The sequence below is a fragment of the Clostridium mediterraneense genome, assembly GCF_900091705.1.
Classification (GTDB): domain Bacteria; phylum Bacillota; class Clostridia; order Clostridiales; family Clostridiaceae; genus Sarcina; species Sarcina mediterraneense.
This window is the reverse complement of the sequence record NZ_LT594785.1, coordinates 2528589-2586259: the sequence shown is the minus strand read 5'-3', so window position 1 is coordinate 2586259 and position 57671 is coordinate 2528589. Positions and strand designations below refer to the sequence as shown.

The 57671-nt window shown below is 28.4% G+C and carries 58 protein-coding genes, 2 tRNA genes and 4 rRNA genes (1 of these 64 only partly in view); 48 read left to right on the top strand and 16 right to left on the bottom strand.

Going from position 1 to position 57671, the window contains the following annotated elements:
* The 13 genes from BN8917_RS13805 to BN8917_RS13745 form a co-directional block, all read left to right on the top strand.
* Positions 1-463 carry the 3' portion of a deoxynucleoside kinase gene (locus tag BN8917_RS13805; protein ID WP_066869978.1) on the top strand. 143 nt of this gene lie to the left of the window's left edge, so 463 of the gene's 606 nt are visible here — the last part of the coding sequence; the start codon falls outside the window, past its left edge; its stop codon occupies positions 461-463.
* Between the two features lie 687 nt (positions 464-1150).
* Positions 1151-2664 (top strand): 16S ribosomal RNA (locus BN8917_RS13800).
* A 221-nt stretch (positions 2665-2885) separates the two neighbouring features.
* Positions 2886-5793, top strand: a 23S ribosomal RNA gene (locus BN8917_RS13795).
* A 53-nt stretch (positions 5794-5846) separates the two neighbouring features.
* Positions 5847-5964: ribosomal RNA gene (rrf, locus tag BN8917_RS13790) — 5S ribosomal RNA — on the top strand.
* A 5-nt stretch (positions 5965-5969) separates the two neighbouring features.
* Positions 5970-6044 (top strand) — tRNA-Asn (locus BN8917_RS13785).
* A 3-nt stretch (positions 6045-6047) separates the two neighbouring features.
* A 5S ribosomal RNA gene (gene rrf, locus BN8917_RS13780) occupies positions 6048-6165 on the top strand.
* Together the 16S, 23S and 5S rRNA genes with 1 tRNA gene alongside form the textbook arrangement of a ribosomal RNA operon.
* Positions 6166-6530: 365 nt before the next feature.
* The gene (locus BN8917_RS13775; RefSeq protein ID WP_066875306.1) at positions 6531-6800 is read left to right on the top strand and encodes a metal-sensing transcriptional repressor; all 270 of its coding nucleotides are present in this window, start codon (positions 6531-6533) and stop codon (positions 6798-6800) included.
* Between the two features lie 40 nt (positions 6801-6840).
* Complete coding sequence (locus tag BN8917_RS13770; RefSeq protein WP_066875304.1) at positions 6841-9501, top strand: heavy metal translocating P-type ATPase; 2661 nt, start codon at positions 6841-6843, stop codon at positions 9499-9501.
* A gap of 136 nt (positions 9502-9637) precedes the next feature.
* The gene (locus BN8917_RS13765; protein WP_066875302.1) at positions 9638-9835 is read left to right on the top strand and encodes a heavy-metal-associated domain-containing protein; all 198 of its coding nucleotides are present in this window, start codon (positions 9638-9640) and stop codon (positions 9833-9835) included.
* A gap of 256 nt (positions 9836-10091) precedes the next feature.
* Positions 10092-10166, top strand: a tRNA-Asn gene (locus tag BN8917_RS13760).
* 674 nt (positions 10167-10840) lie between these two features.
* The gene (gene fusA, locus BN8917_RS13755) at positions 10841-12913 is read left to right on the top strand and encodes an elongation factor G (protein ID WP_066875300.1); all 2073 of its coding nucleotides are present in this window, start codon (positions 10841-10843) and stop codon (positions 12911-12913) included.
* Positions 12914-13087: 174 nt separating this feature from the next.
* On the top strand, positions 13088-13309 hold the full coding sequence (locus tag BN8917_RS13750) for a hypothetical protein (protein WP_321220965.1): 222 nt from the start codon (positions 13088-13090) through the stop codon (positions 13307-13309).
* A 101-nt stretch (positions 13310-13410) separates the two neighbouring features.
* Entirely contained in the window at positions 13411-13896 is a 486-nt protein-coding gene (locus tag BN8917_RS13745; protein WP_066875296.1) for a reverse transcriptase-like protein, read from the top strand.
* A 274-nt stretch (positions 13897-14170) separates the two neighbouring features.
* Here the strand turns inward: BN8917_RS13745 and BN8917_RS13740 are convergent, their stop codons facing one another.
* A complete protein-coding gene (locus BN8917_RS13740) occupies positions 14171-15031 on the bottom strand; it encodes a DMT family transporter (RefSeq protein WP_066875294.1) in 861 nt (286 codons plus the stop codon).
* Between the two features lie 142 nt (positions 15032-15173).
* On the opposite strand from BN8917_RS13740, the gene BN8917_RS13735 reads away from it, so the two are divergent.
* A complete protein-coding gene (locus tag BN8917_RS13735; protein ID WP_066875292.1) occupies positions 15174-16415 on the top strand; it encodes a competence/damage-inducible protein A in 1242 nt (413 codons plus the stop codon).
* Between the two features lie 453 nt (positions 16416-16868).
* Entirely contained in the window at positions 16869-17216 is a 348-nt protein-coding gene (locus tag BN8917_RS13730; protein ID WP_407641396.1) for a winged helix-turn-helix transcriptional regulator, read from the top strand.
* Between the two features lie 26 nt (positions 17217-17242).
* On the opposite strand, the gene BN8917_RS14475 is transcribed toward BN8917_RS13730, so the two are convergent.
* The gene (locus BN8917_RS14475; RefSeq protein ID WP_159426759.1) at positions 17243-17401 is read right to left on the bottom strand and encodes a hypothetical protein; all 159 of its coding nucleotides are present in this window, start codon (positions 17399-17401) and stop codon (positions 17243-17245) included.
* 416 nt (positions 17402-17817) lie between these two features.
* On the opposite strand from BN8917_RS14475, the gene BN8917_RS13725 reads away from it, so the two are divergent.
* Positions 17818-18861 (top strand): CPBP family intramembrane glutamic endopeptidase, encoded by a 1044-nt coding sequence (locus tag BN8917_RS13725; RefSeq protein WP_066875291.1) that lies wholly within the window; start codon positions 17818-17820, stop codon positions 18859-18861.
* 42 nt (positions 18862-18903) lie between these two features.
* On the opposite strand, the gene BN8917_RS13720 is transcribed toward BN8917_RS13725, so the two are convergent.
* Positions 18904-19170, bottom strand: a complete 267-nt coding sequence (locus tag BN8917_RS13720; protein ID WP_066875289.1) for an iron-sulfur cluster biosynthesis family protein — start codon at positions 19168-19170, stop codon at positions 18904-18906.
* 268 nt (positions 19171-19438) lie between these two features.
* Between BN8917_RS13720 and BN8917_RS14470 the strand changes: the two genes are divergently transcribed.
* From BN8917_RS14470 to BN8917_RS13710, 3 genes are all read left to right on the top strand, one after another.
* The gene (locus BN8917_RS14470; RefSeq protein ID WP_159426758.1) at positions 19439-19591 is read left to right on the top strand and encodes a hypothetical protein; all 153 of its coding nucleotides are present in this window, start codon (positions 19439-19441) and stop codon (positions 19589-19591) included.
* A 78-nt stretch (positions 19592-19669) separates the two neighbouring features.
* Entirely contained in the window at positions 19670-21226 is a 1557-nt protein-coding gene (locus BN8917_RS13715; protein WP_066875286.1) for an ABC-F family ATP-binding cassette domain-containing protein, read from the top strand.
* A gap of 665 nt (positions 21227-21891) precedes the next feature.
* Entirely contained in the window at positions 21892-22140 is a 249-nt protein-coding gene (locus BN8917_RS13710) for a hypothetical protein (RefSeq protein ID WP_066875285.1), read from the top strand.
* Positions 22141-22269: 129 nt separating this feature from the next.
* On the opposite strand, the gene BN8917_RS14725 is transcribed toward BN8917_RS13710, so the two are convergent.
* Together BN8917_RS14725 and BN8917_RS14110 are read right to left on the bottom strand one after the other, a co-directional pair.
* The gene (locus tag BN8917_RS14725) at positions 22270-22401 is read right to left on the bottom strand and encodes a hypothetical protein (protein ID WP_265327635.1); all 132 of its coding nucleotides are present in this window, start codon (positions 22399-22401) and stop codon (positions 22270-22272) included.
* 126 nt (positions 22402-22527) lie between these two features.
* Positions 22528-22833, bottom strand: a complete 306-nt coding sequence (locus BN8917_RS14110) for a YnfA family protein (RefSeq protein ID WP_084748530.1) — start codon at positions 22831-22833, stop codon at positions 22528-22530.
* A gap of 185 nt (positions 22834-23018) precedes the next feature.
* Between BN8917_RS14110 and BN8917_RS13705 the strand changes: the two genes are divergently transcribed.
* Entirely contained in the window at positions 23019-23444 is a 426-nt protein-coding gene (locus tag BN8917_RS13705) for a hypothetical protein (protein WP_066872576.1), read from the top strand.
* Positions 23445-23481: 37 nt separating this feature from the next.
* On the opposite strand, the gene BN8917_RS13700 is transcribed toward BN8917_RS13705, so the two are convergent.
* Positions 23482-23922, bottom strand: coding sequence for a hypothetical protein (locus BN8917_RS13700; protein ID WP_066872579.1), 441 nt, complete (start codon positions 23920-23922; stop codon positions 23482-23484).
* Between the two features lie 204 nt (positions 23923-24126).
* Here BN8917_RS13700 and BN8917_RS14575 point away from each other — a divergent pair, with 204 nt between their 5' ends.
* Both BN8917_RS14575 and BN8917_RS13695 read left to right on the top strand, forming a co-directional pair.
* The gene (locus BN8917_RS14575) at positions 24127-24345 is read left to right on the top strand and encodes a transposase (protein WP_207644775.1); all 219 of its coding nucleotides are present in this window, start codon (positions 24127-24129) and stop codon (positions 24343-24345) included.
* A gap of 113 nt (positions 24346-24458) precedes the next feature.
* Positions 24459-24707, top strand: a complete 249-nt coding sequence (locus BN8917_RS13695) for a hypothetical protein (protein ID WP_066875285.1) — start codon at positions 24459-24461, stop codon at positions 24705-24707.
* Positions 24708-24836: 129 nt separating this feature from the next.
* On the opposite strand, the gene BN8917_RS14720 is transcribed toward BN8917_RS13695, so the two are convergent.
* Together BN8917_RS14720 and BN8917_RS14105 are read right to left on the bottom strand one after the other, a co-directional pair.
* A complete protein-coding gene (locus tag BN8917_RS14720) occupies positions 24837-24968 on the bottom strand; it encodes a hypothetical protein (protein WP_265327635.1) in 132 nt (43 codons plus the stop codon).
* Between the two features lie 126 nt (positions 24969-25094).
* A complete protein-coding gene (locus tag BN8917_RS14105) occupies positions 25095-25400 on the bottom strand; it encodes a YnfA family protein (RefSeq protein ID WP_084748530.1) in 306 nt (101 codons plus the stop codon).
* Between the two features lie 185 nt (positions 25401-25585).
* On the opposite strand from BN8917_RS14105, the gene BN8917_RS13690 reads away from it, so the two are divergent.
* On the top strand, positions 25586-26011 hold the full coding sequence (locus BN8917_RS13690; RefSeq protein ID WP_066872576.1) for a hypothetical protein: 426 nt from the start codon (positions 25586-25588) through the stop codon (positions 26009-26011).
* A gap of 37 nt (positions 26012-26048) precedes the next feature.
* Here BN8917_RS13690 and BN8917_RS13685 read toward each other — a convergent pair whose 3' ends face one another.
* Entirely contained in the window at positions 26049-26489 is a 441-nt protein-coding gene (locus BN8917_RS13685) for a hypothetical protein (RefSeq protein WP_066872579.1), read from the bottom strand.
* Positions 26490-26693: 204 nt separating this feature from the next.
* On the opposite strand from BN8917_RS13685, the gene BN8917_RS14570 reads away from it, so the two are divergent.
* The 7 genes from BN8917_RS14570 (at position 26694) to BN8917_RS13655 (ending at position 35405) form a co-directional block, all read left to right on the top strand.
* Positions 26694-26912, top strand: a complete 219-nt coding sequence (locus BN8917_RS14570) for a transposase (protein ID WP_207644775.1) — start codon at positions 26694-26696, stop codon at positions 26910-26912.
* 406 nt (positions 26913-27318) lie between these two features.
* Positions 27319-28368, top strand: coding sequence for an ATP-binding protein (locus BN8917_RS13680; protein WP_066875283.1), 1050 nt, complete (start codon positions 27319-27321; stop codon positions 28366-28368).
* 165 nt (positions 28369-28533) lie between these two features.
* Complete coding sequence (locus BN8917_RS13675; RefSeq protein WP_066875281.1) at positions 28534-31290, top strand: type I restriction endonuclease subunit R; 2757 nt, start codon at positions 28534-28536, stop codon at positions 31288-31290.
* Positions 31291-31303: 13 nt separating this feature from the next.
* Positions 31304-31531 carry a hypothetical protein gene (locus tag BN8917_RS13670; RefSeq protein WP_066875279.1) on the top strand — a complete coding sequence of 76 codons (228 nt, stop codon included), beginning with the start codon at positions 31304-31306 and terminating at the stop codon, positions 31529-31531.
* A 25-nt stretch (positions 31532-31556) separates the two neighbouring features.
* Positions 31557-33101 carry a type I restriction-modification system subunit M gene (locus BN8917_RS13665; protein WP_066875277.1) on the top strand — a complete coding sequence of 515 codons (1545 nt, stop codon included), beginning with the start codon at positions 31557-31559 and terminating at the stop codon, positions 33099-33101.
* 12 nt (positions 33102-33113) lie between these two features.
* On the top strand, positions 33114-34391 hold the full coding sequence (locus BN8917_RS13660; RefSeq protein WP_066875275.1) for a restriction endonuclease subunit S: 1278 nt from the start codon (positions 33114-33116) through the stop codon (positions 34389-34391).
* A 120-nt stretch (positions 34392-34511) separates the two neighbouring features.
* Entirely contained in the window at positions 34512-35405 is an 894-nt protein-coding gene (locus BN8917_RS13655) for a hypothetical protein (protein WP_066875273.1), read from the top strand.
* 82 nt (positions 35406-35487) lie between these two features.
* Here BN8917_RS13655 and BN8917_RS13650 read toward each other — a convergent pair whose 3' ends face one another.
* The gene (locus BN8917_RS13650) at positions 35488-37347 is read right to left on the bottom strand and encodes an alginate lyase family protein (RefSeq protein ID WP_066875271.1); all 1860 of its coding nucleotides are present in this window, start codon (positions 37345-37347) and stop codon (positions 35488-35490) included.
* A 249-nt stretch (positions 37348-37596) separates the two neighbouring features.
* Here BN8917_RS13650 and BN8917_RS13645 point away from each other — a divergent pair, with 249 nt between their 5' ends.
* The 9 genes from BN8917_RS13645 to BN8917_RS13615 all read left to right on the top strand — a co-directional run bounded on the left by BN8917_RS13645 (position 37597) and on the right by BN8917_RS13615 (position 43404).
* Positions 37597-38262 carry an epoxyqueuosine reductase QueH gene (locus BN8917_RS13645; RefSeq protein ID WP_066875269.1) on the top strand — a complete coding sequence of 222 codons (666 nt, stop codon included), beginning with the start codon at positions 37597-37599 and terminating at the stop codon, positions 38260-38262.
* 148 nt (positions 38263-38410) lie between these two features.
* Entirely contained in the window at positions 38411-38575 is a 165-nt protein-coding gene (locus tag BN8917_RS14535) for a hypothetical protein (RefSeq protein ID WP_096030725.1), read from the top strand.
* Position 38576: 1 nt separating this feature from the next.
* Positions 38577-39134, top strand: coding sequence for an ATPase (locus tag BN8917_RS13640; protein WP_066875267.1), 558 nt, complete (start codon positions 38577-38579; stop codon positions 39132-39134).
* Positions 39135-39360: 226 nt separating this feature from the next.
* Complete coding sequence (locus BN8917_RS13635) at positions 39361-39996, top strand: hypothetical protein (protein ID WP_066875265.1); 636 nt, start codon at positions 39361-39363, stop codon at positions 39994-39996.
* A gap of 335 nt (positions 39997-40331) precedes the next feature.
* Positions 40332-40610 (top strand): helix-turn-helix domain-containing protein, encoded by a 279-nt coding sequence (locus BN8917_RS13630; protein WP_066875263.1) that lies wholly within the window; start codon positions 40332-40334, stop codon positions 40608-40610.
* Between the two features lie 57 nt (positions 40611-40667).
* Positions 40668-40811: a hypothetical protein gene (locus BN8917_RS14465; RefSeq protein WP_159426757.1), complete on the top strand. Its 144-nt coding sequence runs from the start codon at positions 40668-40670 to the stop codon at positions 40809-40811.
* 195 nt (positions 40812-41006) lie between these two features.
* Complete coding sequence (locus BN8917_RS13625) at positions 41007-41864, top strand: lysozyme inhibitor LprI family protein (RefSeq protein ID WP_141668673.1); 858 nt, start codon at positions 41007-41009, stop codon at positions 41862-41864.
* A gap of 185 nt (positions 41865-42049) precedes the next feature.
* Positions 42050-42982: a DUF2935 domain-containing protein gene (locus BN8917_RS13620; protein ID WP_066875259.1), complete on the top strand. Its 933-nt coding sequence runs from the start codon at positions 42050-42052 to the stop codon at positions 42980-42982.
* Positions 42983-43050: 68 nt separating this feature from the next.
* Positions 43051-43404, top strand: a complete 354-nt coding sequence (locus BN8917_RS13615; RefSeq protein WP_066875256.1) for a DUF2500 domain-containing protein — start codon at positions 43051-43053, stop codon at positions 43402-43404.
* 65 nt (positions 43405-43469) lie between these two features.
* On the opposite strand, the gene BN8917_RS13610 is transcribed toward BN8917_RS13615, so the two are convergent.
* From BN8917_RS13610 to BN8917_RS13600, 3 genes are all read right to left on the bottom strand, one after another.
* Entirely contained in the window at positions 43470-43853 is a 384-nt protein-coding gene (locus BN8917_RS13610; RefSeq protein ID WP_066875254.1) for an SdpI family protein, read from the bottom strand.
* Between the two features lie 200 nt (positions 43854-44053).
* Positions 44054-44797, bottom strand: a complete 744-nt coding sequence (locus tag BN8917_RS13605) for an acyl-[acyl-carrier-protein] thioesterase (RefSeq protein ID WP_066875253.1) — start codon at positions 44795-44797, stop codon at positions 44054-44056.
* A 193-nt stretch (positions 44798-44990) separates the two neighbouring features.
* Entirely contained in the window at positions 44991-45323 is a 333-nt protein-coding gene (locus BN8917_RS13600) for a hypothetical protein (protein ID WP_066875251.1), read from the bottom strand.
* A 548-nt stretch (positions 45324-45871) separates the two neighbouring features.
* Here BN8917_RS13600 and BN8917_RS13595 point away from each other — a divergent pair.
* The 8 genes from BN8917_RS13595 to BN8917_RS13560 all read left to right on the top strand — a co-directional run bounded on the left by BN8917_RS13595 (position 45872) and on the right by BN8917_RS13560 (position 53696).
* On the top strand, positions 45872-46510 hold the full coding sequence (locus BN8917_RS13595; RefSeq protein ID WP_066875249.1) for a hypothetical protein: 639 nt from the start codon (positions 45872-45874) through the stop codon (positions 46508-46510).
* Positions 46511-46529: 19 nt separating this feature from the next.
* A complete protein-coding gene (locus tag BN8917_RS13590; RefSeq protein WP_066875247.1) occupies positions 46530-46799 on the top strand; it encodes a hypothetical protein in 270 nt (89 codons plus the stop codon).
* 228 nt (positions 46800-47027) lie between these two features.
* Positions 47028-48110, top strand: a complete 1083-nt coding sequence (locus tag BN8917_RS13585; RefSeq protein ID WP_066875245.1) for a lysozyme inhibitor LprI family protein — start codon at positions 47028-47030, stop codon at positions 48108-48110.
* Positions 48111-48353: 243 nt separating this feature from the next.
* Complete coding sequence (locus BN8917_RS13580) at positions 48354-49403, top strand: lysozyme inhibitor LprI family protein (RefSeq protein ID WP_066875243.1); 1050 nt, start codon at positions 48354-48356, stop codon at positions 49401-49403.
* A 208-nt stretch (positions 49404-49611) separates the two neighbouring features.
* Entirely contained in the window at positions 49612-50676 is a 1065-nt protein-coding gene (locus BN8917_RS13575; RefSeq protein ID WP_066875241.1) for a hypothetical protein, read from the top strand.
* Between the two features lie 91 nt (positions 50677-50767).
* Positions 50768-51418 (top strand): TIGR00266 family protein, encoded by a 651-nt coding sequence (locus BN8917_RS13570; RefSeq protein WP_159426756.1) that lies wholly within the window; start codon positions 50768-50770, stop codon positions 51416-51418.
* A 129-nt stretch (positions 51419-51547) separates the two neighbouring features.
* A complete protein-coding gene (locus tag BN8917_RS13565; RefSeq protein WP_066875237.1) occupies positions 51548-52594 on the top strand; it encodes a M14 family zinc carboxypeptidase in 1047 nt (348 codons plus the stop codon).
* Between the two features lie 190 nt (positions 52595-52784).
* Entirely contained in the window at positions 52785-53696 is a 912-nt protein-coding gene (locus tag BN8917_RS13560; RefSeq protein WP_066875235.1) for a M14 family zinc carboxypeptidase, read from the top strand.
* Positions 53697-53785: 89 nt separating this feature from the next.
* Here the strand turns inward: BN8917_RS13560 and BN8917_RS13555 are convergent, their stop codons facing one another.
* From BN8917_RS13555 to BN8917_RS13545, 3 genes are read right to left on the bottom strand one after another with little or no spacing between them, the layout of a single operon-like run.
* Positions 53786-54553, bottom strand: a complete 768-nt coding sequence (locus tag BN8917_RS13555) for an ABC transporter ATP-binding protein (RefSeq protein WP_066875233.1) — start codon at positions 54551-54553, stop codon at positions 53786-53788.
* Positions 54553-55596: a FecCD family ABC transporter permease gene (locus BN8917_RS13550; protein WP_066875231.1), complete on the bottom strand. Its 1044-nt coding sequence runs from the start codon at positions 55594-55596 to the stop codon at positions 54553-54555. The genes BN8917_RS13555 and BN8917_RS13550 overlap by 1 nt, the downstream gene beginning before the upstream one ends.
* Complete coding sequence (locus tag BN8917_RS13545) at positions 55596-56621, bottom strand: ABC transporter substrate-binding protein (RefSeq protein WP_066875229.1); 1026 nt, start codon at positions 56619-56621, stop codon at positions 55596-55598. Before BN8917_RS13545 ends, BN8917_RS13550 begins: the two co-directional genes overlap by 1 nt.
* Positions 56622-56999: 378 nt before the next feature.
* On the opposite strand from BN8917_RS13545, the gene BN8917_RS13540 reads away from it, so the two are divergent.
* Positions 57000-57332, top strand: a complete 333-nt coding sequence (locus BN8917_RS13540) for a hypothetical protein (RefSeq protein ID WP_066875227.1) — start codon at positions 57000-57002, stop codon at positions 57330-57332.
* Positions 57333-57671 lie beyond the last annotated feature (339 nt).

Here is a 57671-nt window from a genome sequence, read left to right as displayed (position 1 = left end):
TGCATTTCCATCACAAGTATTCTTCTTAAATAGTAGATTTAAGCATTTAAAAGAAGCTTCAAAAATAGAAGGATGTATATTAGATAGAAGTATATATGGAGATGCAATATTCGCAAAAATGTTATGTGAAAGTGGAGATATGACAAAAGAAGAGTTTGCACTATATGAAGAACTTTTAGAGAATATGGTAAATCATATTAAGACTCCTAAGTTAATGATATATTTAGAAGTATCAGTAGATGAAGCTATGAGAAGAATTAAAAAAAGAGGAAGAGATTATGAACAAGTAGTAGAAAGAGAATATTGGGAAGAATTAAATAAGCAATATAAATCATACTTTGATGATTATAATCTTTCTCCTATATTAAAAATAAATGTTGATAACTTAGATTTTGAAAATAATATAGAAGATCAAAAGAAAGTATTAGCATTAATAGATGAAAAGTTAGCAGAGATAAATTAAAGCTCTATTACAAAAAAGAACTATCTACCTAAGAGATAGTTCTTTTTTTATACATTAAATAGCTTAACATCAGAGTATATATTATAAATAGTAATTATAGAGTTATTATTTTAAATATATAATTAAAGATTACATATTATTAAGTATTTTATAAAGTGAAAGTAAAATTATTAATTTATGTATATATTATTTAGTAGGAGTTTTATAAAAATGTTAATTGGAAAGAAAATAATTATAGAGTAATTAAGAGTGTATTAACAGGGGGATAGTTATATGAATATAGATAATTAATAGATAGTTAAAAGGAGAGAGTATTTAATTATATATAGTGAAATATCATAATATACTAATGGAGAAGAGATAAAATATATCTATCTAGCCTAGTGTATCAGGTATAGAAAAAGAAAAATATCAAGAGAATTTAAAAGAATTATTAACATAATTCTTTTAAATTAAATTAAATATATTATTAAAAAGGAATGAACGTGATAAAATAAATATTGTCATTACGAGCTAACAAACAGCTTCGCAAAATAAAATGTCGAAAGCTGTTGACAAGTTTATTTAATGATGATAACATATAGAAGTTGCCTAACAGCAATAACTTAAAAGGTCTTTGAAAATTAAACAGAAGAAATTAAGTAAACCAGCAATTCTTTTTATGTTTTAAGCTTAAGATTAAACTTTTAAATTGAGAGTTTGATCCTGGCTCAGGATGAACGCTGGCGGCGTGCCTAACACATGCAAGTCGAGCGATGAAGTTTCCTTCGGGGAACAGATTAGCGGCGGACGGGTGAGTAACACGTGGGTAACCTGCCTCATAGAGGGGAATAGCCTTCCGAAAGGAAGATTAATACCGCATAATATTATCGAGTGGCATCACTTGATAATCAAAGGAGCAATCCGCTATGAGATGGACCCGCGTCGCATTAGTTAGTTGGTGGGGTAACGGCCTACCAAGACGACGATGCGTAGCCGACCTGAGAGGGTGATCGGCCACATTGGGACTGAGACACGGCCCAGACTCCTACGGGAGGCAGCAGTGGGGAATATTGCACAATGGAGGAAACTCTGATGCAGCAACGCCGCGTGAGCGATGAAGGTCTTCGGATCGTAAAGCTCTGTCTTTAGGGATGATAATGACAGTACCTAAGGAGGAAGCCACGGCTAACTACGTGCCAGCAGCCGCGGTAATACGTAGGTGGCGAGCGTTATCCGGATTTATTGGGCGTAAAGGGAGCGTAGGCGGATACTTAAGTGGGATGTGAAATACTTGGGCTCAACCCGAGTACTGCATTCCAAACTGAGTATCTAGAGTGCAGGAGAGGAGAGTGGAATTCCTAGTGTAGCGGTGAAATGCGTAGAGATTAGGAAGAACACCAGTGGCGAAGGCGACTCTCTGGACTGTAACTGACGCTGAGGCTCGAAAGCGTGGGGAGCGAACAGGATTAGATACCCTGGTAGTCCACGCCGTAAACGATGAATACTAGGTGTAGGGGTTTCGATACCTCTGTGCCGCCGCTAACGCATTAAGTATTCCGCCTGGGGAGTACGGTCGCAAGATTAAAACTCAAAGGAATTGACGGGGACCCGCACAAGCAGCGGAGCATGTGGTTTAATTCGAAGCAACGCGAAGAACCTTACCTACACTTGACATCCCTTGCATTACCCTTAATCGGGGAAATCTCTTCGGAGACAAGGTGACAGGTGGTGCATGGTTGTCGTCAGCTCGTGTCGTGAGATGTTGGGTTAAGTCCCGCAACGAGCGCAACCCCTATTGTTAGTTGCTACCATTAAGTTGAGCACTCTAGCGAGACTGCCTGGGTTAACCAGGAGGAAGGTGGGGACGACGTCAAATCATCATGCCCCTTATGTGTAGGGCTACACACGTGCTACAATGGCAGGTACAGAGAGACGCAAGACCGTGAGGTGGAGCAAATCCCACAAAACCTGTCCCAGTTCGGATTGAAGGCTGAAACTCGCCTTCATGAAGCCGGAGTTGCTAGTAATCGCGAATCAGAATGTCGCGGTGAATACGTTCCCGGGTCTTGTACACACCGCCCGTCACACCATGAGAGTTGGCAATACCCAACGTCCGTGAGCTAACCGCAAGGAGGCAGCGGCCTAAGGTAGGGTCAGCGATTGGGGTGAAGTCGTAACAAGGTAGCCGTAGGAGAACCTGCGGCTGGATCACCTCCTTTCTAAGGAATTAACTTTCTAGGATAACTAGAAAGACAAAAAATAAAAGCAAAAAGAATGCTACTTAATTCTCTGTTTAATTTTGAGAAACCTTTTGGTTACTCAAAATTGTTCTTTGAAAATTACACATATATATAATGAAGCCGAATTAGTTGAAAAACTAATTTAAATATAATTCTTTGTAAATTTACGAGATATAAAAATAATCCGTAATTGACTAATAGGTCAAGCTACAAAGGGCGTACGGTGAATGCCTTGGCATCAAGAGCCGATGAAGGACGTGATAAGCTGCGATAAGCTTCGGGTAGGCGCAAATAGCCTGAGATCCGGAGATCTCCGAATGAGGAAACTCACATGGGTAACCCCATGTATCCTTAAGTGAATACATAGCTTAAGGAGGGAACACCTAGGGAACTGAAACATCTAAGTACCTAGAGGAAGAGAAAGAAAAATCGATTTTCTTAGTAGCGGCGAGCGAAAAGGAAAGAGTCCAAACCAGAAACTTGTTTCTGGGGTTGAGGATATAACATCAAAGTTAAGAGTTTGTAACCGAAGAGAGTTGGAAAGCTCTACCGTAGGAGGTAATAGTCCTGTAGGTTAAACGAACAAATAACGAGTTATAATCCAGAGTACCACGAGACACGAGGAACCTTGTGGGAAGCAGGGAGGACCACCTCCCAAGACTAAATACTACTTGATGACCGATAGTGAAGCAGTACCGTGAGGGAAAGGTGAAAAGAACCCCGGGAGGGGAGTGAAATAGAACCTGAAACCGTATGTCCACAACCGATCAAAGCGCCTTATGAGCGCGATGATGTGCTTTTTGTAGAACGAGCCAACGAGTTACGGTATGTAGCGAGGTTAAGTACTTAAGGTACGGAGCCGAAGGGAAACCAAGTCTGAATAGGGCGACTAGTTGCATGCCGTAGACCCGAAACCGGGTGACCTATCCATGAGCAGGTTGAAGCGAAGGTAAAACTTCGTGGAGGACCGAACCACGTTACTGTTGAAAAAGTATGGGATGACTTGTGGATAGCGGAGAAATTCCAATCGAACTCGGATATAGCTGGTTCTCCCCGAAATAGCTTTAGGGCTAGCGTCGGAACATTGAGTAATGGAGGTAGAGCACTGAATGGGCTAGGGGGCATAGCGCTTACCGAACCTTATCAAACTCCGAATGCCATATACTTTTACTCCGGCAGTCAGACTGTGAATGATAAGATCCATGGTCGAAAGGGAAACAGCCCAGATCGTCAGCTAAGGTCCCAAAGTGTAAGTTAAGTGGAAAAGGATGTGGGATTTCTAAGACAACTAGGATGTTGGCTCAGAAGCAGCCACTCATTTAAAGAGTGCGTAATAGCTCACTAGTCAAGAGATCCTGCGCCGAAAATGTTCGGGGCTAAAACTTACCACCGAAGCTACGGAATTGAATTTATTCAATTGGTAGGGGAGCGTCGTAATCGGGCTGAAGTCGTACCGTAAGGAGCGGTGGACTGATTACGAGTGAGAATGTTGGCATTAGTAGCGAGATGTGGGTGAGAATCCCACAGGCCGAAAACCCAAGGTTTCCTCAGGAAGGCTCGTCCGCTGAGGGTTAGTCGGGACCTAAGCTGAGGCCGAAAGGCGTAAGCGATGGACAACTGGTTGATATTCCAGTACCACTACAATCGTTATTATCGATGGTGTGACGCAGGAAGATAGGATGTGCTAGCTGTTGGATATGCTAGTCTAAGCGTTTAGGGAGTCATGGTAGGCAAATCCGCCATGGCAATTCTGAGGCGTGATGGGGAAGGTTCTACGGAACCGAAGTATCTGATTCTACGCTGCCGAGAAAAGCATCTAGAGAGAGAAGTAGTGCCCGTACCGCAAACCGACACAGGTAGGTGAGGAGAGAATCCTAAGGCCGGCGGATGAATCACAGTTAAGGAACTCGGCAAATTGACCCCGTAACTTCGGGAGAAGGGGTGCCTACGAGAGTAGGCCGCAGAGAATAGGCCCAATCAACTGTTTAGCAAAAACACAGGTCTCTGCTAAAGCGTAAGCTGATGTATAGGGGCTGACGCCTGCCCGGTGCTGGAAGGTTAAGGGGAATGCTTAGCGCAAGCGAAGGTATGAACTTAAGCCCCAGTAAACGGCGGCCGTAACTATAACGGTCCTAAGGTAGCGAAATTCCTTGTCAGGTAAGTTCTGACCCGCACGAATGGCGTAATGAATTGGGCACTGTCTCAACTGTGAATCCGGCGAAGTTGTAGTACGAGTGAAGATGCTCGTTACCCGCGATTGGACGGAAAGACCCCGTAGAGCTTTACTGTAGCTTAGCATTGAATTTTGGTATTGTCTGTACAGGATAGGTGGGAGACTGAGAAACTAGGTCGTCAGACTTAGTGGAGTCGTCCTTGGGATACCACCCTGACATTACTGAAGTTCTAACTGGCGGCCATGAATCTGGTCACAGGACATTGTTAGGTGGGCAGTTTGACTGGGGCGGTCGCCTCCTAAAAAGTAACGGAGGCGCCCAAAGGTTCCCTCAGAACGGTCGGAAATCGTTCGTAGAGTGCAAAGGCATAAGGGAGCCTGACTGCGAGACATACAGGTCGAGCAGGGACGAAAGTCGGGCTTAGTGATCCGGTGGTACCTCGTGGGAGGGCCATCGCTCAACGGATAAAAGCTACCTCGGGGATAACAGGCTGATCTCCCCCAAGAGTTCACATCGACGGGGAGGTTTGGCACCTCGATGTCGGCTCGTCGCATCCTGGGGCTGAAGTAGGTCCCAAGGGTTGGGCTGTTCGCCCATTAAAGCGGCACGCGAGCTGGGTTCAGAACGTCGTGAGACAGTTCGGTCCCTATCCGTCGCGGGCGTAGGAAATTTGAGAGGAGCTGTCCTTAGTACGAGAGGACCGGGATGGACTGACCTCTGGTGCACCAGTTGTTCTGCCAAGAGCATAGCTGGGTAGCTAAGTCGGGAAGGGATAAATACTGAAAGCATCTAAGTATGAAGCCCCCCTCAAGATGAGATTTCCCATAGCGTAAGCTAGTAAGTTCCCTTCGAGAACAGGAGGTTGATAGGTCAGAGGTGTACGCATGGTAACATGTTTAGCTGACTGATACTAATAGAACGAGGGCTTGACCAAAAAGAAAAAGGCAAATATATATGTGTAATTTTTAGAGAATAATTTCTCAAAAATCTGGTGATGATGCTCTTTAAGGTAACACCCGTTCCCATTCCGAACACGAAGGTTAAGCTTTTAGAGGCCGATGGTACTGCACGGGCAGCTGTGTGGGAGAGTAGGTGGTTGCCAGGTCCTAATCCGGAATAGCTCAATGGTGGAGCAATCGGCTGTTAACCGAGAGGTTGTGGGTTCGAGTCCCACTTCTGGAGCCAAAATCTAGTGTCGATACTCTTTAGGGTAACACCCGTTCCCATTCCGAACACGAAGGTTAAGCCTTTAGAGGCCGATGGTACTGCACGGGCAGCTGTGTGGGAGAGTAGGTGGGTGCTAGGTACTCAGAAGTACAGAAAAAGACTAAGTTGAATCTTAGTCTTTTTTTATTATATATAAAGTTAATCATATATAATAAGGATGAAAAAAGCCAAATATATAAGTATAAAAATTAATAGTACAGTAACTTAGTTGAAGAATAAAAAAGAATGTATCTTTGGTACATTCTTTTTTATATTTTATAAGAATTAATTTTAAATTATAGATTATATTAATATTAATAAATTCTTTAAATAGGGAAATTATAAATAGTGTTAAAAAACAATAAAAAAATTAAATAAATATGTTGACAGATTTAATTAATAAGAGTATATTATATTTATAGTCACCCCTACCCTAGGGGGGTAGGGGTTAAAGAGGTGTTATTAATGAATGATGATAAAAAGAAAGCAATACTTTTATTAAAGACTGCAAGAGGTCAGATAGATGGAATTATAAAAATGATCGAAGATGAGAGATATTGTGTTGATATTTCAAATCAAATAACAGCAGTTCAATCATTGGTGAAAAAAGCGAATAAGCATATTTTAACTCAACATTTATTTAGTTGTGTAGATACCGCTTTTGATAATCCAGATGAAAAAGTAGAGAAGATTAAAGAACTTAATGATGTTTTTACTAAGCTTTTAGATAAATAAAAAGCAAGAGAACAAAAGAAAATTTAGAAGGTGAATTAAGATGGAAGAAAAGTTACTTAAAGTAACCGGCATGACTTGTGCATCTTGTTCTGCAGCTATAGAGAGGGCTGTCTCTAAAATGGATGGTGTTGAAGTAGCTTCAGTAAACTTGGTCGCTGAAGAGTTAAAAGTCGTTTATGATAAAGATAAAGTCAATCTTGAAAAGATTAGACAAAAAGTTGAGAAAATAGGATATGGAGTAGAAAATAAAAATGCAGTTAAAGAAACTTATGTTGTAGAAGGTATGAGTTGTGCTTCATGTGCTGCTTCAATAGAAAAGGTCCTTAATAAAATGGATGGGATTGAAAGTGCAAGTGTAAACTTTGCTACTGAGACTGTAAGTATTGCTTATGACTCAGATAAAATATCTTTTGACGATATGGAAAAGAAAGTTGAAAAGATAGGTTATAAGTTTAAGAAAGAAGAAAAGGCAGTTAGCTTTAAAGTTGAAGGTATGAGCTGTGCAGCTTGTGCAGCATCTATTGAAAGAACTTTAAAGAAGATGGATGGAGTTGAAAATCCTGTAGTTAACTTTGCAGCTGAAACTCTAACTTTCTCTTATGATGCAGATAAAGTTAGAATAGCAGATATTAAGGCTAAGCTTGGAAAGCTTGATTTTACTCTTGTTGATATTTCAGATGGAAATGAAGAAGTTGAAGATGATAAGAATAGTGAATATATATTTACTAGAAATAGATTAATTTGGACTGCAATATTTGCACTACCAGTATTTATAATATCAATGGGTGACATGATGGGGTTAAAATTACCAAGTTGGCTTGCAGCTGACAGTGCACCACTTACTTTTGCAACAGTACAATTTATACTTACATCTATAGTATTCTATTTTGGAAGAAGTTACTTCAAAGTTGGTATTAAGAGTTTATTTGCAGGAAGCCCTAATATGGATACATTAATTTCTATGGGTTCAGGAGCTGCTTATCTTTATGGTATATTTGGAATTTTCAAAATAGCAACAGGAACACCTAATTATGTTCATCAATTATATTTTGAATCAGCAGCTACAATTATTGCACTTATAAGTTTAGGTAAATTCTTAGAAACAATTGCTAAAGGTAAGACATCAGATGCTATTAAAAAGCTTATGGGTCTTGCACCAAAGACAGCTACTATTTTAGTAGATGGAAAAGAGCAAGTTGTATCAGTAGATGATGTTAGAACTGGTGATTTAATAGTTGTTAAACCAGGTGAAAAGCTTCCAGTTGATGGTGAAATTGTTGAAGGTACAACATCTGTAGAAGAAAGTATGTTAACTGGTGAAAGTATTCCAGTTGAAAAGAAAATTGGAGATTCTGTTTTTGGAGCAAGTATAAATAAAAATGGAAGAATTGTTTATAAAGCTACTAAGGTAGGTAAAGATACTGTTATTTCTCAAATTGTTAAGCTTGTTAAGGATGCTCAAGGATCAAAAGCTCCTATTGCTAGAACAGCAGATATAATTGCTGGATATTTTGTACCAACAGTTATTGGTATAGCTATAATCTCAAGTATATTCTGGGGATTTGATGGTCAAGACTTAGAATTTGTTCTTACAATCTTTATTTCAATACTTGTTATTGCATGTCCTTGTGCTTTAGGTCTTGCAACACCAACTGCTATTATGGTTGGTACAGGTAAAGGAGCAGAAAATGGTGTATTAATCAAAGGTGGAGAAGCTTTAGAAGGTACACAAGCAATTCAAACAATTGTATTTGATAAGACAGGTACATTAACACAAGGTAAACCAGTTGTTACAGATATAATTACAGAAGGCTATGATAAAGATGAAATCCTTGCAATAGCAGCTGCAGCTGAAAAGGGTTCAGAACACCCACTTGGAGAAGCTATTGTAAATTCAGCAGAAGAAAAAGGATTAGTACTTAAGACATTAGAAGACTTTAAAGCTATCCCAGGTAAAGGTATAGAAGTTAAGGTTGACTCAAAAGATATATTCTTAGGAAATAAGAAACTTGTTGTTGAACAAGGAGTTGCTATTTCAAAGAAATTTGAAGATGAATCAAATAGACTTGCTACTCAAGGTAAGACACCTATGTACATGATCATAAATTCAAAACTTGAAGCTATAATAGCTGTTGCTGATACAGTTAAACCAACAAGTAAACAAGCAGTTAAGAAGCTTCGTGAAATGGGAATTGAAGTTGTTATGCTTACAGGTGATAATAAGAAGACAGCAGAAGCTATTGCTAAAGACTTAGGTATAGATAGAGTTGTTGCTGAAGTATTACCACATGAAAAAGCAGCTAAAGTTAAAGAATTACAAGCAGAAGGTAAGAAAGTTGCTATGGTTGGAGATGGAGTTAATGATGCACCAGCACTTGCAATAGCAGATATCGGAATGGCTATAGGATCAGGTACAGACATAGCTATGGAATCAGCAGACATAGTTCTTATGAGAAGTGATATTATGGATGTAATTGGAGCAATTCAATTAAGTAAGAAAACAATGAATAATATTAAGTTAGGATTATTCTGGGGACTTGTATTTAATATAATAGGTATTCCAATAGCAATGGGTGTTCTAAAATTATTTGGTGGACCATTACTAAATCCTATGATTGGAGCTCTTGCTATGAGTTTTAGTTCAGTAACTGTATTATTAAATGCTTTAAGACTTAAATTATTTAAACCAAAATACAATTAATAATATAAATTAATAAAGATAATAATATAAACAATAATCTTAAGGTATATTAGCCTAAGGTTAATATACCTTAATTTATATACATGCCATAACAAGAGGCTTTGTATCTTGTGAATTTTATAAAGAGGTGATAGATATGAAAACTATTATTATAGAAGGAATGTCATGTGACAAATGTGTAAAGAGTGTAACAGCTGCTTTATCAGATGTTGAAGGAATAACAAATATGGAAATTACAGTTGGTAAGGCTGTAATAGAAGGAACTGCTTCAAACGAAGAATTAACAGAGGCTATTGAAGATTTTGGATTTGATGTTGTAGAAATACAAGAATAATCTATTGTAAAAGTATAGAGTTAATATATATATAATGTATAAATAAAATGAGTTTTGGCTCTCATTTTAAATTATGGGTCATAGAATAGAGAATATCTAGAAGATATTCTCTATTTTATTTTAATAATTATTAGAATATTTATAATATTAGTAATTTATTGATAATACGGAAAATTAATAATATTCAAATCTTATTAAAATTATTAAAGAAGTGTTGACAAAAATAGTGAAAATTTATATAATAAAAAAGTAGTATTCCGGAATAGCTCAATGGTGGAGCAATCGGCTGTTAACCGAGAGGTTGTGGGTTCGAGTCCCACTTCTGGAGCCATATTTTTAAACCCTTTATTAACTTAAGGATTTCCTTGGATCTATCTAAAAGTAGATAAGAAATTGTCTATTTTTATATAGCTCTTTTTTTTAAGTTTTTATATGTAATATATATGTATAAATGGAAAAATATTTGTTCATAGAAAATTAAATTAAAAAATAAAATAATTTTTGAATAAATATAGTCAGAATTTTTTAAAAAGGGTATAATATATATATACTCTAATAACTAATAAATTAAGAAATTAAATTTGAGAATATAATAAAAATGCGTAGTGTATATTCTATAAAGCAAATTAAAGAAGTCAGGGGGTTGTCTCGATAGAGGCAACCTTTTTGTTTTATATTTTTTATGGTTATAAATAACTTATATATAAATTTATAGTTAATGATAGAATGTTAAAAGGATTTTTATATAATAAGAATTAAGTTTTATAAAAAATAAAGGTGCTTTTTACTATATAAATTTCTTCATTTTGTTTTCTATAATATTTAAGTAATTTCAATAATATAATTTTATATAAGCAATTTTACTCTAAGGTTTGAAATTTATTATATTTTAAAAGTTTTATATTGTATAAACCTTTTAAGATTTTTAAGTTAATTAAATTTAAAAATGAAGGGTAGGTGAGTATTAAAGATTAAAATGTAAACCTTTTAATCTTTAAGTATTATATGAAGAATTATAGTATTGAAAATTTAAGGAATGTTGGTGTGATAGGTCATAGTGGTACAGGGAAGACAGCTCTAGTTGAAGCTTTATTGTATTATTCAGGAGAGATTGATAGGCTGGGAAAAGTAGAGGATGGTAGTACTGTTAGTGATTATGATTTAGAAGAGAAAAAGAGAAAAATTTCAATTAGTACATCAGTTTCATCTTTCAATTGGGATTTTACTAAAATAAATCTTATAGATACTCCAGGCTACTTTGATTTTGTTGGTGAAGCTATAGAAGGAATGAGAGCTTCTGATATAGCACTTATAGTTTGTTCAGGTTTTGGTAGTGTTGAAGTTGGAACAGAGAAAGCATGGGATTATTGTAATAATATAAAACTACCTAGAGCATTTTTTATAAATAAGTTAGATAGAGAAAATTCAAATTATGAGAAAAGCTTTATAGCTTTGAAAGAAGCTTTTGGTATGAGTGTTGTTCCAATACAATATCCAATAGGAAGTGAAGATAAGCTTGAAGGGATTATAAATATTATTACTGAAAAAGCAAGATTTTATAATCCTAAGACTAAGAGAATGGAAGAAGGAGAAATACCTGAAAGCTATAAAGAAAAAGTTAAAGATTATAAGCAGTTAGTTACTGAAGCAGTTGCTGAAACTGACGAAGAACTTTTAGAAAAGTATTTTGATAGTGGAGAGTTATCAGATATTGAATTATATAATGGGCTTGTAAATGGATGTTTATCAGGGAATATAGCACCTGTTATGTGTGGAAGTGCAACTGAACTCAAAGGAATTGAGACTTTAATTGAGGATATCGTTGAATGTTTCCCATCTCCTGAAAAAGCATTAGCTCAAAAAGCTAGAAAAATAGAAGGTGATGAGGAGAAAAGATTTACTATAAATTTAGATGATCCTTTTTCAGCTTTTGTTTTTAAGACAATAGCTGACCCGTTTGTTGGAAAGATTTCTATGTTTAAGGTTATTACAGGTTCAATTGAATCAGATACTACTATTATTAATGCAAATAAGGAGAAAAGTGAAAAAGTCAGTGGATTATTCTTTTTAAAAGGAAAAAATCAAATTCCTACAAAGAAAATTATCGCTGGTGATATAGGTGCAGTTAGTAAACTCCAGTATACAGGAACAGGAGATACATTATGTAGTTCAAACTTTGGATATAAATATAGTGGAATTAAGTTCCCAGAGCCTGTATTTTCTATGGCTGTTATTCCTAAAGCTAAGGGTGATGAAGAAAAAATATCACTTGGGCTTTCAAAAATTTTAGAGGAAGATCCAAGTTTTAAGACTGAAAGAGATGTTGAATATGCAGAAACACTTATTAAAGGTGTTGGAGAAACTCATTTAGATGTTATTGCTTCTAAACTTAAAAGTAAATTTGGTGTAGATGTAGAATTAAATCTTCCAAAGGTACCTTATAGAGAAACAATAAAGGGAAATTCACAAGTTCAAGGAAAGCATAAGAAACAATCAGGTGGACATGGTCAGTATGGAGATGTAAAAATTAAGTTTGAGCCAAGAAGTGATGGACAGGCTGAATTAGAGTTTGTTGATAAAATTGTTGGAGGTGTTGTTCCTAGAAATTATATACCAGCAGTTGAAAAAGGCTTAAAAGATGCTATGTTAAATGGGATTTTGGCAGGATATCCTGTAATAGGTGTTAAAGCTACATTATTTGATGGTTCATATCATCCAGTAGATTCTTCAGAAATGGCATTTAAAATGGCAGCATCTATTGCTTATAAGAAAGGTATTAAAGAGGCAAAGCCTATTTTACTTGAACCTGTAATGCATTTAGAAGTTATTGTACCTGATAATTATATGGGCGATATTATGGGAGATATTAATAAAAAGAGGGGAAGGGTTATTGGAATGGAGCCTTGTGATAAAAATCAAAAGATTATTGCAGAAGTTCCTATGGCTGAGCTTTTTAAATATGCAACAGATTTAAGGTCAATGACACAGGCAAGAGGTACCTTTAGATTATATTTTGAAAGATATGAAGAGGTTCCAGAAGTAGAGTTTAAGAAAATTATACAAGAAAAAGTAGATTAATTTTAGAAAATAGGGGGGAGTACTAAAGTATTCTCTCTTTTTTTAGTATAAATTATAAGAAAAGTGCATAAATTATAGCTATAGTATGAATAGAGGCGGAAGGTATATATAGTAAAGGAGGTTTTGTACCAGCAGAAAGCTCTGTGTGGTAGGTTTATTATGTGTAGTTACAGTATGGAGATAAAGGGGAATATTGGTCTAAGTGATTATAGTAATATATATGATTATATTAGTATTGTAGAGAAAAAAGATGATTTTTTAATATTGATAAAGAGTAAAGGTAAAGATGATGTAAATTTAATTTGTTCTATGCTTACAGATAATAATTTTAGTATAGATCATAAGAATTTTGATGATAAAGGTCATTGTACAATTAGAGCCTGTAAAATTTCTTGATTGATATAAAGACTTTAATAATAAACTTATTTTTAGTTGAATTAAAGTAAAATATCTTGTCCATAATTTTATATAAGTAATGAAATTATGGAGGGAGAAGAATGATAAATGTATATGTTGATGGAGGCCTTAAGAATAATATTATGTATATAGCGGTAACATCTAATTGTAAAGGCCTTTTTATGAAATATTCAGAAGAAATAGGTATTGGTAAAATTCATTATGCTGAGGAACGAGCTTTGGTACAAGCTGTTAGAATAATAAAATCTTTAACTATAGATGAGGAAGTTACTATTCATTGTGATTTAAAAAGTTTAGTAGATATAATAAAAAGTGAAGTTATAAGGTTTAAGACTTATAAAAATTATCCTGATGTAAAAGAACTTAAGGAATTTTTCCAAAATAAAAATTGTAAGATAAAATGGATTTCAGGAAGAAATAATCCAGCTCATCATTTGGTACAGGCTACTTACATAGGTAAGTTTGAAAATAGTATAGAAACAAAATTTGATAAAAATATTATTAAGTTTAATTCTAATGAAGATAAATATAGTGATGATATTTTAGATGATTTAAAAATTGTATAGAGTTTATTTGATTTAAAATAATACTAATTTTTATATTTTATATTTTAGAGAAAATAGAGTTTTAGTTTTTTATCAATTATAGTAAGGTACTTAAAAATGGAAAATTTTAAAATAGCATCCCACGACTTCGTCGTGGGATTTAATTTTATTAATAACTCTACAAATTAAAAGTATACTTTTAACTTATAAATTTAAAGATATTTTCTACTGTATAATTATTCTTTATTAATTAACTATCTTTTAGAATTTATATAATTCAATAACTATATATAGATTAAAGACTTTTCTTAGAAAAATATATATTTATTATAGAAACAGATACAATAATTATATATCCCAAAACAGATGAAATATCTGGAAGTTGAGCAAAAAATATAAAACCATAAATTGCAGCAAGAACAAGTCCTATAAAATCATAAACAGAAATTTCTGATGCAGGAGCATTTCTATAAGCAAGTGTTAAGAATATTTGTCCCAGTGTAAAGCAAATTCCTGCCCCTATTAAAAATAATAAGTTTAATCCGAAGAGATTAGAACTATTGTTAAATATGCTAACTGAAGTTGTAAGTGTTGCAATTCCGGTGAATGATAAAATTACTGTCCAAAAACTTTCCTTATCTCCTATACATCTTATCATTGTATAAGCAAGTCCAGAACTTAAAGCTGAAAATACTCCTATTAAAGCTGGAATAAAACTTAAATTAAAGCTAGGCTTTATTACAAGTAAACTACCAAGAAAAGCTAAGATTAATAAAATTCCCTGCTTCTTATTTATTCTTTCTTTAATTATTAAAAATGAAAAAATAATTGTGAAAAATGGTGCTAATTTAGTAATTATTGTAGAGTCGGAAAGTATTAGATATTGAAGAGAAGCGTAGTTTGTTATCATTGCTAAAGTTCCCATAACCCCACGAGTTAAAAGATATTTTAAGTTTTCTCTTTTACCTATAAATGATTCTTTACGTTTTATAAGAATTACCGAAACTATAATACTTGCAACAAGATTAGATATAAATGTTTTTTGATATGGATTTACCCCAGTTGTAAGCTTTGCAAGTAGATTCATAGTAGCAAATGAAAAACTTGAAAGTACCATAAAAAAGATTCCTGTAACTTTATTTTTTGTAGCTAACATAATTTTGCCTCCAAAATGTGCTAAAATTTTAATTAAAGAACAATTATAAACGCTACTAAAAAATATAGTCAAGGAAATTAAAAAATATAATAAATATAAGTATTTTAAACAAAATAAAAATAGAAAGAGTTGAGGTGATTTTATGAAAGCTGAGATATTAGCAATCGGAACAGAATTATTGCTTGGAGATATAGTAAATACTAATGCACAGTATTTATCAAAAGAACTCGCAAGTATTGGAGTTGAGGTGTATCACCAAGCTGTAGTTGGTGATAATGAACAAAGAATATTAGATGAATTTAAAAGAGCTTTTGAGAATTGTGATATAATAATTACTTCTGGTGGGCTTGGACCTACTGAAGATGATTTAACTAAAGAACTTGCAGCAAAGTTTTTTGATAAAGAGCTTGTACTACATGAAAAATCATTAAAAGCTTTAGATGAATATTTCAAAAGATTAAATAAAAAGCCTAGTGAAAATAATAAAAAACAAGTTTATTTCCCTAGTGATGCTGTAGTTTTTGATAATCCTAATGGAACAGCACCAGGAGCTGCTATAACTGGTAAGTTTAATAATGAAGATAAAGTAATAATAGTTTTACCAGGACCTCCAAAAGAAATGGAGCCTATGTTTGAGAATTTTGTTAAGCCATATCTTTTAGAAAAAACTGATTCAATTCTTAAATCAAAAGTTTTAAGATTATCAGGAATTGGTGAATCTTCAATGGAGCAAGCAATTAAAGATTTAATACAAAACCAAACTAATCCAACAATTGCACCCTATGCTAAACAAACTGATGTAATTTTAAGAATAACAGCTAAGGGAAAAGATGAAAAAGAATGTGATGATCTTATAAAACCATTAGAAGCTGAAATAAGAAAGAGATTTGGTGAAGATGTTTATGCTGAAGGTGAAACAAATATGGAAAGTGTTGTTTCACAAATGCTTATTGAAAAAAAATTAACAGTAAGTACAGCTGAATCATGTACTGGTGGACTTCTTGCTGGAACTTTAATTAATTATCCTGGAATTTCAGAAGTTTTCTTAGAAGGAGCAGTTACTTATAGTAATGAAGCTAAAATGAAAAGACTTGGAGTAAAGAAAGAAACTCTTGAAAAATTTGGGGCAGTAAGTAGGCAAACAGCAGAAGAAATGGCAAGTGGAATTGCTAGAGAAGCTGGAACTAATATAGGAATTTCAACAACTGGAATAGCAGGGCCAGATGGTGGAACAGATGAAAAGCCTGTTGGACTTGTTTATATTGGTTTATGCATAAATGGTGAGGTTAAATCAAAAGCTCTTAATCTATTTGGAAATAGAGAAGCTGTAAGAAGAAGAGCTGTACTTTCAGCCTTAGATTGGCTAAGAAGAGAGTTATTATAATTCAAAGTTAGAAATAACTTATAAATTTTAGTATATAGAAGTAAAAATAAATTTTTAAAATATAGATTAAGACAAGGCTTTACTTAATATTAAATATAAAAACAAAGGCAATCTTCGGGGAAGAGGTTCCCTTTGAAGATTGCCATAAAAAATAAAATGGGGGAGAGGCTATTATAAGATTGAAGCTTATTGCCTCAGTAATAAGTATGACCTAAGTTAAATACTTTTATACATAAAATAAAATATTTTTTTATTTGTTTTTTAATTTATAATCAAAGTGAAAAATAAACTTAAGTATAACAATGTAAGAGATTTTTGCTTTTGTCTTTTTATTTTAATCTTATATTTAATTTTCATATGTTTACATTGTAGAAAACTTTATTTAAAATATAATAAAGTTACTTAATGTTTTGTAGGTAACTTAACTATTTATAAGTAAGGGAGATAGATCTTATGGAAGTAAAGAAATGTGTTTCAATGACAAAAGAAAACTTAAATGAAGATACAATAAATTGTGCATTAAAAACATTAACAGGTAAGTGGAAGCTAAGAATAATATGGGAAATAGCTGCAAGAGAATCTATAAGATTTAATGAACTTGAAAGAAGTTTAGAAGGTATTTCTAGCTTAGTTTTAACTAGAAGACTCAAAGAACTTGTTGATTATAAAATAGTAGAAAGAAAGCAATTTAATGAGATACCACCACATGTAGAATATTCAATAACAAAGTTTGGAGAAAGTTTATGTCCAATATTACATATGTTAGAAAGTTTAGGGAAAGAAATAGAAGCACAAAAATAGATGCCTAATTTAAGACATCTATTTTTTTATTTATAATAGAATAATAATCTTTTATTAGTTAAAGTAAGAATACTAGGTCTAAATACATTTCTATAGATGAATATATGCATAGAACATTTTAATGAAGCTAATATTTTTTCATCATTATCTAGTAAATCATTTATTTTATTTGCTGAATTAATCATAAATTCGCCCTATATCTTAAATTATTTTATTTAGTTTCTTTAAAGGTTACTAAATATATAATGTACTAATAGAAAAAGATTCTATATATCTAATTAGATATAGAAAAATATATAATATATAATAAATGTAAAGTAACTGGCTGAAAAAATATAAAAAAAGAGCTGTCTCTTCGAGACAGCTCTTTTGAAATAAAATGGGGGAGAGACTGGAGTAAGATTTACTAATCAGCCTCATTAATAAGTATTACCAAAAATTAAATTTATATAACATAATAAAAAATTAATTTTAAAGGAATAATAAATGTTCTAATTACAAATGTAAATTTATAGAATATAATATGTGAATTTATTGACTACTATATTCAATTTAAGGTATATTTTAGAAAGGAAACAAATTAATTTAGTGGGGGACTAAAATGAAAGCTACAAAACCAATTCAAAGAGCTAATAGATATTTTTTAGCAATAATTTTAATATCTACATTTGCACCAATGGCTCTAGGTAATTTATTTGCAAAATTAAATCTATCAATGCCAGTTAATCTTATTTTAACTCATTTTCTATTTTTCATAATACCCGCAATTATATATATACTAATTACTAAACAAAGCTTTAAAGAAGTTTTAAGATTAAATAAAATAGGAATAAAAGAAGTTATTATAGCAATAGCTATAGCTTTTCTTGCACAGCCTGTAATGTCATTTTTTGCTTACATAGCATCATTTTTCTTTACTAATGATGTTTCAGTAATGCTTGAAACATTAAATTCTGCACCACTTTGGCTAATGATATTAATGATAGGGGTAACACCTGCTATTAGTGAAGAAATTACAGTAAGAGGAATAATATTATCAGGATTTAACTTTAAAAACAAGCATGTTGCAGCAATAATGTCAGGACTTATGTTTGGAATACTTCATATGAATCCACATCAATTTATGTATGCCTTTGTTATGGGAATAATTTTTGCTTATATGGTAAGAGCTGCAAACAGCATATATGTTAGTATGATAGCCCATTTTACTATAAATACTACTCAACTATTACTTCAAAGAATATTACTTAAAGCACAAGAACATCTTCCAGCAACTGAAACTCAAGTACAAACACAAGATGCAATGGAAATGTTAAATTCAATATCATTAGGTGTTAAGTTAACTTCTATTGTTGTTTTTGGAGGAATAGTACTTATTATAGTCTTTATTATTATGAAACTTTTAAAGGTATTAGAAGAGTCAAGAAAGAAAAGAGTAAGGTTAGAACTTGAAAAGAATACAAGAGATGGAGTTGTATCAATTCAAAAAATAGAATCAGTTTTAGGTACAAGCCATAATAATATTTATGAAAGACAATATGGTTTCTCAAGAGCAGAATTAGAACAAGAAAAGATAATAACTATTTCGTTTATTGCTTCAATATTAATTTTTATATGGTTTATGATTAGAATAATCAGCATGTAGTTAAAGAGCTATCTTAATTAAAGATAGCTCTTTTAATTTAAATTACTTTATAACAAATTTAAATCCATTGATAGTATTTCTATATTCAATAGTAGGATTTGTAAAAAATTGATTTAAATATTCATCTACTAAAATAGTAATTCCTCTATCAGTATAAACAAAATCTGTATCCTTTTTAGAATCTATTTTAATTTCCCAACACATACCCCTACAAGTATTTCCTGTGTTTGTAACTCTAATTGTTTTGATATCTGATGACTTAAGCATTTTTTCTATTTGTTCTAAAGCACTATCAGTAATTTTAAACATAATCTTACCCCCTAAAAGTATTTTCTATTTTATTATATATCAGACAAAAATTAATTATAGAGTATATATATTTAGTAGTATAAACTTTACATATAAATAATTTATTAATCTTATATATTTAGTATCGAATTTTATTAGTTATAATATAATAGTTATTGCTGAATAAGTAGGATATATAAAACATTTTTTATTAAAAGAAAAAATATACTTAAATTGATATGATTTTAAGTTATAATAAGGTTTAGAGAATATATAAGGCGGTGCTAAAATGGAAAATCAAACTGTAAGAAAAAGAACTCAAAGTAGAACTTCAAAGAAGAGAAAAGCTAAAAGAGATGAAAGTATGGCATGGGCTAATATTGTAGCTATTTTAGTATTATCAGGAATTATTTATTTACTTGGAATGTTTATAAATTTCTAAGATTAATTTAGATAGATTTAAAATAATAAACTGATGATTATAGAGTGATTAATATTTAAGAAAATATGGAGGAAATAAATGAGCGTTTTACATGTACAAAACATGAGTCATGGCTTTGGAGATAGAGCAATTTTTGAAGATGTTTCTTTTAGATTATTAAAAGGAGAACATGTTGGTTTAATTGGAGCTAATGGTGAAGGTAAGTCAACATTCATGAATATAATAACTTCTAAGTTAATGCCAGATGAGGGGAAAATAACTTGGAGTAATAAAGTTAGAGTTGGATATATGGATCAACATGCCCAACTTTCAAAAGGACAAACAATAAGAGATGTATTAAGAGATGCATTTAAATATCTATTTGATATGGAAGCTGAAATGAATGAGCTTTATGGTAGAATGGGTGAAATGGATGAAGATGAAATGGCTAAAGCTTTAGAAAGAACAGCTGTAATCCAAGACACTCTTGATAATAATGGTTTTTATGTTATAGATCCTAAGGTTGAAGAAGTAGCAGCTGGACTTGGACTTAAAGATATTGGTCTAGAAAAAGATGTTACAGATCTTAGTGGTGGACAAAGAACTAAGGTACTTCTTGCTAAGTTACTTTTAGAAACTCCAGATATTTTACTTCTTGATGAGCCTACAAACTATCTGGATGAAGAACATATAGAATGGTTAAAAAGATTCTTACAAAATTACGATAATGCATTTATACTTATCTCACATGATATACCATTCCTTAATAGTGTAATTAATGTTATATATCATGTTGAGAATAGAGGACTTACAAGATATACTGGTGATTATGATAACTTCATGAGAGTTTATGAAGCTAATAAAAAGCAATTAGAGGCTGCTTATGAAAGACAACAAAAAGAAATAGCAAAACTTGAAGACTTTGTTGCTAGAAATAAAGCAAGAGTTGCAACAACTGGAATGGCTAAATCAAGACAAAAGAAACTTGATAAAATGGATAGAATAGAACTTGCTGAAGAAAAACCAAAACCAGTGTTTAACTTCAAAAAAGGTAAAACTCCAGGAAAACTTATATTTGAAACTAAAGATTTAGTAATTGGATATAATGAACCTTTAACAAAGCCACTAAACATAACAATGGAAAGAGGTCAAAAAGTAGCTCTTGTTGGATCAAATGGACTTGGGAAAACAACATTACTAAAAAGTTTAATGGGACTTATAAAGCCTTTAAGTGGTGAAGTAGAACTTGGTTACCATCAAGAAATAGGCTACTTTGAACAAGAAATAAAAGAAGCTAACTATAAAACATGTATCGAAGAAATATGGGAAGAGTTCCCTTCATACACTCAATATGAAGTTAGGTCAGCACTTGCTAAATGTGGACTAATGACAAAACATATCGAAAGTGCAGTAGCAGTATTAAGTGGGGGAGAACAAGCTAAGGTAAGATTATGTAAACTTATAAATAGAGAAACTAACATACTTATACTTGATGAGCCTACAAACCATCTTGATGTTGAAGCAAAAGAAGAATTAAAGAGAGCTTTAAAAGAATATAAAGGAACAATACTTCTTGTATGTCACGAACCTGAGTTTTATAAGGATGTTGTAACTGATATATGGAATTGTGAAGAATGGACAACTAAAATTGTTTAATATATTAAAAAAAGGGACTGTCTCAAAGTGGAATTAGATTCCATCTTTAGAGGCAATCCCTTTTTTTGCGTTTAAACGACTTTTTATAGATTTTGTTTAAAATATAAGTATGCAAAAAACAAACAAAACCTATGATATAAATTTAACCATAAATACAGAAAATATTCTAGAAAAAAATTGTATGGTGAGGACGCTAAATTACTTTATAGATAATTTAAAAATAAGNGCCTGAAGCACAAGCCAATAAAACACAACAGGATGTTGCTAATAATTTAAATACATCAAGTAGTAATAGTGATGTAAAATCTAGTGTAGATAGTAATAGTGCTAATAATAGTAAAGGAAGTAGTAGTACTACAGAAAATACTGATAGTAAAAAAGTAATATCTACAAAAACTTCAAATAATAGCATAAAAAATCAAGGCTCTTTAAGCTTTGATTTACAACCAAAGAATTCACAATCAAATGTTAAAGCAACACCACTTACAAGTGCAGAGCTTTCTAAGTTTATAGGAACTTGGACTGTAGGAAAAGCTGTAGGATATAATGGTGGAGGTTCAGCTTATGGCTTTGAGGGGATTAAGAATCTTCCAGGAAAACAATTTACTATAAGTGAACATTCTATAGATTATTTTGGGACAAAATATAATATTACAAATTATTATATGACAAAACAAAGTCCGTGTAATCCTGCATATGGAAATCCAGGGTTAACTGGAGCTGTACCAGGTAATCCTTTAGGTCTTGAAGATGGATATCTTACTTTACTATCAGCATCAACTAGTTCAGAAGATCCTAGTATAGCTAGTCTTAATAATATGGATTCTTCTAGTATTCCAGTATCATTTTTAGTAGTTGGGAACAATTTATTAGTTAATGATGCAGGAGCATTATTTATAGCTACAAGAAATTAAAAGTAATAAAAATCGGTATGTACAAATTTGTATATACTGATTTCTTTATTCTATAAGTTTTATATAATAAGAAATTTATGTATAAACTTAGAGTATAGTTTATATAGCTCTAAGTTAGCTTTTAGGATATTATTTTTTATGTCTGAATAAGAGTTTAATATTATTTCCTAAAATAGCTAAAGGAGTATTAGGGAATAATTTTCCTGAAATAAATATAGCGATAATCACAATAATTATAGCTAAGATATCTTTATAATCCATAATTTTCACCACCAAAATAATTTTAGATTAGTAAATTAACTAACAATATATGTAAATTATAACTTGATATATAAATAAAAACCATTATAAATAATAATGTTTATAATGGTTTTTATAATAATTATTTTAGCCTCTTGGAGCATACATAATAATTAAAACTCCTATTAGTGCAACAAAAGCTCCGATTAAATCAAATTTATCAGGAATTATATTATCAAATTTCCATCCCCATAAAAGTGATAGAACAATGAAAATACCACCATATGCAGCATACACTTTACTAAAATTATCAGTTTGAGGTTGTAATGTAGGTACAACTCCATAAATTATTAATAAAAGAGTACCTAAGAGTCCATACCAAAGGCTTTTTCCTTCATGTAACCACAGCCAAATAAGATATCCTCCACCTATTTCAAAGATACCTGCTATTATAAAATAATGATTTTATTATTTGCATAGATAAATCTCCTTATATTTTTATACTTATGTAGTTTAACATAAAGACTTATAATTTTTAAATATAGGTACAAAAAGGTATAAAATAGTAAAAAAATAGAATGACTTTTAAATTTTCTGAATAGTTATAAATTAATATAAATAAAAATAGGTGTGATTTTATGAATAAAAAAATATTTTTTATAATATTAGCAAGTAATATACTAGTAGTAATGTTTATATTATATTTTGTAAGCTCTCAAGAAAAATGTGTATTTAGTGCTAAAAATGATATGTGGGATTGTAATTATACTTTAACTAGAGTAGAGAAGAAAAAAGTAAAGTGTAAGTTAGAAGCTAAATATTTAGGAGATTTAAAGGAACTTGCTAGTTATAAAAAAATAAAAATAGTAAAAAAAGTGGGGGATAAGAAAAATATATTAATTTCTGATATAAAGGCAGGAGAATGTCAAGGACTATTTACATTAAAAAGTCTTTATAAAGAGAGTGATATTGAAAATGAAATAAAAGATAAAAAAATAATTGTAGATATTCAGTTAGGAGATAGTGATAAGACTAGTGTTGAACTTGTTAATAAAGAAAAATAAAAAGGTACGTTCTTTAACGTACCTAAAATATAAAAAATTAATTTTCGTAATCAAAAGTAAAGTTATAGCTAATATTAACAAAATCTTTATTAGCTAGATTTACATCTTTTAATGGAATAGTAAGTAAAACTCTAACCCCATTAAGAGCTTTTAATGGTTTTTCTATAGGAATACTAGGAAATAGTTCTTTAGTAACTACTGCACCATTAGCATCCTTTAAAGTTAGATTGAAATTTTTTATGGATTTAATATCTTTTGAAGTAGTATTTAATAGATAAGAGTCTATAACTAAATTATTATTATTTGTACTTATTGTATTAACTATTAGATTTAAGTTGTCAGCCTGGGTACTAAAGTTTGAGTTCGTATATAAAATATCTTTTTTTTTACTTGAATCAGCTTTAGCTATAATAGAATATACAGAAATAAGTAAAAAGCTTACTAATAGTGTTATAGCAATATTTTTAAATATTTTCATAACTATTTAACCTCCTAAATTTTCATATATTGCTATTATGGCTTATAGTTGAGTTTTTTATGTAAGAGTAGGAATTTTAGTGTAAGAAATTTATATTAAGTAAAAAAAGGGACTGTCTCAAAGTGGAATTAGATTCCATCTTTAGAGGCAATCCCTTTTTTTGCGTTTAAACGACTTTTTATAGATTTTGTTTAAAATATAAGTATGCAAAAAACAAACAAAACCTATGATATAAATTTAACCATAAATACAGAAAATATTCTAGAAAAAAATTGTATGGTGAGGACGCTAAATTACTTTATAGATAATTTAAAAATAAGAAAGGATTTAAGTAATCTCTACAAAAAAGGTAGAAATCCAGCGGTAGAACCAATTACTATGCTAAAATTAATAGTTTATGCTTACATAAAAGGGATATATTGATGATTATTTATATTGCTTATTAATTTTANAAGAATCTTCCAGGAAAACAATTTACTATAAGTGAACATTCTATAGATTATTTTGGGACAAAATATAATATTACAAATTATTATATGACAAAACAAAGTCCGTGTAATCCTGCATATGGAAATCCAGGGTTAACTGGAGCTGTACCAGGTAATCCTTTAGGTCTTGAAGATGGATATCTTACTTTACTATCAGCATCAACTAGTTCAGAAGATCCTAGTATAGCTAGTCTTAATAATATGGATTCTTCTAGTATTCCAGTATCATTTTTAGTAGTTGGGAACAATTTATTAGTTAATGATGCAGGAGCATTATTTATAGCTACAAGAAATTAAAAGTAATAAAAATCGGTATGTACAAATTTGTATATACTGATTTCTTTATTCTATAAGTTTTATATAATAAGAAATTTATGTATAAACTTAGAGTATAGTTTATATAGCTCTAAGTTAGCTTTTAGGATATTATTTTTTATGTCTGAATAAGAGTTTAATATTATTTCCTAAAATAGCTAAAGGAGTATTAGGGAATAATTTTCCTGAAATAAATATAGCGATAATCACAATAATTATAGCTAAGATATCTTTATAATCCATAATTTTCACCACCAAAATAATTTTAGATTAGTAAATTAACTAACAATATATGTAAATTATAACTTGATATATAAATAAAAACCATTATAAATAATAATGTTTATAATGGTTTTTATAATAATTATTTTAGCCTCTTGGAGCATACATAATAATTAAAACTCCTATTAGTGCAACAAAAGCTCCGATTAAATCAAATTTATCAGGAATTATATTATCAAATTTCCATCCCCATAAAAGTGATAGAACAATGAAAATACCACCATATGCAGCATACACTTTACTAAAATTATCAGTTTGAGGTTGTAATGTAGGTACAACTCCATAAATTATTAATAAAAGAGTACCTAAGAGTCCATACCAAAGGCTTTTTCCTTCATGTAACCACAGCCAAATAAGATATCCTCCACCTATTTCAAAGATACCTGCTATTATAAAATAATGATTTTATTATTTGCATAGATAAATCTCCTTATATTTTTATACTTATGTAGTTTAACATAAAGACTTATAATTTTTAAATATAGGTACAAAAAGGTATAAAATAGTAAAAAAATAGAATGACTTTTAAATTTTCTGAATAGTTATAAATTAATATAAATAAAAATAGGTGTGATTTTATGAATAAAAAAATATTTTTTATAATATTAGCAAGTAATATACTAGTAGTAATGTTTATATTATATTTTGTAAGCTCTCAAGAAAAATGTGTATTTAGTGCTAAAAATGATATGTGGGATTGTAATTATACTTTAACTAGAGTAGAGAAGAAAAAAGTAAAGTGTAAGTTAGAAGCTAAATATTTAGGAGATTTAAAGGAACTTGCTAGTTATAAAAAAATAAAAATAGTAAAAAAAGTGGGGGATAAGAAAAATATATTAATTTCTGATATAAAGGCAGGAGAATGTCAAGGACTATTTACATTAAAAAGTCTTTATAAAGAGAGTGATATTGAAAATGAAATAAAAGATAAAAAAATAATTGTAGATATTCAGTTAGGAGATAGTGATAAGACTAGTGTTGAACTTGTTAATAAAGAAAAATAAAAAGGTACGTTCTTTAACGTACCTAAAATATAAAAAATTAATTTTCGTAATCAAAAGTAAAGTTATAGCTAATATTAACAAAATCTTTATTAGCTAGATTTACATCTTTTAATGGAATAGTAAGTAAAACTCTAACCCCATTAAGAGCTTTTAATGGTTTTTCTATAGGAATACTAGGAAATAGTTCTTTAGTAACTACTGCACCATTAGCATCCTTTAAAGTTAGATTGAAATTTTTTATGGATTTAATATCTTTTGAAGTAGTATTTAATAGATAAGAGTCTATAACTAAATTATTATTATTTGTACTTATTGTATTAACTATTAGATTTAAGTTGTCAGCCTGGGTACTAAAGTTTGAGTTCGTATATAAAATATCTTTTTTTTTACTTGAATCAGCTTTAGCTATAATAGAATATACAGAAATAAGTAAAAAGCTTACTAATAGTGTTATAGCAATATTTTTAAATATTTTCATAACTATTTAACCTCCTAAATTTTCATATATTGCTATTATGGCTTATAGTTGAGTTTTTTATGTAAGAGTAGGAATTTTAGTGTAAGAAATTTATATTAAATAAAAAAAGGGACTGTCTCAAAGTGGAATTAGATTCCATCTTTAGAGGCAATCCCTTTTTTTGCGTTTAAACGACTTTTTATAGATTTTGTTTAAAATATAAGTATGCAAAAAACAAACAAAACCTATGATATAAATTTAACCATAAATACAGAAAATATTCTAGAAAAAAATTGTATGGTGAGGACGCTAAATTACTTTATAGATAATTTAAAAATAAGAAAGGATTTAAGTAATCTCTACAAAAAAGGTAGAAATCCAGCGGTAGAACCAATTACTATGCTAAAATTAATAGTTTATGCTTACATAAAAGGGATATATTGATGATTATTTATATTGCTTATTAATTTTAGAAAAATATTTAAAAGAAATGATAAGTAATAAAGCTATTAAATTTGTTTATGGCAAGGGTAAAAGGAAATCACCCGTCCAACGAGAATATGAAATAATAACTGAATATATAGAAAAACTTGAAAGGTATTGCACTTATGAAAAAATCTTAGGAAAAATAAATGTTTTTTATTCTAAAATTTTTTCATATTTATCCAAATGGGTATTTCTAATACCTTTATTTGTCATGCATAAAAATCGATTAAAATAAAAGGAACTGCCTCACAATTCCAAATTGTGGTATTATGAGACAGCCCCTTTTTTGTTTAAATTTATTTTTGTAACATATTCAAAACTTCTGCATATCTTAATATTAAATTAAGATATGGGAGAGAGGTTTATGAGTAAGTATAAGAGTAAAGTTATTGTAGATAAATATTTTCTGAAGAAGCAATTAACTAGAGGAGAAGATAATATAAGTGCCATAAAAAGATTAGTTGATAATTCTATTCAAGCATATGAGAGTTTAGAGAGAAAAAACGATATATGTGAAGTTTTAGTTGATATATTTGATGATCTAATAGTTGTAAAAGATAATAGTGGAGGAATTAATGAAAATATTTCTGAAGTTGAGTTATTTAGAATAGGTGGAAAATCTAATGATAAGTTATCAGGTGTTGGACTTAAGAAAGCATTATTTAAATTAGGTAATACTATAAATATAGAATCAAATAAAAAAGACAATTCCAAAAGATTTATTCTCAATTTTAAGGATGAGATTAATCATGAGTTAGGATGGGAAAGTGAAAATATGAGTTATAATCCGAATTCAAAAATAGATACTAAGGTATGTATAAGTAATTTAGAAGATGATGTAAAAAAAGAAATTTTATCAAAGAAATTAGAGAGTGAGTTATTAATTAATTTTTCAAAAATATATAGAAAGAAAATAGATAAGAAATTAGTTAAGATAAAGATAAATGGGACAGAAGTAAAATCAAGTGATATAAATGGTAAAAAGCTAATTGAAAAGAATTTTGGGGAAAATTACTCTATAGCACTTTATAAGAAAAATGAAGGTGAAAAATCTGGAGTTGATTTTTTTATAAATGATTATTTAATAGATAATAGGGCGAAATGGGCTAATTTAACTGAAAGCAAACATAGTTATAAAAATTGTATTGTTGAGATAAATGCATTTGGTAATAAGGAAGATATATTACTTAAAAAGGACGAGATAAAAAATCAAATGATTAAATTTATAAAAGAAAATCAAAAGTATTTTATTGCTAAAGAAAGAATAATACAATTTGAAGAACCATCAGATGATGTAGAAGCGATGAAGGAATATTATGAGGTAAATACAGCTAAAGCCTTAGGTAAAAAGGCATTTAATAGATTATATCAAGAATTCAAAAATGATGAAAAGAAAAAATTTTATAAATATTAATTTAAAGATAACTATAATAGAGAATTGGTATAAATACCAATTCTTTTTTGTAATATCATTAATTAATTTAGTAAGATAAAATTTATGATTTCCTTAACTGGATTAATATTCTTATTTTGTATGATATAATTTTAATTGTAAAATTAATTTGTTTTTGGAGGAATTATGACATATCAAACAGAGCAAGAGCTTGAAGAATTACTTATTAAACAATTAATATCACAAGGGTATAATCAAGTTTTTATAAAGGATGAAGATGATTTAAAGAGTAATTTTAGAAAGGTTCTTTTTGAATATAATAAAGAGAGATTAAAGGGGATTCCTTTTACTGATAAAGAATTTAATAGGATATTGATACATTTAGAGGGGAAAAGCACTTTTACAAGTTCTAAATTATTTAGGGATAAGTTTATTTTAGAGAGAGAAGATGGGACAAGTGTATATATAGAGTTCTTTGATAGTAAGAACTGGCATAATAATATATTTCAAGTAACTAATCAAGTTACTATGGAGAGTAAGTATGTAAATAGATATGATGTAACTATTCTTATTAATGGGATTCCTATGGTTCAGATAGAACTTAAGAGAAGAGGTAAGGATTTTAAGGAAGCGTTCAATCAGATTGAAAGATATAGAAGACACTCATATAAAGGTCTTTATAGATATATTCAAATTTTTATTATAACTAATGGAGTTGATACTAAGTATTATGCAAATAGTGATAAAGATATTAAGTTTGATTTTACTTTCTTCTGGAGTGATGAGAAGAATAAGAGAATAACTAATTTAAGTCATTTTGCAGAATCATTTTTAGATAGATATATGCTTAATAAAATAATAGCTAAATATATGATTATTAAAGAGTCAGAAAAAACTTTAATGGTTATGAGACCTTATCAAATATATGCAGTAGAATCTTTAATGAAGCAAGCTATTGAAACTAATAATAATGGTTACATCTGGCATACAACAGGATCAGGTAAAACTCTTACATCATTTAAGGCAAGTCAGCTTTTATCTGATGAAGATGGAATTAAGAAAGTATTTTTCTTAATAGATAGAAAAGACCTTGATTCTCAAACAGTTGAAGAATTTAATAAGTTTGAGAAAGATTGTGTTGATACAACAGATAATGTTGGAACTCTTATAAAACAGATAGAGGATATAAATACTAGACTTATTGTTACAACTATTCAAAAGCTAGCAAGACTTTTAAAATCAGAAAAGTATGCAGGTAGAATGGAAAAGTATAGAGATGAAAAAATTGTGTTTATAATAGACGAGTGTCACAGATCACAATTTGGAGAAATGCATACAGCTATTAATAAACATTTTAAGTATGCACAATATTTTGGATTTACAGGAACACCAAGACTTATAGAAAATAAGAGTCAAGATGGTAGAACAACAGCAGATATATTTGATAAATGCTTACATCACTATTTAATTAAAGATGCTATTAATGATCATAATGTTTTAGGATTCTCTGTTGAATATATTAAGACTTTTGATGGAGAAGTTAATGAATATGATGATGAGAGAATAAGAGCTATAGATAAAGAAGAAGTATTTATGGCTGATGAAAGAATAGATATGGTTGCTAGACATATAATAGCTAATCATGATAATAAAACAGCTGGTAGAAAGTTCTGTTCATTATTTACAGTTCAAAGTATACCAATGTTAGTTAAATATTATGATGCTTTTAAAAATTTAAACCATGATTTAAAAATAGCAGCAGTGTATACATTCCAAGACAATGAAGATTTAAGTGGAAAAGAAGAACATTCAAGAGATAGCCTTGATAGAATTATAGATGATTATAATAAGATGTTCCCAGATGAAAATTTAAAATATTCAACTGATACATTCCAAGCTTATTTTAAGGATTTATCAAATAGACTTAAAAATGCAGAGCTTGATATAGTTATAGTAGTTAATATGTTTTTAACAGGATTTGATAGTAAGCCACTTAATACTTTATATGTGGATAAGAATTTAAAATATCATGGTCTTGTACAAGCTTTCTCAAGAACTAATAGAATATATGATTCAACTAAACAACATGGTAATGTAGTTTGTTACAGAAATCTAAAAAAAGATACAGATGATGCTATATGCTTATTCTCACAAACTGATAGTACAGATGTAGTTTTAATGAAAGATTATAGTCATTATATGAAATTATTTAAAGAAAAGCTTACTAATTTATATGCTATAGCTCCAACTATTGAGTCAGTAGATGAAATTCAAGATGAAAATGAGAAAAAATCTTTTGTTGAAGCTTTTAGAGATTTAACAAAGCAATTAGTAAAGCTTAAAACTTTCACAGAATTTGAGTTTGATGAAGAAAAGCTTGGAATATCAGCTCAAAAATATGAAGACTATAAAAGTAAATATCTTGGAATATATGATCAAGTTAGAAAATCAGAGAAAACATCTATATTAGTTGATATAGATTTTGGAATAGAGCTTATGCAAACAGATAAGATAAATGTATCTTATATTTTAAATCTTATAAGAAATATAAGCTTTGATTCTAAAGAAAAAGCAAAATCAGATGTAGAGAAAATCAAAAAATTATTAGATAAAGCTGATAATGATAATTTAAGACTTAAAGCAGATTTACTTAGAGAGTTCCTTGATAAAGTAGTACCTAAAGCTACTAAAGAAGATTCAATGGATGAATTATTTAATAATTTCTTAGAAGATAAAAGAACTAATGAAATAATAGAGTTTTCAAAAGAAGTTGAGCTTGAAGGTGAAAAAGTAAAAGGCTTTATAACTGAATATGAGTATTCAGGAAAGCTTGATGGCTCAGAAATAAAGGATTCAGTAAGTGGTGGACTTCTTAAGAAGAAAAAGCTTGCAGATAAAATAAAATCATTTATAGTAGATAACGTAAATAAATTTACATTTTAGGGGGATTTAATTAATGTCAAAGGGGATAAGTGTTATAGTTAAATATAAAGATAAAAATTTTGGAGTATATCCAACTATTTCAGCTGCGGCAAAAGCAGTTGAAGACTATTTTGAAAATGAGAAGAAAGTGAAAAGACCTAGTTTATATAATGTTTTTTGTGCAATGGTTAAAGGCAGTTGGATTCCAAATGAAAGATTACAATTATTTGAGTGGACAGTAGAGAAACAAAGCGAGTTATAATTTTAAAGATCATAGGAGGAAAAAAGTGAGTACAGCAGATATACAAAAAGAACAGCAAGCAAATTTACAAACAAATTTATGGAATATAGCAAATGATTTAAGAGGAAATATGGATGCTAGTGAATTTAAAAATTATATACTAGGTCTTATATTCTATAGATATTTATCAGAAAATGTTGAAAGTAGAGCAAAGAAGCTTTTACAAGAAGATAATATGAGTTATGAAGAAGCTTGGGAAGATGAAGAATATAGAGAAGCACTCCAAGAAGAACTTGTTTCAGATATAGGTTATTTTATAGAGCCTAAATATTTATTTGGAAAGCTTTTAGCTACTATTGAAACAAATGATTTTGATATAGAAATGTTAGAAGAGGCTATTAATAATATAACAGAATCTACTTTAGGACATGAGAGTGAAGAAGATTTTGACCATTTATTTGATGATATGGATTTAAAGTCAACTAAGCTTGGTAAAGATGTTAAAAGTAGAAGTAGCTTAATAGCAAAGGTTATGGGAAATATATCACAAATAGATTTTAAGTTTGATGATAGTGAAATAGATATACTTGGAGATGCTTATGAATATCTTATAGGACAATTTGCAGCAAATGCAGGTAAAAAAGCAGGTGAATTCTACACACCACAACAAGTTTCAAAGATACTTGCAAAGATAGTTACAATAGGAAAAACTGATTTAAAAAATGTTTATGATCCAACTTGTGGTTCAGGTTCACTTTTATTACGTGTTTCTAGAGAAGCAAATGTTAGAATGTTTTATGGACAAGAAAAAACTTCAACAACTTATAATCTAGCAAGAATGAATATGCTTCTTCATGGAGTAAGCTATAAAGATTTTAATATTAAAAATGATGATACATTAGAAAATCCACAACATATAGGAGAAAAATTTGAAGCAATAGTTGCTAATCCTCCATACTCAGCTAACTGGAGTGCAGATGCAAAATTTTTAGATGATGAAAGATTTTCAGCTTATGGAAAGCTTGCACCTAAATCAAAAGCAGACTTTGCATTTATTCAACATATGATATCACAACTTGATGATAATGGAACAATGGCAGTTGTACTTCCACATGGAGTTTTATTTAGAGGAGCAGCAGAAGGTGTTATAAGAAAATATCTTATAGAACAAAGAAATTGTCTTGATGCAGTAATAGGACTTCCAGCTAATATATTCTTTGGAACATCAATACCAACAGTAATACTTGTATTTAAAAAGAATAGGAAAAGTTTAGATAATATAATGTTTATTGATGCATCAAATGAATTTGAAAAAGGTAAAAATCAAAATGTACTAAGAGATTGTGATGTAGAAAAAATAGTAGAAGCATATAAAAATAGAGAAACAATAGATAAATATTCATATGTAGCTAAAATGGAAGAAATAAAAGAAAATGATTATAATCTAAATATTCCTAGATATGTTGATACATTTGAAGAAGAAGAAGAAATTGATATAAAAGCAGTACAAGAAAGTATAAAAGCTAGAGATGAAAAAATAGCTGAATTATATAAACAATTAAAACAAGATTTAAAAGAATTAGGGCTTTAGGAGGTACAGAAGATGAATAAGAATGTACCAAAGTTAAGATTTAAAGGTTTTGAAGATAAGTGGAAAGAGTATGAGTTAGGAAGTTTTTTAGAATTTTATACTACAAATTCTTTTTCAAGAGATTGTTTGAATAATGAGAATGGAGAAGTGCAAAATATTCATTATGGAGATATTCATATGAAGTTTCCAACAATATTAAATGTACAAAAATATCAAATACCATTTATAAATGATGATGTAGATACATCTAAAATAAAAAAAGAGAGTTATTGTAAAGATGGAGATATAATAGTTGCAGATGCCTCCGAAGATTATAATGACATAGGTAAAGCTGTTGAAATAAGCAATATAGGTAAAGATAGAGTTGTAGCTGGATTACATACAATACTTGCTAGAGATAATAAGCATTTAACAGCAAATGGATTTAAAGGATATGTACTGTTAAATGAATCTGTTAGAAAACAAATAAAGGTTTTAGCAGCTGGGGCCAAGGTATTAGGTATCTCTAAAACTAATTTAGCTAAAGTTAAAGTGAAATTACCATCATTACAAGAACAAGAAAAAATAGCAAACTTCTTAACTAAAGTAGATAGTTTAATAGAAGAGCAAGATCGAAAAGTAACTGATTTAGAACAATATAAAAAAGGTATAATGCAAAAAATATTTTCACAAGAAGTAAGATTTAAAGATGAGAGTGGTTGTGATTATCCAAGGTGGGAAGAAAAACAAATATCAGAAATAGCTAATTTAACTTCAAGTAGAAGAATATTTCTAAGTGATTATGTTGAAGTAGGGATCCCTTTTTATAGAGGTAAAGAAATTACAGAATTAAAGCAGAATAAGATTCCAAGAGATATTTTATATATTTCTAATAATAAATATCAATATATAAAGAGGGAATATGGGATTCCTAAGGTTGGAGATTTATTATTGACTGCAGTTGGAACTTTAGGTAATTCACTTATTATTAGAGATAAGAGACCTTTTTATTTTAAAGATGGTAATTTAATTTGGTTTAAGGAAATAAAATTAAATGTAGAATTTTTAGATTATTTAATTAACTCTTTTGAAGGAAAGAAAAAAATATTGGATTCATCAATAGGATCAACACAGAAGGCTTTAACTATAGTAAATTTAAATAAAATAAAATTTAAATTTCCTTGTATAAAGGAACAAACTAAAATAGCAAATTTTTTATCTAATATAGATAACATAATAGAAGAAGAAAAAAGTAAGTTAGAAGATTTAAAAAAATGGAAAAAGGGATTATTACAACAGATGTTTATATAAGTAGGATAAATATATTAAAAGATTGGATTGTAATATGAGTAGAGATAAACTTTTACTTTTTTGAATATTAGTATATGAGAATTTGAAAAAAGTAATTAATATAACTAGGTAGAAAATAAGATGAGTTTAACAAGCGTTATTTCAGGTAAGTCTCAAAGAGATCAAAAGATAAAAGATATTATAAAATATGTTTCTTTTGCTAAGAAGGATTTTTATACTGTTAGTGGTAAGAGTACTTTTTCTAGTAAGGAATATGAAGAATTAGTTCCTTATAATCTTGAGTTAAAATCTATGAGTAATATTATTGGTACAGCTTCAGATTATATTTTTAGAATTATTCTTGCAAATATTATAGGAAAAGAATATATTATGAATAATATTGTTGCACAAAGAGGATTAAATGGATTACAAAGGTATAATTTTGATACTGAGTTTTTAAATTTTTGTAGTGAGAAGTTTAATCAATCTATAAAGATATGTAATAATGCTATTGAAACTGGTGTTATAGATAAAAAAGTTGTGCAAGCTACTGTATTTTTTAGTTATTTAGATACAGTGGTGAGAGCAGGAATATATGATAAAGAAACTTTTGAAAGAAGCATTAAAAGTGAACCTCATAAAAGTATAGTTAATGATGTTTTACAACTTGCTAGAGTTTTCAAGGAAAGATTTATCAAAGAAAATAATGTTACAAGCACTAGCAAGATAGTTTTTAATCCTCACTTTGGAAAAGCAGCAGGAATAGTTGGTGGAGCTGATGCAGATGTAATTATAGATGGAGTTTTATATGATTTTAAATCAACTAAGAAAATAGGCTATGTTACTAATGATGTATGCCAACTTATAGGATATAGTATTTTAAATGAAATATATTGTTCAAATCAAGGAGAACAAGTTATAAATAAAGTAGCTTTTTATAAATCAAGATTTGGAGAAACAGAAATCTTAGATATCAACCAAGAAAGAAAAAATCAGATAAAAGAAGCGGCAATAGCTTTACAAAATATAGATTAATAATTACTCATTAAAATAAATTTTTTAATAGTTTACTTTATAAAAAAGAGAGTAGAAACACTCTCTTTTTTTATTTATTTTTTTATTGTTGAATAAATGATTGAATTAATAGCTCTCTATAAGCTGGTTCCTTAGTTGCATATTTATATATTGTTTTTAGATAGCTAGGGTCTTTATAGTGATTATAAGCCATTGCTAGATATAACATAAATAATTGATTATTAGGTTGTGCAACATCATTTCCTTTTATATTTTGGAAAGGCCAATTTTCTTCACCTAGTAGATATTTATTTAAATAATGTATGCCTCCTTTTATTGAACCATTATCAGGAGATGTGTAGTTCCAAATAGGAACATTAAGTTTTTCTCCCATAGTTGCTAATGTTATAAATGCTTGTAAATCATATTCAGTATAAGCAACAGATTTAGTTCTTATTAAAGCAGAAGGAATTTTTCCACTTTGATTTATTTGAGGGAAGATTGAGTAAGGACCAACAGCTTCTAAAGCTTTAAGAGCTTTATCATATTGACCAGCAAATTGATAGAATGTTGCTAATTCAGCTTGTAGCCAAGTTCCGTGATTATTAATTCTTAATCTATCTAAGCCTCCAGGTTTTTGTGCTAATAGCCAGTTAGCAAATGTTCCAAACCATTCTTTTAATGCAGTATTATCACTTGATGATAAACAATTTGAATTTTGGATTAAATATATATCATTTACAACTGAGATAAAAGGTGATGCAGATATCATTGAAGATCCACTAAAGTAGGTTTGTCCTTTAGCATTAACAAATATTTCTGCATATTTCATATTTGGATCCATTTTAGTTTCAGGATTTATAAACCAAGTCTTTATAAAGTTACTTGCTTGATTTGCATATGCTTTATTTCCTGTTATAGCATAAGCTAATGAAAGAGTATTTACATCACTAACCATTTTATTTAGTCTTGTAGAATCATATTTTTGAGAGTCTAATCTTTCTGGATTATCAACACCATCTTTTACGATATAACCACTTTTAGAATTAGGGTCATTCCATAGATAAGGTGTCATAGAAGCAAAATCATGTTTGTTTTCTCCATTTGAAACTAAGATAGTTTTATCAGTAACTGTTGGGTATTTTGTTATCTTTAATAATTTATTAGCTGATGAAATTAAACTATTAACCTGTTTTCTTATTTTAGGTGATTTACTATTATTTAAGTTTCTTAGGGTATTTATATTATATAATCCAGTATAATTAGTAGAACTATCTATATTAATATTATTTTTTTGTGATGGATTTGAATTAGTATTATTTGAGTTAGTACCATTTGAGTTTCCTGAGGAATTATTATTTATATTGGATTTATTACTAGTTGTATTATTAAGTTCAGCAATATAAGTTTCATATATAAATCCAACTGATCCATTATAACTCACTTTATACCATTGTCCTTGTTTACCTAAAATATCTATATTAGTTTTATTTCTTAAATTATTTAAAATGGCTGAATTCATGGTAGCATTTTGTCTTAAATGAACTACTGAACTTACATTTATAATCATCCCTTTTTTATTTATAGGGCTATATGAAGCATTTACTCCACTTACTATCTTCTGAAGATTAGATTTAGCTATATAACCTACTGCACCAGTTTCATGAACCTCTACTTTATAAAATCCATTAGTTGAGCTTTGAATAGTAAGCATTTCTCCTACTGATATGTAACTAGAAATATTTGAGCTTGTACTAGCGTTAGAGTATAGAACAAGAGGTGCATTATTTGTATTAACTACAATAGCTTGATTGCCAGGGTTTTGAATTACATTACTTAAAAGAATTTCATTAATAGTGTGTTTAGTATTGATATTTTTTGATTTAGCTAAAGTAATACTTCCTAAACCTATAGAGAGTATTGCTCCACAAGCCATAAGTTTTAATAAAGTTTTTCTTATCATGTATAAACCACCTTTAAAAATTAAAATTTTATTTTAATTATAATTAATTTCAAAAGTGTAATTATTTACATTTCAGAATCAATAATATGTCAACTAGTATTATGATTAATAATTTAAGTTAATTCTAATGTAAGATATTATTAAAGAGAAAAATAAAATATATGCTATAATTAATTAGATAATAAAAGGTAAGATATTATTAAAGTGTTAAAAGAAAGAAGATTAGAAATTTAGGAGCTGAGATGACAAATGATGAAAATTAATTATCATAAAATAATGTTAGAAGAAATAGATAAAATAGTTAAAGAAAATAGAAGACCAAGATTATTATTACATAGTTGTTGTGCACCTTGTAGTTCATATGTGCTTAAGTTTTTATCTCAGTATTTTGATATGGAAGTTTATTTCTTTAATCCTAATATATATCCAGAGAAAGAGTATATAAGAAGGTTAGAAGAACAAATTAGATTAATAAAGGAAATGGGACTTAATTATCAAGTTGTAGGGACTAAACATGAGAGTCCACTATTTTATAAGGCTGTTAAGGGTTATGAAAAATTAGGGGAAGGTAGTGAAAGATGTTACCGTTGTTTTGAACTTAGATTAGATAAGGCAGCTGAGTATGCTAAAGAAAATAATTTTGATTATTTTACAACTACATTAACTATAAGCCCTATGAAGAATTCACAAAAAATAAATGAAATTGGATTAGAATTACAGGAGAAATATAATATTAAATTCCTTGAATCTGATTTTAAGAAGAACAATGGATTCAAGCAGTCAGTAGATTTATCAAAAGAATATAATTTATATCGTCAATCATACTGTGGATGTGTTTTTTCTCAACAAGAACGTATTCTTGCAGATAAATTAAAAGAACAACAAAATCAAGAACAAAACCAAGAGCAAAATTAAAAGAGATAAAGAAATTTTTAAATATAAACTATTTATATTTAAGTAGTAATTTGAGTTAAAAAATTTTTAGATTTATAAATAGAATATTTGTTGTATTTTTAGCTTAGTATATAATTGTATGTAAGAAAGTATATAGGAGGAATTAAGGATGGATAATAATAAAAATAATTTATATGATATTTTCTTGAGTTATTCTTATAGTGATGTAATGAAGTTATTTAGAAATGCAAAGACAAAAGAAGAACAAGATTTTTATATTAATCTTTCTAATATAATTCTTCAAAGAGAACAAGCAAAGCTAATAGGAAAGTAATATGAAAACTTATACTATATTTGCTGGGGTTAATGGAGCAGGAAAGACTTCAATATATAAATCTATATACTATGATGAAAATAAAGATGAAAAAAGAATAAATACTGATGAAATGGTAGCTAGAGTAGGATCTTGGAAAGATAATAATCTACAAATGAAGTGTGCAAGAGAAGCTATAAAGCTTATAAAACAATATATTTCAGAGGATATATCTTTTAATCAAGAAACTACATTATCAGGAAAAAGTATAGTAAAAAATATAAAATCAGCTAAAGAGAGTGGATTTTATGTAGTTATGAACTATATAGGTGTAGAAAGTGCTGATATTGCAAAAGAAAGAGTTAAATTAAGAGTTCAAAATGGTGGACATGGAATACCAGATGAAGCTATAGAACGAAGATATGTAGAATCACTTGAAAATCTAAAGAATATTATTGAGTTTTGTGATGTTTTAAATATATATGATAATACTGATAGATTTAAAATTGTTGCAATTTTTGAAAAGGGAGAACTGATTTGGAAAGATAGAGTTTTACCAGAGTGGAGTGATTTTATATAGATAAAAAAATTATATAGATTAATGATTTAAAGAGTTAGTTTGAAAGCTAGCTCTTTTTATTATGTAAAGAAATATTATTTTTATGATTATTTTCGGGAGTAGGTGTTTAAGAGGTATTTTTATTTTAAACTACAAGTTTAATGATTTATATTTAAGATTTTTCTATAATAAATTTATCGACAAGAGATTACGTGAGAAAAGTGATAGACGATTGGAGGATAGAAACATGGAAAAGATGTTAGTAACAAAGGGATTAAATGAGTTGAAGTTATTGGATAGTCGTATCTATCGTAAAATTAATGAGGGAGAATTTGTTGCAGCTGCAAAGAAATCCGCACTTAATGTTAATGGTAAGATTTCAAAGGAAGCTTTTAAGGCAAATGCAAAGGCTGATTATCAATCTATAGCAGATTTAATAAAGAGAAGAAATAGTATTAAGTCAGCTATTGTTAAATCAAATGCTGTTACTACAGTTGAGGTTGTAGGAAAAACTATGACTGTAGCAGAAGCTATTGATAAGAAGAGTTCTATTGAATATGAGAAAGCTTTGTTAGAACAATTAAATGATCAATATGTTTTAGCTATTGAAAATGTAACTAAACAAAACACTAAAGTTGATGAAAGTATTGAACAACTTCTTAATACTGCTTATGGTAAGGAAGGTAAAGAGAAGATAACTCAAAGTAGTTATGATGCAATAGCAGATCCATATCGTGAAGCTAATGAATATGGCTTAGTAGATTCATTAGAAATTGAAAAGCTTATAAAAAATATGAAGGATAGAATTGAAAGTTTTGAGTCAGAAGTAGACACCGTATTACAAATTTCTAATAGTGTTACTATGATTGAAATAGATTTTTAATATAAATTATTGCAGTTATATGTAAATCCTAAATTAAGTCCCCTTTATTAAGGGTTATTTATAAACAGTATAGTTTAATGTAATTTTTATATATGATAGGAACTAAATGTTTAATGTTTAATCTTTAATGTTAAATGTTTAATGGTTAATTTTCTTTATATAAATGTTTAGGAATTAATTTTAAATTATCGATTAAATCCATGAATTAGGTTTTGTTAGGTTGACTTAGTACTGCTGGATTTTACCCATGGCTGTATAGCTGCAATATTTTTTTACTTGTAAGGATTTTATAGATAAAGTATAATAAGGTATTAGTTTTTTTAGGAGGTATAGATATGATAGAATTTCCAACCATTGATATAAAATCTACAGGAGCTAATATTTTAAGACTAAGAAAATTGAGTAAATTATCAGTAAAAGACTTACAAATGTATTTTGGATTTGAGGGTCCACAAGCAATTTATAAATGGCAGTGGGGACAATGTCTACCTTCAGTAGATAATCTGTTTGCATTAAGTAAGTTATTTAATGTAACAATAGAGGAAATCTTAGTTGAAGCAGAATCAACTAAGATTTTTTTATTATATATATTTAATAAATTAAAGAATATTTAATTATCATTAAAAGAGGATAGAATTATAGTAATAAATTACTATATATTTGATTTAGATTTGAAATGTGAGTACCCTAGAGAAATATTTGAAAATCTAATATCTATAATTAGAGAATGGCTAGATAAAAGTGATTATCTAGAAGGAGTTTATTTAGATGGCTTTGATGAAAATTGGTGGCTTTTCTTAAGAAGAAAAGTATAGTTTATGAAAAAGACTAAGGTTTTAAAAATAGAATTTCAGTCTTTTTATATTTTAGGAATAATTATAGTATTGTTTAAGTTTATAAATTATAAATAAGCACTTTAAAAATCCTAGCTAAAGACTAAATTTCTTGTATTAGTATTAATTTATACAGAATATATTGTAAAGAAATAATTAGTGTATGGAGTATAAGATGTGAAGAGGTTTTTAGTTATGGGATTAATATTATTGGTTCCTGTTATAGCAGTTGGATGTGGAAGTAATATAGAAGATACTAATAGTACAGCAGCTAAAGCTGTTGAGCAAGGTGAACTTGCATTAGCTAATATGGATTATGATAAAGCATTAGGATCATTTAATTTAGCTATACAAAAAGGAGATACAGATGAAAAGACAAAGGCTATAAAGCTTATTATAGAGCAATATATAGAATCAGAGAATTTGTACAAGCAAGGTAAAATAAAAGAGTGTTCAGAAGTTCTTAGTTCAATAGATTTATCTTATAAAAATTATGCTATAAAAACTAGTATTGATGATTTAAAAAATAAGATAAAAGATAGTAGTCAAACAAATACTACACAAGCAAATTCTAATAATAGCTCTAATGTACCTAAGGAAGAAAAGAAAGCAGTAGCTAGCAATAATATTAATAATAATGTGAGTAAGCCTAATAGTAATAAAGATATTTTAAGAGAAAAAGGTTATGAATACTTACAGTGGCTAGCAGGAATAGATGTTGAAGCAGATGAAATAATGGCTGATTCAACAGAATTTACAACAGCAGGAATAGTTGAAGAACAAGGACGAATATTAAAACTTTGGGATGATAAGCTTAATGAGATATATTCATGTTTAAGAACTTATATGCCAAGCTCTGAATTTAATAAACTAAAACAAGAACAAATAAATTGGATAAAATATAGAGATAAAACAGCTGAGGTAGCAGCTGAAAAATATGAAGGCGGAACAATGGGGCAAATTGAAAGAGTAGTTTCTCTTATTTATACTACTAGAGAACGTTGTTATGAGCTTGTTAATAATTATATGAAATGATTATTTATAAAAAACTTTTAATAAAGATGGAGTAAAATTAAGTTAGATACTTTTATACTAATTTTAAAATATATGAATAGAATAATATTTTTTATTAAGATAAATAAAGTGTTAAATTGTATCTTATATGAATACAAAGATTTTTTGAATAGTATAATATAATAAAAAATTTTTGGGGGCATATCATGTTAAATGATAAGAAATACGTTACTTTATCATTAGAACTACATTTATTTTTCGGGAGAATTATGAAGGAGCATGCTATCTTTTTAGAAGCAGGTTTTACACCAAAGAATGCTAAGCTTGCAAAAGAGGCAGACAGTTTTAAGAATCATTTTGAGAAGTTTTTATTAGAAGTAGTTAAATTAGCTGATGGAAGAATAAGAAGTTCAGTTGTAGATTCAGGAGAATTTTTTACTGAGTATACTGCAGATACTGAAAAGAAGACAGAATTCTATACTGGAATAAATATAAATTCTAAGATAACTTGTATGGAAGAGAATTTTAGTAATATTTCAAAAAGAATTGATGGTAAGACAGTAAAGAGTGTAAGACAAATTAATGAAAAGGCTAAGAAATTACTTAAGGAACTTATAGAGTTTAAAGAAAAAATTGTGAGTGATGTTTCGTGTTGTAAAATAATCACATTAAATTATCCATTATTTAATGAGCATCTAGTACATGAGGCTAAATTATATCTTTCATATGTAGAACTTCTTGAAGAAAATGAAGATATTGAGTTTAATTGTAACTATAAAAAGATTATGAAGAAAGAATTATTCTGGGATGATATTATGAAAGAACATGCTTTATTTATTAGAGGTTTACTTGATCCAAGTGAAGATAAGCTAATATGTACTGCAAATCAATTTGTACAGGAGTATAGTGAATTAATCAAGAAGGCTGCTAGTATGAATGAGAGAACAATGATAGGAATTACAGATGTTACACTAATGGAAACAATTAAATTTAGAGATTTTAAGACATCAGGTGTGGAAGGAATTCTTGGGTGTGAGATAAAATCTATATTGCTACCATTAATTGCTGATCATGTATTAAGAGAAGCTAATCATTATATTAGATTACTTAATAGTTATAGTAGAGAAGAGGTTGAATAATAATTAAATTAGAAACAAATATAATAAGCTTATTTTTACTCATATAATATTTATATGGGGGAGATATAATGGAAAATGGTTTTGATTTTATATTTAATTTAATCTTTATAATTATTATCATTTGTTTTATTACTATTTTAGGAAGATCTATTAAAAACTTTATTGAATACTTATCAAATAAAACTAAAGATAAAGTTTCTGTAAAAGCTACTGTTATTAGTAAAAGAATGAATGTCTCATATGCTTATAATGAGATGAATATGTCAAATAATTATACAACTTACTATATAGGATTTGAATTTATAAATGGAGAAAGAGAAGAGTTTGCTGTTAAAGGGAGGATTTATAATTTACTTATAGAAGGAGATAAAGGAAATCTAACAATACAGGGAACTAGATTTATAGATTTTAAGAGGGATTAAGATTTAAAAATAGCTTAGATATTATTATCATGTAATATCTAAGCTATTTCAACTTTACTATTAAATTAGTTTAAGGACTTACCATCTTTATTAAAGTTCTTTCTTAGTTCTTTTTCTACTGATAAGAAAAAGAAAAAAAGTATTACAAAGAAGTAGTTAGAAAAAGTATATATTATTTTATATTCCAATGACGGTATTATAATAAGTAATAATTGAAATGTGGCTATTAAAAAACTTGAAATAAGAGCATATCTCATTAGAATTTTAGGAGCAATTTCTTGAGCATAATCATATACTTCTTGAGATTTTTTAGCATATGGTGATGAATAGCCATTTGATGAGTTTATATTAGTAGATTTTATATATCTAGATACAATAGAAATTATAATCATAATAATTGGTAGTAAATAAATCTGTATAAAATCAAAAAATAGATTTAGAAATTTCATAATACCTCCTGTTAAATTATGGTTAATATTATTATATATAAAATGGATATCTAATGTATAGGACTTATTTAATGATATTAATAAAAATAATTATAAAATGCATTTAGAATTTTGTGATAGGATATATTTAAAAATAAATTAAATCTAAGATAGAAATAAAAAAGTCAGGTATTTATTCTGACTTTCTTTATATACTAATATTATTTTTCTCTCCACTCGAACTCTAATTTTGTTAGAAGTCTTTCACTATTTTCTATAGTATGAGCTGTAATGAGTTTATTATCTTTATTTTCTATAACTTGTGAAGAAACATGGACAGTATCACCATAAGTAGTTTCTTTCTTGAATAATACTTTTAATCTAGCAAGTTCGTACTTATCAAGTATTTCAAATGGTAAGGTATCCATAGCCATTTCCATATACTTAAGGTTATTAACATGTTTATTTGAATCTATATCAGAAAATCTAGTTAGATAATCTCTAGCATAATCTTTATTTTCAACTTCTATTAAGTCATCTAGAACAACGTCTTCTTTTATATCACCTTTAAGTCCATATAATTCATATTGATCAGGAGCAATTCTCATAGGACGTCTTTTTTCTATATCAATTAATAAAGCTACTGAAACTACTTCTGCGAGTATCTTACCTTCTGAATTTCTGATAGTATAGGCTCTAAGACCATAGAATTTCTTTACACCTAATACTTCAGTCTCTATATTTATAATGTCTTTAAACTTAGGATATTCATAAATTTTTATATCGTATTTTAGAAGTACCCAAGCACAATTATGTACTAATCCATTACTTGTTTCACCTAAGGACTCACTTTGAGAAATAACAATATCCCATAAGTAATTTACTATGGATGAAAACTTACATTGTAGGTTAGTATCAACATCATAAATATTTATTTGATAGTCTTTGTTAAATCTAGTATCCAATTTCTTCACATCCAATCGTTCAGGTTATTATTAAACTAAATTTAACATATTGTTCACTTTCATACAACTAGAATTTATATAATTTTGAAAATTTAGTTTATATTATTTCTAATACCTATAGTATTGTCAAAAATATATATAATTAAAATTGGAATTCACTATATTAAGTAAAAATATTAGTATTTTATAGGCTTTAGAATATACATCCACCACCATCTCCACCATTATTGGAGTTATTAAATCCATCAAAGCTACTAAAATCATTACCAATATCACCAATAAATGAATCTACACCATCAACAATATTTGTAAATAAGCTATCTATATCATTTATTATATTGTTAGGTACATTATGAGAATCAGTTGGAGTATTTATATTATTAATATCGGGAATTATAAAACTATTTATTCTAATAGATAGTTTTAAATTTGTATATTTGTTCTTTATGATTAGTCTAATTTTCTTATTAATTTGTATTAAGTTGCTTATAAATTTTAAGTTTGAGTTATTAGTATTTTTATTCATTTTAAATCCTCCTTTGTTAATTAAGAGTAATTTATATTGGGATATTCTAATATTTATCTTTAATTTAAAATTAGCATCTTAGTAAATGAAAAAAGTAACAAATATATTATAAGGAATAAATGTTTATTTTAGGAATGATAATAATTTATAGAATTAAAGATATATTTAGCAAGGTGTTTTAAAAGTTATTAACATAAATATAGTTAAAAAATAAAAATACTAGCTTATATATTAAATTTATTTATTTGATAGTTAATTAAAGCAGAAATAAAAATATCTTTTTAAGTTTTTAATGAAGAACTTGGTGAATTTAAAATGAAATTTTTGGAAGATATGTTGGTTGTATGTGAAGAATTTGAGCTTGTATATAAGGAGTAAAACATTTTCATATTATTAAATTAAATCTTAGTGATATAAATTATTAACTATTAATTTTAATTTTACAAAGTTTAAATATTATTATAGTGTCTTTCTACAAAATTCTACACATAATGATCTTTAAATATATTAGAATAGATTGGATATTTTAATGTGTTTAGGGGGAAAAGATGTTTAATTTTAAGGGTAAGTTTTTTAAGAGTAAGAAGCGAGTAATAACAAGTGTTATTGCACTTACTATGGGAGTTGCACTTGGTTATCCAAGTGGAGTAGATGCAAAGGAGCATAATACTTATATCAGAAAAAATAATGAGATAGAAGTTAAATTAGAGAGTGTAAATAAATCATTATCAGAAAAGAATGAGAGTATTAAGCTTTTAGGTGAAGAAAAAACAAAGTTATTAGCTAAAAAGGAAGAAAAGAGACTTGCAAAAGAAGAAGCAGAAAGATTAGAGCGTGAAAGAGTAGCAAAAGAAGAGGAAGAAAGATTAGAAAGGGAAAGAAAAGTTAGGGAAGAGCAAGAAAGAATTGAAAGCGAAAGACAAGAGTCACAGAGCTTTGCAAGTTCTGATGAAAGTAGTAATTCAGGAAGTACTTCTTCAAATAGTAGTAATAGTAATTCAGGTGGTAGTTCTTCAAATAGTAGTAACAATCAAGCAGCAGAGCCTATAGGACAAATGGTTTGGAAAACTAGAACAGGAAAGAGATATCACAGAATAAGTAAATGTGGTAATACTAAATCAGCAACTCAGGTAACTTTGAGTAGTGCTAAAGCAGCAGGGCTTACTGCATGTGGAAATTGTTATTAGGATTTAAGGGGTAATAAAAGTGAAATTATTAAATAAAATTAAAAAGACTATTTTGAACATTGCATTATTTGTAGCTCTTTTATTTGTTGGAGCAATTACAGTAAATATTTTTGTGACTAATGATAAAATAAGCATATCAGAGCATGAAAAAGTTAAGAGTAAATATGAAGAGAACACTCAAAAGCTTAAAACTAAGGAAGAAGAACTTAAAAAATTAGATCCAAAAAAAGCAGAACTTCAAGAAGAAATAGATAAACTTATTTCTGAAGTAGAAGCAGCAGAAAATTAAAAAATATATAAAAATTAATGTAGTAGTTAGGGTATTCTAGCTACTTTTTTTTACTTTAATTTAGTAAATATATGGATTGAAGTTGTTAAATAGGTTACAAGGAGTAAACAAATAAGACTTTTGTATGATGTTATACCCATTTAACTTTATCCATTTTGAAACCATAATAATAAAGAATCCCCTTATAATGGATAGAGGATTTAATATGTTGTTGTAAGGAGAATATAAATGAAAAAAGGATTTTTAACTATTATAGTTGTTGCTATCATAGGTATATTATTGGGTATGGGAATTGAAGCAGCAAGTAAAAGTGGTAATAGTATTAATAACTTACTTACAGCTCCTACAAGTAAAAATCATTCTAATAATAATTCAATGAATAATAGTATGTATGGAAGTTCAAATGGTTTAGAAAATGAATCAAATAGAGTTGTAAGTATTAACTCAAATGAAGATAGTTCACATATTAATACAAATAATAATGATTCAAATTCAAATACTAATAATACAAATAATAATAATTCAAATTCAGATAGTAGTTTTAATGTTACATTACAAAATCAAGCAGTTTTAAGTACTTTGGCACCACAATATTTAAATGACTTTCAAAATATAATTATTGAAGCTAACAATATAAGTAGAAATTCATCTAGTGATGCACAAATGTGTAAAAATGGTCAACAAATATATAATTTATGGAACAATGAATTAAATAAGTTATATGATAATATAGAAGAAAATCTTACAACAAGCGAGTTTAATTTTCTTAAATATCAAGAATTACAATGGATCAGCTATAGAAAAAATTCAGTGGCTACAATTGCTAATCAGAATTTAGGATCAATGAAGGCCTTAGATGAAGGAAGTGCTGAAATTGAAATGACTAAGGAAAGATGTTATTATTTATTCTTCTATTATTTATATGACAATAATACTAGCTTGGATTTAAGTAAATTACTTGATGTAAAACCAACTGCTAATTTAAAGAATTTTGAAGAAGTAGGGGCAATGGCTAGACAAGAATTTTTAAATATGGGAACAAACGAACAAAGTATTGTAGATACATATGCAAATGTAAATGATATTTGGACTAAAGAAATAAATAATGTATATAGACAAGTTTTAGGCCAATTTGTTAATGATAATACTAATACAGAGTTTGTAAAGAGAGAAATAAGCTGGATTAATTATAAATCAAATGAAATTAATTTAGCAGAAGGTTATTATAATACAAATGCTATGAAGAGTATTGCAAAATATAAGGTTTCTATAGCTCTTACACAAGCTAGAACAATTATTTTATTATTATAGTAATAATTTTCAATATTAAATTAGCTTTATCTTAATTTAAATATATTATAAATAATTAGATAATAAAAAATAATTAGTAATAGAAAAGCACTTTGAAAATTCAAAGTGCTTTTTTATTTATTTTCTATATTAGGTCATCATTAGTTTATCTTTAAATTATATCCATTTTGAAACCATAATAATAGAAATTAAGAGTATACTTGGTAAGTATTTTATATTTTTAAATTATTAAGGAGAAAATAAATGAAAAAAGGATTTTTAATAACTGTTATAGCTGTAGCTGTTATAGGAATAGCAGTAGGTATTGGAGTTGGAGTGGCTAAAGAAGGTAGTCATAGTGTAAATAATGTAGTTAAGTCCTCAGTTAATAATGGGACAAGCAATAATTTTAATAATAATGGAGGTTCTACAAGTTCAGGAAGTGAATCAAGTAGTAATGGAAGTACTAGCTCAAATAGTGGAAGCTCAAGTAGTAGTTCTTCATCAAATTCTACAAGTAGTTCTTCAGAAACTAAACTTAATGTTGGCCTAAAGAATCAAGCGGCTTTAAGTGCTTTAGCACCACAATATTTACAAGAGTTTGAGAATTTAATTGCTCAGGCTAATAATATAACTAATAATAATCAACAAAGTCAAAATCAAATGGATGATGCATCATTTAAAACAGCTAGCTTATGGAATGATGAATTAAATAAATTATATGGAGATATAGAAAAAAATCTTACACCTAAAGAAGCTGAATTTCTTAAAAATCAAGAAAATGAATGGGTTAACTATAAGAATAATGCAATAAAGAAGATAGGGGATCAACCTTGGTGTTCAATGATTCCATTACTTCAAGGAAGTAGAGCAACACAAATGAATCAAGAAAGATGTTATTATTTATTCTTCTACTATTTAGATAATAATAATACTAATTTAGATTTAAGTGGATTAGTAAGTGGTAATGCTGGGGATGCTTTAAGTCAATTTAATTCAATAGAAAATTATGCTAATAATGCAATTTCAAATAGTAAAACAACTGCTGATCTTGTAAATGCATATAATAATATTAATAATAAATGGGTTAATGAAATAGATAATGTATATCAAAAAGATATGAATAAGTGTGGAAATAGTTCATATGAGATTAATTCTTTAAGAACACCAGAACAAGAATGGGTTAATTTTAAATCTAATGAATTAAATATGGCTCAAAATTATTATAGTTCAAGTGATATGGGAAGTATAGCAAGTAATAAGGTTTCAATAGCACTTACAAAAGCTAAGATATTTACTTTACTTAACTTTTAATTAAGATTTTAGGAAAGTTAATTTATAAAAAAGGTACTTTAGAAACCTAAAGTACTTTTTTATGTATTATTAAATTTTATAAATAAAAACATTTTACATACATATATTACCTTTTTATTTCAAATTTATACTTTTTTGAAATCTTTTCTATACTAATTTATTTTATAATTAAATAGCGTTATAATAATTTATCTTAAGGAGAGCTTAAATGAAAAAAGGATTTTTAGTTGTTATTATAGCTGCGTGTATTATTGGTATTTCAATATTTGGATACTACAGATATAGGCATGATAAATATAATAACTTAAACGCTAGGATTCAGACTTTAAATATTAATTCACCAGAAGCTAATAATGATACTAATTTTAATGGATCAGGTAATACTGATGAATTAAATAATAAAAATAGTAAGAAAAATATATCTATAACTCAAGGTGATATAGATAAGGTGAATGAGAAATTAAAGGTATTCAGTTTAAAGGAGCAGGATAAATTAAGTGAGTTAGCAAAAAAATATTTAAATAGTTTTGCTATTTTAAATACAGAGCAATTTAATATTATGAATTCCAATAAGGATAATAATTATGATATAGAAGAAGGCTTAGATAAGTCATATAATTTATGGAATAATGAATTAAAGGAGCTAAGTAGTGATATACAAAAAAATCTTACTCCAACAGAACTTGATTTCTTTAATATGCAACAAAATGAGTGGTTGAATTACTTAAATCAAGATTTAATACAAATAGGAAATGAGTATAAGGGAGAGGCAAAAACTCTTATAATCCAAGAAAATATAAAACTAACTATAACTAAAGGAAGATGTTATTATTTATTCTTTTATTATTTAATTAATAATAATCCTAATTTTGATTTAAGTAATTTAATTGAATCAAATCATATAAATAAATATGAAGAAGAAAGTTTAAATGAGTTTAATGCTACACAAAAGTATATTATTAAAATGTTTTTAGATTCTAAAGATAGTGAGGAAACTATTGTAGAAGGATATAGAAATGCTAATATTATATGGAATGATGAGCTTAATAGTTTATATAAAAATATTATTAGTAATAGTAGAAATAATAAATTGTATAATAATATTTTAGATATTCCACAGATGGAGTGGGATACTTTTAGAAATACTCAGATGAATTTAGCATCTAAATTTTTTAAAGATATAAATATGAAAAATGTTGTAGAAAATAGGGTTTCAATAGCTCTTATAAAAGCAAGATTCTTCTATTTATTAAATAACTCAAATATAAGTTAGAAAAGTCTATCTAATTGGATAGACTTTTTTTATAATTATCTTATATATATTTATAAAAATTATAATTACTTGATTAATGGGGGGAGTTACTTTGAGTAAGTTAGAGAAGTTATGTAGTGATGCAAATGCTGTTTTAAAAATAACTGCTTTTGCAGGTGAGAAATTTATTGTAGCTAGTGATGCTATGGTATCTATGACAGATACTTTTGAATTGAAAATAAAATCAGGAGGCTTTAAGAAAGCTTTTGGAAGAATGTTTTCAGGACAATCTATTTTTTTACAAGAATTTAGAGCCAAAACAGATGGTGAACTGATATTATCTTCACATTTCTTGGGAGATATTATGTTTAAAGAAATGGATGGTACTAAAAAATATATGCTAGGTCAAAATACTTTTCTAGCTTCAGAGGGAGAAATTGAATTATCTACAAAGAATAAGGGAGTAAATGGATTAATTTCAGGGGAAGGTATATTCCAAGTTGAAGCAGAAGGTAGAGGAACACTTTGTCTTGCAAGTTATGGAGCTATTTTATATAAAAAATTAGAAGTTGGAGAAAGATTTATAGTTGATACTAATCATATTATTTTAAGAGATTCGGATATGAAATATTCTGTTGAAATGATATCTACTGGAATAGCATCTCTTACTGGTGGTGAGGGATATGTTATGAAATTTACAGGTCCTGGAGAAGTATGGTATCAAACAAAGAATCCAAGTTATTTAGGACAACCTAGAACTTGATTTTAAGATAAAAAGATGTAATATGTCCAAAATAAATTCAATATTGATAATTTTGTCATAAAAATAACTTTTTTTAGTAGTAAAATAAAGGGAGACTGACAAATCATAGGAAAGGGACATGATTAACTAATGAAAAGAAATATCATAAATTCAATTATTTGTGCGATAATTATTATTGTTACAATAATTTTAGCTTTTATGACATTCGATGCAACACAAAAGAAAAAAGCTAAAGCAGAGAGTCTTCAACAGCAAATTTTAGCTGAGGAGAATCAGCAAAAAGATAATGTAGTTACACCTGTACAGGAGAAGAGAGAATTTCAAGAGGAACAGGCTAAAAAACTAGAGCAAGAAAAAGAAGCTGCTAAAGAAAAGAAAGAGCAAGCTGAAAAAAATAAAGAAAAAACTAAATCTTCAACAGAAGTAATAGGTAGTTTAAATAATTTTTCTGTTCCTGATAATGTAACAAAAGTTAGATATGGAACAAGTGGAGAAGGTAGAGGACTTTATTATTATAAAATAGGTCATGGTAAAAAACTTCTTCTTCTTAATTTTGCTATTCATGGTTATGAAGATGGTTGGGCAAAAGATGGATATCAACTTGTTAATATGGCAAAATATATAATATCTCATCTTTCAGAGAAAGAAGACGAAGATGGTGGTTTAAATGGATGGACAGTTTATGTTATACCAACATCTAATCCAGATGGATTAGTTGATGGATATACTAATAATGGACCAGGTAGATGTCAAGTTTCTGAGGGAATTGATGTAAATAGAGATTTTTCAGGTAATTTTATTCATTTTAATAATTCTAGAAATAAGACAGGATTTAAGCCACTTCAAAGTCCAGAAGCTAGAGCTTTAGCTGGACTTGTAAATAGATTATTAGATATTAGTCCAGATCTTGTAGTAGTAGATACTCATGGATGGCTTGATACAACTTATGGAAATGCTAGAGTTGCAAGTTATTTTGATAAACAATTTTATTTAGATAATAAGCCAGTAAAAAATTATGAGGGTGGATATTTTGCAGGGTATGCTAGAGAAAAAGGGGCAAGAGAAGTACTAGTAGAGCTTCCACCACCAGCAAATCCTCAAGATATGAAAAATAGAAAATATAATGAAAGAATGTTTAAAGCAGTTGATAATCTTATAGATAATTATCAATTTTAAATGTAATAAAAAAGGACTAGCTTATATTTGGGTTAGTCCTTTTTTATTATACTTATATTAATAAACTGTTGATAAAGTGTGAATAAATAGTTAACAAATGGTAATACTAACTATTTGTAATTTAAATGCCTTTTTTAGAGAATAAAATTGGAAGAGTTTGAAATATTACTCTAGAAGGAAAGGACATAATATGAACAAAAAGATAAAAAACTCGATAATTATTGGAATAATAGTAGTTGTAGTTCTTGCTTTAGCTTATATTATATTTATAAAAACTACTGAAAAACAAGCGAAATTAGAAAATGATATAATTTCACAAGATAATAAAAATATGAATTTAAATCAATCCATACCACAAAATTTTAATGATTTAAATGAACCTAGTAATGTAACTAAAGTTCAATATGGGAAAAGTGGAGAGGGGAGACCTCTTTATTATTATAAAATAGGTAATGGAAATAAAATTCTCCTTATGACTTTTGCAATTCATGGATTTGAAGATGGGTGGCCAAGAGATGGATATCAACTCGTAAAAATGGCAGAAAATCTAATATCAAAACTTGCAGCAAAAGATAGTCAAGATAAAGGGCTTAATGGATGGAGCGTTTATATAATTCCATCAGCCAATCCAGATGGATTATTAGATGGTTATACTAATAATGGACCAGGTAGATGTCAAATATCTAAAAGTATTGATATAAATAGAGATTTTACAGGTAATTTTAAAGTATATACAGATCCAAGAAATAAAACTGGAGATAAGCCATTTGAGGCTCCAGAAGCAGTGGCACTTAAAAATCTTGTAGATAAATTAATGACTATTAGTCCAGATGTTGTAGTTGTAGATACTCACGGATGGCTTGATGCAACTTATGGATTTACTGGAGTGGCTAAGTATTTTGATGAGCAATTTGATTTAAAGAATAAATTTATACATGTATATGATGGTGGATATTTTGTAGGATATGCAAAAGATAAGGGAGCAAGATCAGTTCTTGTAGAACTTCCAAAGCCTGAAAATGCAGAAGATATGGAGAAAAAAGATTATAATCAAAAAATGGTTAATGCAGTTGAAAATCTTATAGATAATTATAAATTTTAAAATTAAACAAAACAGACTAGCTTATATAAGCTAGTCTGTTTTTGTTTGAATTGACTTTTTATTTATATATTTGAATTTTATTACGAGTTTTAAATATTACTCATATAAAAAACTTGTCTTTTTTTATTTATAGGATTTTCAGTGATGTAACTATTAACTCCATAAACTTCTTTAATAGTTTCTGAAGTAATAATTTCATCAACAGTACCTCTCTTGATAATTTTTCCATCCTTCATAACTAAAATATAATCACAATATAAAGCTGCTATATTTATATCATGAAGTGCTGCAAGTACAGTTATTCCTAAGTTTTTTACTATATCTAAAAGTTGGATTTGATATCTTATATCTAAGTGGTTTGTTGGTTCATCTAAAATCATAAAGTCAGTATTTTGAACTAAAGCTCTAGCAATCAAAACTCTTTGTTTTTCTCCACCTGATAGAGTGTTGAAACTTCTATCTTTATGATTTTGTAAGGATAATTTATCTATTATCTCATTAACCAATTCCATATCTTTTTTTGAATAATCTTCAAACATAGATTTATAAGGATATCTCCCCATTTTTATTATATCTTTAACAGTGAAATCAAATTGAGTTGAACTTTCTTGAGAAAGAATAGCTAGTTTCTTAGCAATTTCTTTTGACTTCATTGTTTCTATATCAGTACCTTCTAGAGATATATTACCTTTAGATGGTTTATATACTCTATAGATATTTTTTAATAATGTAGATTTTCCAGAACCATTAGGCCCAATTATTCCAACAAATTGACCTTCTTTTATATTTAAATCTATACCATTTAAAATTTGTTGGTCAGCTATTTTAAATTCAAGTTCTTTAACTTTTAATTTCATTATTCATTACCTCCAAATGAATAATTATTTTTAGCAATCAGCCATATAAAGAATGGTCCACCAATTACTGATGTAATAATACCTATAGGTAGTTCTCTTGGAGAGAATATAACTCTAGATACTATATCTGATATTACTAAAAATATTGCTCCTATTAATGCTGATAAAGGTAATATTTTTTTATGAGTAGTACCTGCAATACTTCTGCATATATGAGGAACTACAAGGCCAATAAAACCAATAGCACCAGTAATTGAAACTAAAACGGAAGTTAAAAATGTTGCAAGTAATAAAATAACTGATTTAATAAATTTTATGTTCATTCCAAGAACAATAGCGCTTGTATCACCAAATAACAATAAATCTAGAGAGTTTGATAGAAGTATTGTTATTATTAATGATATTAGTAATACTAAAGAAGGTAAAAGTAAGTTATTCCATCTAGCACCACCAAGACTTCCCATTATCCAAAACATAGCAGACCTCGCTTGATTTGAATTTTCTGCTGAATAAATAATTAAGTTTGTTATTGCTGTGAATATTGTTGACATAGCAAGACCTGATAAAACAAGTCTTGTTATAGATGAACTTCTTCCATACTGGGTACCAATGATAAAAACTAAAATAGCACATAAGATAGAACCTAAAAATGCTCCAGTTGTTACTCCAAGAACTGTACCACCAAGAACAATTGCAAAAACTGCACCAGATGAAGCACCAGATGAAATCCCTAAAATATAAGGATCAGCTATTGAATTTTTTGTAACGCATTGCATCAAGATACCACTAATAGCAAGTCCTGCTCCAGTAATAGCAGCTAGAAATACTCTAGGCATTCTTACATCAAATATAATATTTTCAACTAATACATCGCAATTAACTTGAAATAAATTATTTCCTAAAACTTTATTTATAATTGATTTATAAACTGTATTAAATTCTATGTAGGTGCTTCCAACAGCTATACCAAGTATCATGCTTATTATAAGAATAATAATTAAGCTTAAAATACAGATTTTATAGTGTTTTTTTATAAAATTCATTATTTAGCATCCTTATAGAATACTTCATTCATTTCTGTGATGGCTTTAGCTGTTCTAATTCCTGGGGATAAATCTGCAAGCTCAATTACATGAATATTATTGTTTTTAATAGCATTTATATTTTTAAAAGCTGGATTTGTTTTTAAGAATTCAATTTTCTTATCTACATTTGTTGAATCAGCTAAGAAAGTAGTAACAAGAATTACATCTGGATTTTTAGCTATTATACTTTCAAATGAAACAGTAGCCCATTGATCTTTTAAATCTGAGAATATATTATTTCCTCCAGCAAGAGTTATAAGATTATTTGCAAAACCACTTCCTACAACGAAAGCATCTTTCTCTCCTGAATCATAAACTAAAACTGATGGTTTTTTATCAGATACTTTAATTTTTTCTTCTACAGCTTTTACTTCAGATTTCATTTTATTGATTACTTCTGTTGCTTTGTCTTCGACATCAAATATTTTTCCAAGTTCCTCAAAATCTTTATAAACATTTTCTATAGTAGCATCTCCTTTTAAAGATGAGAGTACATAAGGATTTACTTGATAGTTGTTATATAATTCATCAGGAGCTCCAACTGATTTAGCATCTAATGATGGTAACCAACCTGAAGCAAAGTCAGGCTTTAGAGCTAAGAAACCTTCTTTTGATATATCGTGTCCATCTGTTACTTGAAGTTGGGGTATTTTTTCATATGCTTCTTTATATTCTGGTAATATTTCATTATCTAATAAAGCTGTCCCAACCATTCTATCTTCAAGTCCAAGTGCTAATAAAGATTCTGTCATAAATTGAGATAGGGTAACTGCTCTTTGAGGAGCTTTTGTAACTTTTACTTCTACTGGTTTGTTGTTTCCGTCATTATAAGTGTAGCTATATTCTTTAAAGGTTGATTTATTACTTTCTACTGCTGTTTTAGTGCTCTCTTCTTTAGCCTTTGATGTACAACCTACTAATCCAAAGCTACCTGCCATAGCTATTGTTAATCCTGCAATTAATAATCTTGCTCTTTTATTCATAAAATTTATCCCCCTGAAATTTTATTTTTAAATTAATAACTGATAATAATGTTATATTAAATTCAATTAAATGTAAATAAAGTAATAATTATGAAATTAATAATAAAAATAATAAATTTATATATAAAAAAATTAAAAAAATTAATGTTTTTATTAAATTGATAATTAAAAAGCATTTTGGTTAATATTATTTCAAAAAAAGTTATTGATAATGCTTTATCAATAAATAATATAATATCAATTTTAAATATATTTTCATTTAACAGGACTTGACTTTTATAAAATTTTTTTATTGAAATTATTTTACTTTTATTTTATTATATAAATATAGAAAACAGAAAATAAAAAATATTAAATAGATTTTAAGGAGTGTTAGTTATGGAAAATAAAATGCATCATCATCATGGAGAAGAATGTAATTGTGGATGTGAAGAACACAGACACGCAAAAGAAGTATGTCACTGCGGATGTGAAGAACATGCTCATTCACATGGACAAGCTCATCACCACCATGGAGAAGAATGTAATTGTGGATGTGAAGAACATAAACATGCAAAGGAAGTATGTCACTGCGGATGTGAAGAACATGCTCATTCACATGGACAAACTCATCATCATCATGAAGAAGAATGCAATTGTGGATGTGATGAACACAAACATGCAAAAGAAGTATGTCACTGTGGATGCGAAGAACACGCACATACACACTAAATTTAAAAGTTAATTTTAATTAAGCTAAGAGTTATTTAAAAGAGAATCTTTGAAAATAACTCTTAACTTAGGACAAGTAGTGATAATGATATATCATTTGAACTTAGCTTATCTTTTAAAACCATAACGCACTATTTGTAATATAAAAGACTATCTAAAAAGATAGTCTTTTTTTATTATTTTATAGTAGATTTAAAAATCTATATTATTAATATCTTATTTGATATTTATGAGGAATTTTCCTGATTACTTTAGCATTTAAGAATAAGGCTAGTATTATTTGTTATCTTTATAATATATATATTATTTTTATTTATTTGTTAATTAAATAAAATTTAA

Bases quoted from the DNA above. Each gene is read 5' to 3' on its own strand.
- BN8917_RS13775 (WP_066875306.1), top strand. From the start codon at position 6,531: ATGAATGATGATAAAAAGAAAGCAATACTTTTATTAAAGACTGCAAGA.
- BN8917_RS13770 (WP_066875304.1), top strand. From the start codon at position 6,841: ATGGAAGAAAAGTTACTTAAAGTAACCGGCATGACTTGTGCATCTTGT.
- BN8917_RS13765 (WP_066875302.1), top strand. From the start codon at position 9,638: ATGAAAACTATTATTATAGAAGGAATGTCATGTGACAAATGTGTAAAG.
- fusA (WP_066875300.1), top strand. From the start codon at position 10,841: ATGAAGAATTATAGTATTGAAAATTTAAGGAATGTTGGTGTGATAGGT.
- BN8917_RS13750 (WP_321220965.1), top strand. From the start codon at position 13,088: ATGGAGATAAAGGGGAATATTGGTCTAAGTGATTATAGTAATATATAT.
- BN8917_RS13745 (WP_066875296.1), top strand. From the start codon at position 13,411: ATGATAAATGTATATGTTGATGGAGGCCTTAAGAATAATATTATGTAT.
- BN8917_RS13740 (WP_066875294.1), bottom strand. From the start codon at position 15,031: ATGTTAGCTACAAAAAATAAAGTTACAGGAATCTTTTTTATGGTACTT.
- BN8917_RS13735 (WP_066875292.1), top strand. From the start codon at position 15,174: ATGAAAGCTGAGATATTAGCAATCGGAACAGAATTATTGCTTGGAGAT.
- BN8917_RS13730 (WP_407641396.1), top strand. From the start codon at position 16,869: ATGGAAGTAAAGAAATGTGTTTCAATGACAAAAGAAAACTTAAATGAA.
- BN8917_RS14475 (WP_159426759.1), bottom strand. From the start codon at position 17,401: ATGATTAATTCAGCAAATAAAATAAATGATTTACTAGATAATGATGAA.
- BN8917_RS13725 (WP_066875291.1), top strand. From the start codon at position 17,818: ATGAAAGCTACAAAACCAATTCAAAGAGCTAATAGATATTTTTTAGCA.
- BN8917_RS13720 (WP_066875289.1), bottom strand. From the start codon at position 19,170: ATGTTTAAAATTACTGATAGTGCTTTAGAACAAATAGAAAAAATGCTT.
- BN8917_RS14470 (WP_159426758.1), top strand. From the start codon at position 19,439: ATGGAAAATCAAACTGTAAGAAAAAGAACTCAAAGTAGAACTTCAAAG.
- BN8917_RS13715 (WP_066875286.1), top strand. From the start codon at position 19,670: ATGAGCGTTTTACATGTACAAAACATGAGTCATGGCTTTGGAGATAGA.
- BN8917_RS13710 (WP_066875285.1), top strand. From the start codon at position 21,892: ATGACAAAACAAAGTCCGTGTAATCCTGCATATGGAAATCCAGGGTTA.
- BN8917_RS14725 (WP_265327635.1), bottom strand. From the start codon at position 22,401: ATGGATTATAAAGATATCTTAGCTATAATTATTGTGATTATCGCTATA.
- BN8917_RS13705 (WP_066872576.1), top strand. From the start codon at position 23,019: ATGAATAAAAAAATATTTTTTATAATATTAGCAAGTAATATACTAGTA.
- BN8917_RS13700 (WP_066872579.1), bottom strand. From the start codon at position 23,922: ATGAAAATATTTAAAAATATTGCTATAACACTATTAGTAAGCTTTTTA.
- BN8917_RS14575 (WP_207644775.1), top strand. From the start codon at position 24,127: ATGCAAAAAACAAACAAAACCTATGATATAAATTTAACCATAAATACA.
- BN8917_RS13695 (WP_066875285.1), top strand. From the start codon at position 24,459: ATGACAAAACAAAGTCCGTGTAATCCTGCATATGGAAATCCAGGGTTA.
- BN8917_RS14720 (WP_265327635.1), bottom strand. From the start codon at position 24,968: ATGGATTATAAAGATATCTTAGCTATAATTATTGTGATTATCGCTATA.
- BN8917_RS13690 (WP_066872576.1), top strand. From the start codon at position 25,586: ATGAATAAAAAAATATTTTTTATAATATTAGCAAGTAATATACTAGTA.
- BN8917_RS13685 (WP_066872579.1), bottom strand. From the start codon at position 26,489: ATGAAAATATTTAAAAATATTGCTATAACACTATTAGTAAGCTTTTTA.
- BN8917_RS14570 (WP_207644775.1), top strand. From the start codon at position 26,694: ATGCAAAAAACAAACAAAACCTATGATATAAATTTAACCATAAATACA.
- BN8917_RS13680 (WP_066875283.1), top strand. From the start codon at position 27,319: ATGAGTAAGTATAAGAGTAAAGTTATTGTAGATAAATATTTTCTGAAG.
- BN8917_RS13675 (WP_066875281.1), top strand. From the start codon at position 28,534: ATGACATATCAAACAGAGCAAGAGCTTGAAGAATTACTTATTAAACAA.
- BN8917_RS13670 (WP_066875279.1), top strand. From the start codon at position 31,304: ATGTCAAAGGGGATAAGTGTTATAGTTAAATATAAAGATAAAAATTTT.
- BN8917_RS13660 (WP_066875275.1), top strand. From the start codon at position 33,114: ATGAATAAGAATGTACCAAAGTTAAGATTTAAAGGTTTTGAAGATAAG.
- BN8917_RS13655 (WP_066875273.1), top strand. From the start codon at position 34,512: ATGAGTTTAACAAGCGTTATTTCAGGTAAGTCTCAAAGAGATCAAAAG.
- BN8917_RS13650 (WP_066875271.1), bottom strand. From the start codon at position 37,347: ATGATAAGAAAAACTTTATTAAAACTTATGGCTTGTGGAGCAATACTC.
- BN8917_RS13645 (WP_066875269.1), top strand. From the start codon at position 37,597: ATGATGAAAATTAATTATCATAAAATAATGTTAGAAGAAATAGATAAA.
- BN8917_RS14535 (WP_096030725.1), top strand. From the start codon at position 38,411: ATGGATAATAATAAAAATAATTTATATGATATTTTCTTGAGTTATTCT.
- BN8917_RS13640 (WP_066875267.1), top strand. From the start codon at position 38,577: ATGAAAACTTATACTATATTTGCTGGGGTTAATGGAGCAGGAAAGACT.
- BN8917_RS13635 (WP_066875265.1), top strand. From the start codon at position 39,361: ATGGAAAAGATGTTAGTAACAAAGGGATTAAATGAGTTGAAGTTATTG.
- BN8917_RS13630 (WP_066875263.1), top strand. From the start codon at position 40,332: ATGATAGAATTTCCAACCATTGATATAAAATCTACAGGAGCTAATATT.
- BN8917_RS13620 (WP_066875259.1), top strand. From the start codon at position 42,050: ATGTTAAATGATAAGAAATACGTTACTTTATCATTAGAACTACATTTA.
- BN8917_RS13615 (WP_066875256.1), top strand. From the start codon at position 43,051: ATGGAAAATGGTTTTGATTTTATATTTAATTTAATCTTTATAATTATT.
- BN8917_RS13610 (WP_066875254.1), bottom strand. From the start codon at position 43,853: ATGAAATTTCTAAATCTATTTTTTGATTTTATACAGATTTATTTACTA.
- BN8917_RS13600 (WP_066875251.1), bottom strand. From the start codon at position 45,323: ATGAATAAAAATACTAATAACTCAAACTTAAAATTTATAAGCAACTTA.
- BN8917_RS13595 (WP_066875249.1), top strand. From the start codon at position 45,872: ATGTTTAATTTTAAGGGTAAGTTTTTTAAGAGTAAGAAGCGAGTAATA.
- BN8917_RS13585 (WP_066875245.1), top strand. From the start codon at position 47,028: ATGAAAAAAGGATTTTTAACTATTATAGTTGTTGCTATCATAGGTATA.
- BN8917_RS13580 (WP_066875243.1), top strand. From the start codon at position 48,354: ATGAAAAAAGGATTTTTAATAACTGTTATAGCTGTAGCTGTTATAGGA.
- BN8917_RS13575 (WP_066875241.1), top strand. From the start codon at position 49,612: ATGAAAAAAGGATTTTTAGTTGTTATTATAGCTGCGTGTATTATTGGT.
- BN8917_RS13565 (WP_066875237.1), top strand. From the start codon at position 51,548: ATGAAAAGAAATATCATAAATTCAATTATTTGTGCGATAATTATTATT.
- BN8917_RS13560 (WP_066875235.1), top strand. From the start codon at position 52,785: ATGAACAAAAAGATAAAAAACTCGATAATTATTGGAATAATAGTAGTT.
- BN8917_RS13555 (WP_066875233.1), bottom strand. From the start codon at position 54,553: ATGAAATTAAAAGTTAAAGAACTTGAATTTAAAATAGCTGACCAACAA.
- BN8917_RS13550 (WP_066875231.1), bottom strand. From the start codon at position 55,596: ATGAATTTTATAAAAAAACACTATAAAATCTGTATTTTAAGCTTAATT.
- BN8917_RS13545 (WP_066875229.1), bottom strand. From the start codon at position 56,621: ATGAATAAAAGAGCAAGATTATTAATTGCAGGATTAACAATAGCTATG.
- BN8917_RS13540 (WP_066875227.1), top strand. From the start codon at position 57,000: ATGGAAAATAAAATGCATCATCATCATGGAGAAGAATGTAATTGTGGA.